This is a genomic window from Halorientalis persicus, assembly GCF_900110215.1.
GTDB lineage: Archaea > Halobacteriota > Halobacteria > Halobacteriales > Haloarculaceae > Halorientalis > Halorientalis persica.
In genome coordinates, this window is the sequence record NZ_FOCX01000010.1 from 109468 (window position 1) to 157375 (window position 47908).

The following is a 47908-nucleotide window of genomic DNA, read 5'->3' on the forward strand; positions in this document are numbered from 1 at the left end:
TGTCCGTCTCCGCTCCAGCGCGTTCGCCCAGCGCCTGCCGGATGATCGCCACGCGGTCGTCGATCTCCCGACAACCCGTCACCGTCGCCTGGAGCGCGAAGCGGTCACGCAACTGGGGTCTGAGGTCCCCCTCCTCCGGGTTCATCGTCCCGATCAGGGTGAACTCCGCCGGATGACTGACGCTCACGCCGTCGCGCTCGACGCGGTTGACGCCGCCCGCCGCCGCGTCCAGCAACACGTCCACCAGGTGATCGTCCAGCAGGTTCACCTCGTCCACGTAGAGGATACCGCGATTGGCCCGCGCCAGCAGTCCCGGCTCGAACTCCGAGTTGCCGTCGATGGCATCTTCGACCGAGAGCGTCCCGACGACCCGATCCCGGGTCGCACCGAGCGGGAGCGTGACGAGCGGAACCGGGCGCGTCTCGACCGGGAGATCGTCCCGGTCCCGACAGTCCGCACACTGTCCGGCGGGATCGTCGGGCGGACAGCCGTACGGACAGTCGGCGACCGCACGCTGGTCGGGGAGCAGATCCGCCAGCGCACGGACGGCCGTCGACTTGGCCGTCCCCTTCTCCCCGGACACGAGCAGTCCGTCGAGGTCGTCGTTCGCCGCGACGACGAGTAAAGCCTGCTTGAACTCCGCCTGCCCGACGATCTCCCCGAACGTCGGCCGGTGCCGCTCGCTCCGCGGCCCGCCAGGGCCCGCCCTTGCCCCCGCCTGCGAAGCTTTTTTGCCGTCGCCGTAATCAACCATACTTGCGTTAAGTAAACAGAGGTTTAACAACGTTATGCCGAAGATCGGGTTATACACTGCGACGGAGAACGAACTGGGCGCGGTCCAGCGGGCGGCCACGGAGGTCGAGACAGACCTGGTCGTGCGCTCGGACGGGGACCTCGACGACGTAGCCGACGTGGACGCGTTCGTCGACGAATTGACCGACGCGACGGCGGTGATCTTCTGGTTGCACGGCGGTCAGGACAGTATGCCGGGGTACGATCACGCAAGGGAGCGACTGGCGGAGGCTGGCGTCCCGCTGATCGTCGAGTCGACCGGCGACGCCTTCGCCCGCGAGGACACTACGGTCGCCAGCGCCGAGCGCGAGCGGGTCTGTGCGTATCTGGAACGGGGCGGCACGGCGAACGTGGCCAACTGTCTGCGCTATCTCGCCGCCACCTACGCGACCGACGCCGACCCGGCCTACGACGACCCCGTGGACCTTCCCACCGAAGGCGTCTACCATCCCGATCACCCGGCGGCGAGCTACGACGAACTCGTCGAGACCTTCGACCCCGACGCGCCGACCGTCGCCATCTGGTTCTACGAGTCCCACTGGACACACGAGAACACCCGCTACGTCGACGCGCAGGTCCGGGCCGTCGAGAGCCAGGGCGCGAACGCGCTCCCGATCTTCTGTGAACCCGCCACCGACGCCGACGGCCAGTGGGACGCCGAACGCGTCACCGAGGAGTGGTTGCTGGACGCCCACGGCGAGCCGGTCGTCGACGCCGTGCTCTCCTCGTTCATGTTTTCGCTGTCGATGGACGAACGCGGCCGGAGCGCGAGTGACGAAGGCGACAGCGCCGAAGACGTGTTCCTCGACAGACTTGGCGTCCCCGTGATCCAGACCGTGACGACGATGCGATCGCGCTCGCGGTACGAGTCGAGCGACACCGGCGTCATGGGCTTCGAACTCGCGCTCTCGGTGGCGCTCCCGGAGTTCGACGGCAACGTCATCACCCACCCGATCAGTGGCAAGGAGCGGACCGACGACGCGGCCGGGATCGGGAGCGCCCCGAAACAGCACTTCCCGATCGACGACCGCGTGGACCACGCCGCCCGCCTCGCGGTCAACTGGGCGCAACTTCGGCACACCCCCAACGAGGACAAGCAAGTCGCGGTCGTCCTCCACAACTACCCGCCCAGCGACGACGGCATCGGGACCGCGTTCGGGCTCGACAGCCCGGAGAGCACGGTGAATCTCCTGGACGAACTCCGCGCCCGCGGGTACGATGTGGGCGGCGACGTTCCGACGGACGGCCAATCGTTGATCGACGACCTCACCGCCCAGTTGACGCTGGACGACCGCTGGGTCGCGCCCGAGGACGTGCGCGACCTCTCGGTCGACACCGTCGCACCCGACCGGTACAGCGAGTGGTTCGCCGAGAAAGACGACCGCTTCCGCGAGAACGTGATCGAGGAGTGGGGCGCGGCCCCGGACCGACCGTTCGCCATCCCCGGCGTCGAGTTCGGGAACGTCCTCGTCACGGTCCAGCCCCCACGTGGGTTCGGCATGGACCCCTCGAAGGTGTATCACGACTCGGACCTCCAGCCACCTCACGACTACGTGGCCTTCTACGAGTGGCTGAAACGCGAGTTCGCGGCTGACGCGGTGGTCCACCTTGGCACCCACGGCAGTCTGGAGTGGCTCCCAGGGAAGACCGTCGGCCTCGACGGCGAGAGCGCGCCCGACCAGTTGATCGGCGCGCTTCCGAACGTCTACCCGTACATCATCAACAACCCCGGCGAGGGGACACAGGCCAAGCGCCGTTCCTACGCCGCGGTCGTCGACTACCTGACGCCCGTGATGTCCAACGCCGGCACCTACGACGACCTGGCCGACTTAGAGGAACTCGCGGATCGGTACCGCGAGGCCGGGATGGAGGACGCCCGCACCGACGACGGGGAGGCGCTGGCCGACCGCATCCGCGAGACCGTCGACGGCCTGGATCTGGCCGTCGAACTCGGCATCGCCGGCGAAATCGACGAGAAGGCCGACGTTCGCGGCCCCGACGAAGCCGGGTCGACGCTCGCCGAGGGAGCGGTTTCTGGCGAGGAAGTGGGCATCGACGAACTCGTCGAGCGCATCCACGAGTACCTGACCGACGTGAAGACGACCCAGATCCGCCTCGGCCTGCATACGATGGGCGAACCGCCCGAAGGCGACCGGCTGACGGAGTACCTGGTCGCGCTCACGCGCCTCGAGAACCCCGGCGGCCCGAGCCTCCGGGAGGCCGTCGCGGGCGTCCTCGGGATCGACTATCAGCGGATGCTCGACGAGCCCGGGACCTACGACGAGGACCTGGGCATGACCTACGCGCAGGCGGCCGACGAGGTGTACGAGACGAGTCTCGACCTCGTGGGGACTCTGGCCGACCACGGCTTCGACGTACCCGAGAGCGAACTCGCATCGGGAGACAGCGAGGTCAATATGAATCTGCTCGTCGTCGATTTCGACCCGGTCGGGGACGCCCGCGCCGACTCGGGCGCACACGAGGACCTGCGCGAGGCGCTTTCGTTCATCTGTGAGGAGGCCGCCCCGCGGGTGGCCGGCGCGGAAGCCGAGATTCCCCGGACCGCCGACGCGCTGGCCGGCGAGTACGTCCCGCCGGGCGGGTCGGGCGCACCGACGCGTGGCGGTGTCGACCTGCTCCCGACGGCCCGGAACTTCTACACGCTCGACCCACGGAAGGTCCCGGCCAAGAGCGCGTGGGACGTGGGGAGCGAGGTGGCCGACGGTGTGGCCGAGCGCCACCGAGAAGACGAAGGCGAGTACCCCGAGGAAATCGGCGTCGTCGCGTGGGGGACCCCGACCGTCCGGACGCGGGGCGAGACGATCGCGCAGGTACTCGCACTGATGGGCGTCGAACCGCAGTGGTCCGACGCCGGCCGCGTCGACGGCGTGGAGCCGATCCCCCTCGACGAACTCGGCCGGCCAAGAATCGACGTGACGACGCGTGTCTCCGGCCTGTTCCGAGACGCCTTCCCCGCCGCGGCGGGCGTGATCCACGACGCCGTCGACGCCGTCGTGGATCTGGACGAACCCCACGACCGGAACTACGTCAAGAAACACGTCGAGGAAGACGCCGAGAAACTGGAATCGGAGGGCCTCGACGCGAGCGAGGCCCGCGACGCGGCCAAACACCGGGTGTTCACGACCCGGCCGGGCGGCTACGGCGCGGGGACGAACAAGGCCGTCGACGAGGGCAACTGGGACGACCGCTCGGATCTGGCCGACGTGTACGTCCAGTGGGGCGGCTACGCGATGGGCTCGCGGGGCAACGTGTCCGAGGCCCACGACGCCTTCGAGCGCCGCCTCGGCAACGTCGACGCGACCGTCAAGATCGAGGACACCGCCGAACAGGACGAGTTCGACTCCTCGGACTGGTACGCCTTCCACGGCGGGTTCATCACCGCCGTCGCCGAGACGAGCGGCGAGGAACCCGCGTCCTACGTCGGCGACTCGGCCGACCCCGACAACGTGGACGTGTACACCAACGAGGAGAAGGTCCGGAAGGCGATGCGCGCCCGCGTCCTCAACCCCGAGTGGATCGAGTCGATGGAGGACCACGGCTACAAGGGTGCTGGCGACCTCTCGACCACCGTCGACGTGGTGCTGGGCTGGGACGCCACCACCGGTGTCGTCTCCGACCACCTCTGGGCGGACGTGGCCGCAAAGTTCGCCTTCGACGAGGAGCGCCAGGAGTGGCTGAAAGACGTGAATCCGTGGGCGCTGGACTCGATCACCGACACCCTGCTGGAGGCCATCGATCGCGACCTCTGGGACGCCGACGACGCGACCGAGGACCGGCTTCGGGACCTGAATCTGGAGGTCGACGGCGATCTGGAGGCGCGAGCGGCAGCGGACAGTGCCGATTCCGACGCCACGGAGGTGACGAGTGATGACGACTGATGGGGCGGAATTCGAGGAGTACGCGGACCTCGGTGCGACCACCGAGAACGCCATGGAGATCGCCGAGACCTCGATGGATCGTGTGCGCGAACTCGTCCCCGACGAGACGCTGGCGGACCGCATTCGCCAGAAGTCCGTCCACGCGACCGGCGACCCGGAGTTCCAGCACCTAGTGCGATTCACCGGCGAGACCGACGACGAACCCGTCGTCGCCGGCGCGCGAGCGGTCATGGACGAACGCCCCATCGTCACCGACATCACGATGGTCAAATCGGGGATCACCGGCCGCGGACACGACTGCCCCGTTCGGAAGGCCATCGGCAACGGCGCGGATCTGGCCGCCGAGACCGGCATGACCCGCACCGCGGCGTCGGTGCTGGAACTCGACCGTGAGGGCGTCTACGACGACGCGATAGCGGTCGTGGGTAACGCGCCGACGGCGGCGCTGGCGCTCGCAGACTGCATCGAGGACGGGACCCGGCCCGCTGTCGTCGTCGCCACGCCGGTCGGGTTCGTGAAGGCCGCCGAGAGCCGGAACCGGCTTCGCGAGGTCGCCGCCGATCACGGGGTGCCCGCGATCACGAACGTCGGTCGCCGGGGCGGGAGCGGTCTCGCCGCCGGGCTCACGAACGAACTGGTCCACGTCGCCAGCGACGCGCGTGACGGGACGGTGGAACTCCCGGAATGACCGACGATTACGACCTGGATTCGGGTCCCGACCCGGCCGCGTTCGCCGCGAACGGACCCGAGACGGCCGATCCCAGCGACCCGATCCACGCCGTCGGCATCGGTCCCGGCAATCCCGAGTTCCTGACGCCCCGGGGCCGGCGGGCCATCGCCGAGGCCGACGTGGTCGTCGGCTTCGAGACAGTGGTCGAGTTCGTCGCGGACCTGACCGACGCGGATCTGCTGACCTGTGGCTACCGTGACGAGGCCGAGACGCTGGCCCGGTTCGCCGAGCGCGTGGCTGGTGGCGAACGCGGCACGGCAGTCCTGATGGGCGACCCGAACCACTCGGGCTACCAGTTCCTCGGGAAAGTAGAGCGGGCCGTCGAGGGCGCGGGAGCGGTCCGGGTCGTTCCCGGAATCTCCGCGCTCCAGATGGCGGCCTCGCGGGCACGGACGCCGATGGAAGCCAGCGAGTTCGTCACGTTGCACAGGAGCGGCGACCTGACTGCCGATCTCGACCGGCTAGGGCGTGCGGTCGGAGAGCGACACCTGCTCGTCCTGCCCCGGCCGTACGATCTGATGCCCGGCGACGTGGCCGGGGAGTTGCTGGACGCAGGCGCACCGGAGAACCTCGACGCGCTGGTACTGGAGCGGTTGACACACGACGACGAATCCATCACTCGGACGACACTCGGCGGACTGGCCGAACACGCCGGTGGCGACGGGCCGGAAGACACTCCGTTCTCGGATCTGTCGGTGCTGGTCGTGCGGCGAGAGTAGGTCCGTCGGCCCCTCAGAGGCCGAATATCGGGACGAACCGGAAGGTGAGGTACGCGCCGAGCGTCGCGATGGCGGGCACGACGTTCTGCATCAGGACGACGCGGGCGGTCGTCGCGGGGTCGAACAGATCCCCCGCACTCGGAACGTGCTCCGGGTCCTCCTCGCCGATGGGCGGTAACTCCTCACCCGGTTCGTCGTCGGCCAGCGCGTCGATGGAGACCGGCGGCGCTTTCTCTTTCCTGACCGCCTCGGGGACGGTTACCGGCCGGGTCGCTCGCCCCCACCCCAGCCCGATGATCGACACCGTCGCGATGATGACGAAGCTAGCTGGAATGCCCAGTAACGAGAGGAAGACGACGAGCGTCGAACTGACCGACGCGACGACGATGGCGGCCGTCAGCGGGAGTTCGGTGATGTCGCTGCCCATCGTCTCCAGCGTTCGCCGGGCGATCGTGAACGCGCCGATCGTCACGGCAACCCCTCCGAGGATGATCGCCGGGTCCATCGCCAGTTCGCCGCTCCCGACCAGCGGCGCGACGGCGTTGGCGATGTTCGAGGTCCCTGAACTGAAGGCCATCAGACAGCCGATCGCGACGACGGTGACCGTCCCGATCAGCTCCCGGTGGTTGGTCGTCCGGTGGAGTCGCGGTATCGGGACGAGCCCCGATCGGTCCCAGTCGAGCAGGGGCCCGTCGCTGCGCTCCATCGCGACCATCCGGTTGAGCCGCGCGTAGAAGTACCGACCGATGATCAGCGAGACCCAGAAGCCGATGATCGGCGATACGACCCACCAGACGGCGATCTCACCCATAACCGCGAGGTCGAGCACGTCGCCGGCCAGCGCCAGACCCGCAATCGCGCCCACGGCGGTCATCGACGTCGAGGCCGGCACACCGAAGACGTTCCCGACGAGCAACGCGATGCCGATGAAAAAGAGGACGGCGATCGACGTTTCGAGCGTGAACACGCTGGTACTGGTCACCAGTTCCGTCCCGAGTTTCGTCACGACGTTCCGGCCGATGGTCCAGGCACCGAGGAAGAAGAACAGTCCCATCAATGCCGCCGCGCCCGTCTTCGAGATGGCGTCCGCGCCGACGGCCGGCCCGAACGCCGGTCCCGTCGTGGAACCACCGATGTTGTAGGCGACGAACATCGCCACGAGAACGCCGATCACGAGGAGGAGCTCGACCATCAGTTCCACCTGTCCTCGTGGTCATCGTCGGTCGATTCGTCGGCCTCCTCGTCCTCGTCCCCGTCGAGTTGTTCTTCGAGCGTCTCCTCGACGGTTTCCTCGACCGCTTCGCCAACCTTCTCCTCGACTGCCTCGCCGACCGTCTCCTCGACCGTCTCGCCCACTTTCTCCTCGACTGCCTCGCCGACCGTCTCCTCGACCGTCTCGCCGACAGTCTCGCCGACCGTCTCCTCGACGGTTTCACCGACAGTCTCTTCGACCGTCTCGTCGACGGTTTTCTCGACAGTCTCTTCGACCGTCTCGTCGACGGTCTCCTGGACGGTCTCTTTGACGGCCGTGGTCATCCAGTCCGGGTCGAACCGGGCCATCTTCCAGACGACGTGGATGAGATAGGATAGCAACACGCCGAAGCCGAAGGCCAGGCCGACTGCGTTGTCGGCGACCACGATCAGTGCCACCGAGAGGGCGATCAACAGCCCGTAGGTCAGATCGACGAGCGAATCGACACGACTCGGGTTCACAGTTCACCTCCGTCGGCCGGTAGTGGTTCGCAGACGGGAGCGCGTCGCTGGGGGCCGGGTGGCAGAGAATACACGTGTACAGTATACGAGAACCCCTCCGCCCAAGTATGTTAGCAAAGACGCCCGAGCGGCGGAAACAGTTCGTGATCCGCCCACACCCGCCGAGTCCGACCGAACCCGGCCAGCGGCACCGTCGCACTAGATCGGCCCTTCGCCGTCGGTCGCGACCGAGCGCGCGCCCCGGACGAGCGTGTCCTCGAAAGAGGTCGGTCGTGCATCCTCGGCGGTCGCCAGCGCACGCTGGCGCGTGATCTCGCCTTCGATCGCGTCGGTCACGAGCGGGTGGGCACCGAGCGGCTCGGCGTACGCCATCCCGCCACGGTCGAGTTCGAGCTTCGTGGGAATCCGGTGCTCGGTCGTCGCGTTCGCGGTCAGAAAGAGGGGGACGGCGACCGATCGGTCGGTCTCGACGGCGTAGCGGACACACTCGACGGCGGGGTTCTGCAGGAGATAGCTGGGTTCGACGGCTGCGTAGTCGGTCCGCTCGGCGATGCGTGTGGCGTGGTACTCGACCATCTGTCGGTGGTACGGCTGGGAACTGCTCCCCTGACCGACGAGGACGAGCGTGGCGTCGCGGTCGGCCTCGACCAGCGCGGTCGCGCGTTGGGTCACCAGCCGCGTGATCGCCGGACTCGCCCCGATCGGCTCACAGTATCGCACGGTGCCGTCGAACGCGGGGAAGGCTCGGGGCAGCACGTCCGTCGTCTCGTGGCTATGGGCGAGCGACGCCGGCACGACGTACACCACACCCTCGGAAAGAGAGCGAAACCGATCACGGAGTTCCCGACCGGGTTCCTCGGCGTACGTGACGGCGTGGGCCGCGTTGACCGCGCCGCGGCGCACGATGCGGTCCGCGTGAGTCGCCAGGGTCTCCCTGGCGTGTGTCCCCTCCTGCCCGACGAGTACGAGTGTATCCTGGGTCATGGATATTACAAGTTCGCTTTGTCTATGGCAAGCGAGCTTGACCGGAGTGATGCAAGAGAGCAAAAAATAAGTTTTGGTCAGGGAGTCGAGACCACCCCGGTGATTTCCGAGCCGAACATATTCGAGTGGCTTCCCGGGCTGTTGGAATCCGCCTCACGTGTATATATCAAAGCCCCAAAAATGGAGGTGTCATGAGTGATCAGATGAGTGCGCCGGGAACGCGGTTCTCGCGTCGTGACTTCGTGAAGGCAACTGGCGGCGCAGCGGCCGTCGCGCTGGCCGGATGCCAGGGCGCGCCACAGGCCCAGAACACCGCCGGAACGCCGGAGGCGACGCAGGCTGCCCAGTCGAACCAGTCCTCCCTGCCGGCGGCGGCTCCGCCGGAGATGATCGATCTCGCCGAGCAGGACAACGAGGTGACGCTGAAGACGGTGCCCGCACGGCTCCCGGTCCATCCCGAGGAGTCGCTGGGCGGCCCCATCGAACTCCCGCGTGTGTGGGCGTTCGCGGCCGACGACGGCCAACCCAGCGTCCCCGGTCCCGTCCTGCGGGCCCAGGAGGGCGACGTGATCGAGGTGACGCTGGACAACACCGACGGCAAGCGGCCCCACACCGTCCACTTCCACGGCGTCCAGAAGGCCTGGAAGGACGACGGCGTCCCGACCACCTCCGGCATCCAGGTCCCGCCCGGCGAGAAACACACCTACGAGATCCCCGCGAACACCCCCGGTACCCACGGCTACCACTGCCACTACCAGACCCACCAGCACATCGAGATGGGGATGTACGGGATCTTCCGGGTCGATCCTGCGGGCTACGAGGAGGCCGACCGCGAGTACTTCCTCACCGTCAAGGACTGGGACTCCCGGCTCTCCCGGATGTACGGCGGCGAGGACGTGAGCTACAGTGCCCACCAGCGCAAGGCCGACGTGTTCACGATCAACGGCCGGTCGCTCCCGCGTACCCTGCATCCGGAGGACGGCTCGCCGCTGATCGTCAGCCAGGGCGACACGGTCCGGGTCCACCTCGTCAACGTCGGCGGGTACATGGCCCACCCGATGCACACGCACAATCACCGGTTCGAGGTGGCCGAGAAGGACGGCACCCAGCTCCCCGACGCGCTCCGCGTCGAACAGGACATCGTCAACGTCGCACCCGCACAGCGACGCACCATCGAGTTCGAGGCCAGCGCCGAACCCGGCATCTACCTGATGCACTGCCACAAGGTCAACCACGCCACCAACGGGCTCGACGCCGCCGCCTCCTACCCCGGCGGCATGGTCACCGGCATCGTCTACGAGGAGGCGATGGACACCGACATCTTCGCCGACCTGATGGACTACGCCGGCTACGAGATGTAGCGAACGAGTTCGGCACAACTGACTCCCAGTCTACAGACCGAAACGACACATGGTCGAGAAACCCGAACGCGCCCGCGTCGGCGACGCGCCGCGGGACGCAACCGAACGCGAGTGGGACGTATTCGTGCGCGAGGAGACGGACAGCCGTATGCGGTACGTCGGGAGCGTCACCGCCCCCGACGCCGACGTAGCCTACGAGCAAGCGACGAAGCTGTTCGCCTGGTTCGCCGAGGACGTGTGGCTCTGCCCAGCCGACGCCGTCAGGCGGTACTCCACCCACGACCTCGACGAAGACGCCGAGCCCGTCCCGCTCGACACGGGCGAGGAACCGCGAACCGTCGAGTGATCGCGACGGGCCGAACTGGTTCGGGACAAGACCGACCGCGATTTACACGAACCTCGAACTATGAGCCAGGATGCACCCACCCACAGACGGCTGGACGTGCGCGAGATCGACGGCGAACCCTTCGGCGAGATCATGGCGGCGCTCGAAGCGCTCCCCGAAGACGGCCGACTCCGCCTGATCAACAGCTTCGAGCCGGAGCCGCTGTACGGCGTCCTCACGGAGCGCGGGTTCACCCACGAGACCGAACAGGTCGGCCCCGACGAGTTCCACGTCGATATCGAACACGCCTGATCCGAACACGTTCGCCCACAGTCGTTCGGCCGGTCGCCACGTCCCTTCGACCATGAGCGTCGTTCCTGGCGACATCGACACCGGACAGGGGCCGCCGATGACCGTCCCGCTCCGGCACTTCGTCGTCGCGGTCGGCTTCCTCGTCGGCGCGACCGTCCTCGCGGCCGCCGACGCCGTCCTCGCACTCCCCGGACTGGCGGGTATCGCTCACGTCCACCTCCTGTTGGCCGGCTGGGTCTGCATCACGATCATGGGGGCGATGACGCAGTTCGTGCCCGTCTGGTCGGGCGTCGCGCTTCACTCCCGCCGGCTGGCGAGCGTCCAGCTCTGGCTCGTCGCGCCGGGACTACTCGGCATGGCCGGGAGCTTTCTCCTCGGGGCACTGGGCTGGGTCCACGTCTTCGGGACGCTCGCACTGGCCGGGTTCTGGCTGTTCGCCTACAACCTCGGACGGACCCTGGTCCGCGTCGACGGCCTCGACGTGACGGAAGCACACTTCGCGTTCGCCCTCGCCTGTTTCGTGGCCGTGACCGCGCTGGGCTTCCTGCTCGCGCTGTCGTACGCCACGCCCGTGTTCGCCACCCTGCCGGTCACGCGGACCGGGGCCGTGGGCGCACACGCCACGCTCGCCGTGTTCGGTGCGATTCTGACCACCGTCTTCGGCGCGCTCTACCAGCTCGCGACGATGTTCACTCAGACCGAGCTTCACGGCGTCGATCACCATCTCCGCCGGATCGAGTCCTACGGCTACCCCACCGGCGTCCTCGCGCTCGCCGGGGGTCGGCTAGTGGGAACCGGTCCGCTCGCACGGGCCGGCGGCGCGCTCGTGCTCCTCGCCGTCGCGGGCTTTTCGATCCTGCTGGCCCGCCGACTGATCGAGACCCGCGTCGACTGGACGCCGATGCTCTCGCGGTACGCCGTCGTCGCGGTCACGATGGCCGGCTGGAGCCTGCTGTCGGCCCCGGCGTGGCTGACCGATCCCCTGGCGCTGTCCCACCGCTTTGGCGGGCCCAATACTGTACACTTGCTCGCGCTGGGCGTCGTCGGGTTCGTCGTGCTCGGCACGCTCTATCACATCGTCCCGTTCATCGTCTGGGTTCACCGGTACAGCGACCTGCTCGGGTTCGAGGACGTGCCGATGATCGACGACCTGTACGACAGTCGGCTGGCCGCGGTTGACTTTACCCTGTTTTCCGCCGGCACGGCCGGCCTCGTCGCGGCGGACCTGCTAGCCCTCCCCGCTGTCGTCGTCCCGCTCTCGGGGGCGCTCGTGGCCGCCGGTACCGTCGTGTTCGCCGCGAACCTGCTCGCCGTCCTGCGGAATCACAGCCCCCTCACCCTCGCCGGAGTGCTGTTCTCCCGTGCGGAAAGCGACGACGAGTCGGCCGAGGGGGCCCCACCCGGTGACACCGGTGTCACCTGATGGCATGACAGTCCGAGAGCGCCTATACGTCTGGCGGCCGTGGTGGTAGCCGACAACGATGAACATCCAGCTCCGGACGCCCTCGGACGAGGGCCTGACCGAACCATGACCGGACCACACCAGGACCAGCCGCTGGTCACCGCCGGTACCGACCTCGAGGACGCCGAGGCGGCCGTCGTGCTGACCCACGGCCGCGGCGCGAGCGCCGAGAGCATCGTCCAGCAACTGGGTCGGGAGATCCACCGCGACGGCGTCGCGCTTCTGGCACCCCAGGCCGCCCGCAGCACCTGGTATCCCAACTCCTTCCTCGCGCCCGTCGAGCGCAACGAGCCCGGACGGTCCTCGGGCCTACAGGCCGTCGAGAACGCCGTCGAGACGGCCGTCGACACCGGGGTTCCCCACGAGCGCGTCCTGCTCGTCGGGTTCTCGCAGGGCGGCTGTCTCTCCAGCGAATTCGTCGCGCGCACCCCGCGCCGCTATGGGGGACTGGCGGTCCTCTCGGGCGGCCTGATCGGCGAGACGGTCGATCCCGACGACTACCTCGCGGTCGAGGGCGACCTCGACTATACGCCGGTCTTTCTGGGCTGTAGCGACGCGGACCCGCACATCCCCGAGGAGCGCGTCCACGCGACCGCCGAGGTCCTCGACGAGCTGGGCGGCGACGTGACCACGCGCATTTACGAGGACATGGGCCACGGCGTCAACGCCGACGAACTCGACCACCTGGACGGGATGGTCGAGACGTTGCTGAGCGAGGACCACACCTAATTGTCGGGCAGTGTAACTGCGGGTATGGACGACTACGGCGACGGCTTTCGATTCGCCTACGACCACGGCCCGATCCGGTACGGGCGCGGCTGTGTCGACGCGCTAGCCGACGAACTCGCAGGGGTCGGGGTCGAACGGGCGCTGGTGGTCTGTGGCAAGACGGTCGGCGCGACCGCCGAGGTCATCGATCCCGTCGAGGACGGCCTCGGCGAGTACCACGGGGCGACGTTCGCCGGAACGACGCCGGACAAACGCCTCGGCGCTGCCCTGGCGGGACTGGAGGCCATGCGTGACGTCGACGCCGACGCCCTCGTCAGTCTCGGGGGCGGAAGCAGTCTCGATGTGGCCAAAGCCATCGCGGTACTCGCCGGTCGGGACGAAGACCCCCCGAAACTGGCCGCCGAACTCGAATCGACGGGCACCATCGCGGTCCCCGACGAGGTACCCCCCATCGTCGCGGTCCCGACGACGCTGGCCGGAGCCGACCTCTCGATGGCCGCGGGGATCACCGCCACGCCGGCCTCGGGACTGGTCGACGAACCAGTCGGCGGCGGCCTGTTCGGCCAGTCGCTGATGCCCGCCGCCCTGCTGTACGATCCGGCCCTGTTCGCGACCACGCCGACCGACGTACTCGCCGGGTCGGCGATGAACGGCTTCGACAAGGCCATCGAGACCCTCTACGCCAGCACGCGGACCGCCGTGACGGACGCGACGGCAAAGCGGGCGCTGGAACTGCTCTCGGAGGGGCTTCCGGACCTCCGGGCAGACACGGACGCGGCCCTCGATCGCGTCGTGCAGGGGATCGTCCTCGCCCAGTACGGGGCCTCGCGACCCGACGGGATGACCCTCTCGCTGTTACACGCGTTCGGCCACGGGCTGACCGCGGGCTACCCCGTCCAGCAGGGGGTCGCCCACGCCGTGATCGCGCCCCACGCACTCGAATATCTCTTCGAACACGTCGACGGCCGCCGTCACCTGCTGGCCGACGGACTCGGCGTCGACACCGACGGTGCGAGCGACGACGAACTGGCCGACGCCGTGGTCTCGCGGGTCGCGGAGATTCGCGACGCACTGGAACTCCCCTCCAGCCTCCGGGCAGTCGACGGCATCGAGCAATCTGACCTCCACGACATCGCGACGTACACCCTGAACGACAGCCTGCTGGGCTACGCGCCGGCCGAACTGGACCCCACGGTCGAGGACCTCGAAGGCGTCCTCCGCGAGGCGTGGTGATGGGAGACGCGTCCCCGCGCTGTCGGCTCTGCGGGTCGGCGTTGACCACCGGGCTCGTCGCGACCGGCCGCCGTGTCGGCTGTTGCAACGCCACGCCCATCGTCGGGACCTGCCCGGAACACGGGCCGCTCGGCCCCCACCACGTCGTCGAGGGCGAATGAAGGCGATCAGTGAGGGGGTGACGCCGTCGGTCGTGTCGATCCGCGGGTCAGGACGCCGAGTGTGGCCTCGATCAGGACCGTCCCGACCAGACACGTGGCCGCGCCCCCCAGGAGAACCGACCGGGGACCGACCCCGGTCGCGGCGTCGAACCCGCCGCCGGCCGAGAGCCAGTGACGAACCCGGGCGGCGGCCGCGACTTCGACCCGACCACCGAGGGCGTGGGCCAGCGCGAGCACGACCACCAGCAGGCCGGCCAGTCGCGGATCGGGGTTGCCCGACGGGGACGCGAGTGCGAGCGGTGGCACCGATCACGAGGAGCCGGTCCCCGACTCGCCGATGCGCCCGGTCGTGCCGACCTCCGTGGCCGATGGCGCGGCCATCCCGACCATGACCAGCGCGAGACCGGACGTGAGCAGGTTCACGCCGAACAACAGCCCGACGGCCCAGTCCGCGCTGGCCGGGAAACCGAGCAGGATCAGCGAGGACAGCAACACCGAGACGATCCCGGAGGCCAGTAGCCAGCTCCAGTTCTCGTTGGCCCGCAGGCGCAGGCCCATCACCAGCTGGACGACGCCCTCGGTGAGGAGGTAGACGGCCAGCACGAGCGTCAGCGCCACCAGCCCCAGGCTCGGGTTGGCCAGCATCGTGATGCCAGCGCCCCCGTACAGGATCGCCAGAGCGAGGGTGAAGACCGAGCCACGCCAGCCCTGTGCCGAGAAGGCCGCGGCGGTGTAAACGAGTGCGCCGACGACGAGAATCCCACCGAGCACCAGCGAGATAGCGACGCCCGTGAGGTACGGTGTGAGGATCGCGGCCAGTCCCAGCAGGACGAGCAACACGCCGCCGATCATGACGGTCAGCCGGTTCCGGGCGAGCGACCGGTCGGAGTGACTGTAAGTCTGCCCCGGAGATCGGTCCTGGGAGACTCCGTTCCGTGTCTCGGCCGCGTCGGCGGTGCTATCGCTGTCGTCGATGTCGTCGTGGTCGTCAGTGTCGTCGGAGCTCATGGGTCGATGGGAGTGGTGGACGCCGGGCGTCGACGGTCGGCGGAATCGCGCCGTAGTTCGATGGCCCGGGAAAAAGCGGTATTTCCGGGGCGGGTGTCCGAGCGGGGCCCGGTAGTGGCGACGTGGTTGCCCGACAGTACCGATCACGTCGCGTATCGAGTCCACACGGCGATGGCCGACGGTGTGACCACGACAGCGACGAGGTAGGAGTAGACCTGCCGGAGTTCGTCCTCGGGCACGCCGTCGTCGTCCACGTCGTTGCGCTCGACCAGCGCCCGGAAATCGTCGGACTCGTTGGCGTAGTCACGGATCACGGTCACGATGCTCGTGGTCTCTGCGTCCCGGCCGCGGGAGACGAACGAATCTGGGGGGTTGCGCCGCGCCGTCTGGAAGGATTCGAGCGTCGTGTCCCGCGTCAGCGGCCCCTCGACGAAGATCGTCACCGACTCCCCCTGGACGGCCTCGAAGTTGTCTTCGAGGAATTGGATATCGCGAGTGACGGTATATCGGCTCGGCGCGAACGGTTCGGGCAGGCTCTCGAGGTATGCGGGCGTCTCCTCGGGCGGCAGGAAGTCCTCCTCGGAGAACGCGGTGTCGATCCCGGTCGCGTAGGCGGCCGAGCCCGCCGAGATCAGGAGCACGACGAGCAGGAACGCGACCGGGACACGCCGGGCTGAACGGTCCGGTTGGGAGCGAACGCGTCGAGGTCGGGGGCCCCCGGGACCGGTTCGGTCTGTTCCCGTGTGGGGGTCGTTCCGTCGCCAGGAGCCGGCGTTCCGGTGCCGTCGCCGTCGGTCGGCGCGTCTCCGTCGGGTTCGTCCACCGGCGTTTCGCCACCACCGTCCTCGCTGGCATCGGTCGTCTCCGGAACTCCAGTAGTGGTCTTTTCGTCTCCGTCGTCACCCGTAATCTCCTCGCAGTCCTGGGTAGTGCGGACGGGCGTATCCGGAGTGGTCGCCAGTATGCCAGCGGAGTGACACTAATCGGCGGTCGACCCGGTGTTACCGGTCCCGGAACCGGCCAGCGAGAGGCCCGCGCCGAGGGCGGTGACGGTAACCGCCAGGAAGATAGCGCGGCGTTTCATTGGCTGACGGCCCCAGTCCGAACCCACTCGGTCGACAGGGCGCGATCCACACGGCGGCAACGCCGATCCGTGGGCACCAGTCGACTGTGCCGGTACCCAGTGCCGCTCGAGGCGTGGCAGGTGTTCGAGCCGTCGGTGGCCAGTCGCATCTTTCGCCGACCCTGGTACCGGAGACCCGTTAGTACGCGGTCTGTGCACGCCGGTTAACGGGAGCGTATTCGCCACGAACGGATTTTGAACCCGTCTACGACCCACAGCGGCCGGTCACACGAGTTGCAAGAACACGACCGGCCCGAACCCGAAGACGGACACGGGGACGAGATCGGCGAAGATGACGAAGCGGCTGACACCGAGGCGGACGACACCGACGAGGAAGACGCCACTGACGAAGCCGACGGAGAAGCCGTGACAGCTCAGGCCCAATTTTTCGAATCGGACCCAACAGCGGGGGCTACGGGGACGATTCCGCGGGTGTCGGCTCGTCGTCGGACAGGAGCAGGAATGCGAGCCGCGCCGCGATGTCGGGACTCACCGACCCGGCCAGCCGCATCGCCTCCGCCTCGTGGTCCTCGAGGCCGAGTACGGCCCGGAAGAACCACGAGAGCGTGACGTACCGTTCGTGCAGGTCGTCGGCCCGCGACCGCCCCTCGGCGGTGAGCGTGGCTCCCTCGTAGGGTTCGTACGTGATCAGCCCCTTCTGGTCGAGGCGCTGGCACATCTCGGTCGTTGCCGCCGGCGACTTGTCGAGTCGATCCGCGAGGTGACCCGACGGGATCGGGGGAGACCGACGCTGGTGCTCGACGTACAGGGCGAGCAGGTACTGATCGACCGTCGTCGCGGTGTCGGTCACGGGATCACCCACCGGCGACGATCACGACTGTCGCGGTTTCCCGGTCGCGATCGGCCCCTGTCACGCGTTCTCACCCAGTTTGGCGTTCAGTTGCCGCGTGACGAACTCGTCGTCCAGCAGCGACTCCGGTCCCGTCAAGTGGACGACCGGCCCGTTCTCGACGCGAAGCCACTCGTCGTTGCCGCTGCCGGCGAGCGTCACGGTCTGTCGGGAGTGTGGGAGGCTGTTCGCCCGTCGGCTGTCGGTCGCTTCCCGGACCGCGGCGAGTTCGACCGCCCCCTCCTCGACGGTGGAGACGACGAGGTCGTGCTGGGTCAACCCGGGGTCCAGTTCTCGCATCGCAGTCCGGTACTGACGAGCAGCCGAGCAAGCACGCTCGGCGTCGGCGTACGACGCGAACCGCGCGTCGGTCACGGGCTCCGGCCGGACGCCCGAGTCCCGACAGGCGACGACGAACTCGCCGTCTGCCGTTCGGAGGTCCGCGATCCGGGTCCGGGCCGTCCCGACGGTCTCGGCACGGTCGATGGCATTCCCGTCGCTCGCAGTGGGGGTGTTCGACACGGCTACACCTCCCCCCGGATCGCGGTCGCGACCTCCTCGCGGTCGAACAACTGCTCATCGGCCGGAATCTCCGGGTACGGTCCCACCTCGTAGGTCGGCCACTCGCCGAACTGCTCGGGGTAGAGCTGTTTGGCCGTCATCTCCAGCTGGAAGAGGTGCATGATCGGTCCCTGGTAGCGAGCGCCCTGGGGATACATCCGGCCGTTCTGGACCGCGGAGATCTCGGATGCGACGGGGTCCGACCGGAACGCTTCCGTCCGTTTCGGTAGACTCGTTCCAGGCTCGAATCCGCCGAGGAAGAAGATCACGTCGGGGTCGGCCTCCAGTAGCGTCTCGAAGTCGACGACCGTGTTCGTCTCGAGTTCGCCGTCGAAGGCGTCAGACACCTCGAAGGGACGCGTGTGTGCGGTCAGGAACCCCGGGTCGTTCACCGTGTACGCGTAAATCTCGTCCAGATCGGCCGAGGCGAGCATCACCGCCGAGGGCCGCTCGGACTCGGGTGGGAGGCCCGACTCGATGGTCGACATGATCTCGTCGTGGACCGCGGCCAGTTTCTCGTACCGTTTCCGTTCTCTGAACATATCGGCGACGATCTCGAACTGCTCCCAGAGCCCGTAGTACTGGTAGTCCTCCTGCCAGCCCGGGGCTGGTTTCGCGTGTCGGTCGCTCAGTGAATTGCCGAACCACGGCGAGATTTTGGTGGCGATCTCCTCGAAGTCCGCGCGGCTCCAGGCGTCCTGTTTGGCGATCCAGGCCGGGTCCGCCAGATGGACGTCGCTGTCCAGCTGATAGAGCTTCTCTTTCTCGGGCTTCCAGGAGGGGTAGAGCCCGGTCCAGTCCAGCGTGACGCCGGGTAACCGCGCGACGAACTGGTTCCAGAGCCCGTCGTAGTAGTCCGGCGCGTGCATCGCGGTGATCGAGTCACCGCGGCCGAGCGCGAACGCCATGTCGGCGTGATGGGTCAGGCGCGTGAACACCGTCTCCGGCGGCTCCGCGAAGGTGACATTACCCATCGGAGACATCGACACCGAGTACGATTCCGTTCCCGATTCGGTGTCGGCACTACCCTGCCCCAAAAGACTGCTACACCCAGCCAGTGTCCCACCTCCGACGGTAGCCATGCCGGTTTTCAGGTACATCCTGCGCGTCATGTCACGTCGTGATCGATGCATACGATTTAGGCCCGCCTAAACACATAAACCGCTTTCGGAATTTAGGTTTGCCTAAAATAGAGGTGCAGCATTATATAAACGCATCTGCGACCGCTGATGGTACCGTGGCCGCTGCGACCGATCGTGGCCGCCTCCACACAGTCGCTGCAGCAAGCGAAACGGTCCGCTGATCGAAACCGGAAAACGTGATCCGGACTGCATCCTGTTTCGGGCTGTAGATCTGCCTTGTGAACCCAGTTATGCACGGTGGATCGCGCTCGCTCGACACCGAATATATCAAGAACTAATATGGTATTCGAAAGCGAGAGTCCAGCGAGATGCAACTGAATACCGAGCTTCATCAGCAGTCGCGGTGTCGCCTCGCGTTCAACAGTCGATAAAAGTGACATTTAGCTCTCGCTATGGTCGAGCTTGGTCGCGAGATCTATCGTATAGACTGGTGAGAGAGCTGACAGCTATCGAGCCACTCCCGCTCGAAGAAGTGCGTGCTATCGTTCGTGAGACAACGAGGTGATTCGCACCTCAGTTTACTGCGACTCAACCACGTCTGTCCGATCGCCGTGTTCCTCTCGTGGAGTGTCACCCAGCATCCCGCTACTGGAACCCGATATTCGCAGGGTCTGTCGTCCGGTCGAGTGTGACTTCGAGGATACCATTGTTGAAGGTCGTCTCTGCCGACTGATCGTCGACGTACGCTGGCAAGTCGACGCGCTTGACGACCGGACGCGGGTCGCGTGCGACACGGATCGCCAGGTTCCGCCCATCGCACTGTATCTCAATCTCTTTCTGGCTGGCGTCTGGAATATCTGCGACGACACGGAGCTCGTCGTCGTACTTGTGGACATCGACAGGCTCCATCTCATCGCCAGCCATCCCAGACAGCATATCGTTGAGCTCGCCAAAGCGGTCGCCGAACGGATCGTCGTCCGGATTCCGTCTCATCACCGTTTTTACGCCCGTCACGCGGATAAGACTTCGGTGCAGGCTCATCGTGGCCGACGTAGACTGGGTTCAGCACCGATTTGCTCACACCGGACCTCGTTTCGGCCCTGGTTGTTTTGAGTCGCCGCCAGACGGCGGCGGGCCGCAGTTGGTCCCCCAATCGAACCCGATTTCAGGGACCGTTTTGGATAGCGGCGAGCGGGCCGAAAGTGCACACAACAGACGCTTTATCGGCTCTTCGGTTTTGTATTCGGTCCGTGCCGCAACAAGATGGGCGCTGCAGGATTTGAACCCGCGACAGCTTGGTCCGAAGCCAAGTACTCTGTCCAGACTGAGCTAAGCGCCCTCGGTCGCTCGGTAATCAACCGGCCGTGTTAAACGACTCGGTTGGCGTCGGTCGGTGCGGCGGGGGACATGGATCCGTGGAGACCGATTGGCGTGGCGTATCGGGTGGTTTATCAATCGGTCGTCGGGAGGACAGCATATGGGAACGGCGGAGCGTGTTCGCGGCCTGGTAGAGTTGACGCGGCCGGTCAACGCCGTTGCGGCCGGGGTGTTGACGTTCATCGGGGCGTTCGTGGCCGTCGGGAGCTCGCTTCCGACCGTACCGGTCCTCGCCGCTGTCGTCGCGACGGTGCTGGCAACCGGAGCGGGTAACGCTATCAACGACTACTTCGACCGGGAGATCGACCGGATCAACGCGCCCGACCGTCCGATCCCGCGGGGTGCGGTCTCACCCCGGGGCGCGCTCGTCTTCAGCGTCGCACTGTTTTTCGTTGCGGTCGCGCTCGTCCTCACGCTGTTGCCGCTTCTGGCTATCGGCATCGCGGTATTCAACCTGCTCGCGCTGATCACGTATACGGAGGTGTTCAAAGGCTTGCCCGGTGTGGGCAACGGGCTGGTGGCGTATCTCGGTGGGAGTACGTTCCTGTTCGGAACCGCAGCTGTCTGGCCCGTCGATACCACGGTCCTCGCGAGTGTCGTGGTGTTGTTCCTGCTGGCTGCCCTGTCGACGCTCGCTCGGGAGATCGTCAAGGACGTGGAGGACGTGGCGGGCGACCGCGAGGAGGGGCTGAACACGCTGCCGATCGCGGTCGGGGAGCGGCGGGCACTCGTACTCGCAGCAGTCTTGCTGGTCGTCGCGGCGGTGGCGAGTCCGGTGCCGTATCTGCTGGGAACCTTCGGCGTGGCGTATCTCGTGGTGGTCGTGCCGGCGGATCTGGTGATGCTGTACGCGGGTTACGAGGGGTTCGGGGATCCGACGGCCGGCCAGTCACACCTGAAGTACGGGATGTTCCTGGCGGCGATCGCCTTCGTGGTGGGCCGGGCAGCAACACTGGCGTGACCGCGTCCGCGGGCGATCAGCAGCGGTCAGTACACAAAAGCATATATGTGTGCCGGCAGCACGTTATGGTACACGAATAGCGGCCGTGACTACTGGTCGCGGTCGAGTGCTTTCAACGAGGCCATTCCATGTACGATCTGGGTACGGAGTTTGGAAACGCGACGGTGGACCCCGGGACGAACATCCTGATCGCCGGGCCGCCGCTGTCCGGCAAGCGCGAGCTAGCGATGCGTGCCCTCGAAACCGGGGCCGAGCAGGGAGAGGGATCGATCATCGTCACGACCCGGGACAACTCGGACCGCGTCCTGACGGACTTTCGGTCCGTGCTCACCGACCCCGACGACGCACACATCGGCGTCGTCGACTGCGTCACCAAACACCAGGGCCAGTCGGCCTCGGACACGGACGTCGTCAAGTACGCGTCCTCGCCGGTCGACATGACCGGCATCGGGATCAAGTTCTCCGAGTTCGTCGAGGAGTTCTACCGAAATCGCAACAGCAAACGCAACCGGGTGATGGTCGACTCGCTGTCGACGCTCCTGCTCTACTCGAACCTCCAGACCGTGTTCCGGTTCATGCACGTGTTCACCAGTCGCATCGAGAACGCCGACGCCGTCGGTATCCACGTCATCGAGTCGACCGCACACGACGAGGAGACGATGAATACACTCATCCAGCTGTTCGACGGCGTCGTCCGCACGGCGGAGGACCGCTCGGTCACCCTCCAGTTGCCCGGCGTCGAGACCGAACCGGCCGGTCCCTGATCCCGAGCCCGTCCCTGCGTCCCGGTCGCCAGCAGTCTTTTGGTCGCGCCCGGCCTCGGTTCTCGTATGCCAGTCGAGACAGACGACGAACTCCGTGCGATACTCGACCTCGAAACGATCGCCGTCGTCGGCTGTTCGTCGACCACCGGCAAGGCCGCCCACGACATCCCCGCGTATATGCAACGCCACGGCTACGAGATCGTCCCCGTCAACCCCTACGCCGACGAGATTCTGGGTCGGACCGCCGTCGACTCGCTGGCCGACGTGGATCAGGCTATCGACATCGTCGACGTGTTCCGGCCCAGCGAGGAGGTGGCCGGCATCGTCGACGCGGTCCTCGACCGGGACGACGTGCAGGTCGTCTGGACCCAGTTGGGAATCGAGGACGACGACGCGGCCGCCCGCGCCGAACAGGCGGGGCTCAGGGTGGTGCAAGACCGGTGTCTGAAAGTCGAACACCAGCGGCTCGTCTGAGTCCGACGTGATCGTCGGTCAGTCCTCGGGTTCGGCCGCGCTTCCGCCCGCCGCGCCGCTGGTCTCGGCGCTTTCCTCGGCGTCGACCTCCTCGATGGCGGCCTCGGCGAGGACTTCGTCCACGTCGATCCCCTGCTCGCGGGCCATCCGTTCGATCAGCACGCGCTGTTCGTCGAGGTCGTGTTCCATCGCGTCGACCTGCTCGCTGGTCTGTTCGACTTTCGACCGGAGGTCGTCGACCTGTGCGCGCAACTGATTCATCTTCTCGTAGAGGTCCTCTGCCGCCGAGATCATCTTCTCGATCTTCTTTTTCGTGTCACCGAGTCCGACCATGCCGGAGGGTTTCGTGCGCATACTTGTGGCCGTTTCGGCTGGCCGCGACAACGCCGCGGTTAAGTCCGGTCGCCTGCCAGTACAGGTATGGACGACCTCCGGATCGCCCCGCTCGTCGGTATCGTCGGCTGTCTGGCCGTCCTCCTGGCCCTCGGTGCGCCCTACCTCCTCCTCGAGGACGCCGGCGGCGTCGGCCTCTACTACGGTTCGGGCGCGGTCAACCCCCTGCTGGCCGGACTGTTCGCGATGATCACCCTCATCGCGCTGGCCGCCGGGCGCGAGGGCCGCTCAGACCCGGCGATGGCCGCTGGCGTCGCACTCGTCCTCGGTGTGGCCATCACAGCCATCGCAGTCGCGTGGGCACTGACCGTCCGCGTCGACGTGGTCGCCATCGACACCGCCCACCGCTGGGTCGTCGCCGGCGCGAGCGTACTCGCCCCTGCCGGTTCGGCCTGGTTCGCTCGTGCGCTCGGGCTGTTGTGAAGGGACGTTTCGGTGGGTCGGACGAGTTTCGACCCCGTGGAAACCGGACGACGGGAGCGCATCCGAAAGGCCCTTATGGGGCTCCGGATTAGGAGGGAGTGGACTAGGTCGGGCAGTTAGGCCCTGCTCAGAACCCGCGATATGGTCTTTAGCGGGGACCGAAGCTCGGGGGCGTCCGGTCAGACGGACGCGGGCCCCGCAAGCCAACTTGGAAGCCTCGTCCTGCGGGGGCGGCGGTCCCCACGGGCTCGCCTGCAGGGGCGATCCGGTGGGGTTAATCGGAGATACCCCGTCAGGCGCGGAAGCGAGCAGCGGATCACCGGACACCCGTCGCTCGTAGGGTCGCGGGGTGGAGGAGGCACGCGGGATTACCCGCGCCCGAACGCCGGGCAATCCCGAGGTCCATTCCATTCATCCTAAATTTTTACTTCGGAGGGTGCGCTCCGCGCACCCCCGCTCGCAAAAATTTAGTACAAAAACGATCCGGACGCTCACTTCGTCGCCGGACTACGTCCGGCTGCCCGGGGGACCTTCGGTCCCCCGCTGTTCGCGTCCGGAGAACCGGCGCGCTTCGCGCGCCGGATGCTGGCGCTCCCACAGCCGATCGCAGACGAGCAAGATCGCATCACTGGCAGAACTTTCCGTCGCCACCAGTGACATATCCACATCAAGCAATTCTTGATGTGCATGACTGAATTAGAATTTATTACTTTCGCTTGTTCCGACCCGGACGAACTGGCCACGTTCTGGGCGGCTGCGCTGGACGGCGAGCGCCGAGGACTGCCACCGTCACTCGATCCGGAGATCGTCGACCGGTCCGGTGACGGCCCAGATCTGCTGTTCAAGCAGCAGCCGAAGGGGACCGAACGGGATCTGCCGATCCACCTCGATCTGTCGACTTCGGATCGAGAGGCAACCATCGAACGGCTTCGTGAACTGGGTGCCGCGGTCCGGGAGACGAAAATCGAGGAGTACGAGACACACACCGCGACCTGGACAGTCATGGAAGACCCGGAGGGCAACGGCTTCTGCGTGAGCGAGTACCAGTAACGAAGCGAGTTCGAGGTACTGATCCAACCGACCCAAACCGGCGAAACGGGGACAGAAGGGGCCGCTAGGCCCCACTCCAGCAGGGAGCGGTCGAACCGCAACTAATCGTCCGCAGTGGTCTCTGCAAGCCCGTCGACGTTCTCGATCTGAATGTCCCCGCCGATGGTGCGGTTCGGGTAGGGGATGTCGATCCCTTCCTCGTCGAACCGCTCTTTCACGGCGGTGACGTACTCGCCGCGGATCTTCACGAAGTCCGCACGGCTGGGATTGTCGATCCAGATGCGGGACTGCAGGCCGACCGAGGAGTCACCGAGTTCGGTCAGTCGGACGGAGGGTTCGGGGTCCGACATGATGCCGTCGTGGTTCTCGGCCTCCTCGACGATGATCTCGGTCGCTTTGTCGATGTCGTCGTCGTAACCGATGCCGAACAGGAACTTCAAGCGGAGTTGCTCTTTGGCGACAGGGTTCTTGATGACGCCGCCAGTCAGCTGGGAGTTCGGGACCGTCAGGAGTTCGTTGTCGAACGTGCGGACCCGCGTGACGCGCAGGGAGATGTCCTCGACGACGCCCGAATAGTCGTCCCACTCGATCCAGTCGCCGATGCGGAAGGGTTTGTCCGTGTAGATGAACACGCCGGCGACGAAGTTGGCGAGCACGTCCTGCATCGCGAAGCCGATGGCCAGCGTCGCGGCCGCACCGATGGTCGCGATGGCGGTGAGGATGTTGCCGTAGCCGGCGAAGGTGAAGGCGATGGCGACGGCGGCGAAGGCGGTCACGATCCGCACGAGCTTCACGAGCGGCTTGCGTGCGTGTTCGTCGAGGTCCCGCCGTTTCAGGACCCGGTTGATCAGGGGGACGACGAAGATCCGGCCCAGCAGGTAGAGGACGAGAAAGGCGACGAGAAACGTGATCGCTGCACCCACTGCTCCAGCAGCGGGGACGCCGACCTCGGCGAGCCGGTCGGCGAGAAACGTGTTCGCTGACTGGAGCGGCATCACCGTTCGATCACCGCCGTGTGGCCCCGGGTCCGGGCGAGGTCACCGCTGACTCGCTCGGCCAGCTCCGCGGCCAACTCTTCGGTCGTGGTCCCCCCACGCGCCGCACGGAGGAATTTGACTTTCACCATGTCGCGGTCGTCGAGCTGGTCCGAGAGCTCCTCGACGACGGCGTCGACTCCGTGCTTCCCGACCCAGACGGTCACGTCCAGGTCGTGCATCCGCCGGCGCTTCTCCTGTTCAGTCATGTCGTCTTCACTATACGGCAACCGTTCTTAAAAGCTATCACCGACGCATCGTGTGGGAGCGGGACTCACGTCTGCGTTCGGTCGGCCCGACCCGGTCAGTACGGGTATCTCGCGTGCCCGCCACAGTCACACGTGATCACCACGTGACCGTCCTGGGTCCGGACGCGGGCGTTCACGCCGGGCTGGAGGTAGGCGTCACAGCGGTCGCAGGTGAACCGCTTGAAATCCTGCGGGAGCGAGAGCCGGTTGCGCTCGGCGACGCGGCGGGCGCGACGGACGTACGCCCGGGCGCGGTCGGTCTCGCCAGCCGACGTGGCGGCTTTCGCGAGCGCCTGCAGGCGCTCGATGCGCTCGGCGGCCAGTTGCTCCTCGCTGGGCATATCAGTGACTCACCGGTCGAGACAGGGTATAGGTTCCGTTTGCCGACACGGTGACAGCACGTCACGGCCTTTCGGTACGGTTTTCTCGGACGGTCGTCTCGGCTCACCCGTGCAGGCGTTCGACTGGCTCACGGTCGGGAGGTGTGGGGTGGGTTCGGGCGGAGTTGAAACATATATATCATGAACTCGTCGATGACACAACGTATTAGAGACCGGTCGCCGAACGGTTCAGCGATGGGTCGGACCGTCGCCGTCTTCACAGACACGTATCTGCCGACGGTCAATGGCGTGACCTACACGGTCCAGACGTGGCGACAGCGCTGGGCGGAGCGCGGCGGACGGATGCCGATCGTCTATCCGGGGGCCGACGACTACGAACCCGCAGACGACGAGTTCCCGGTCAGGAGTTTCGAGTTCCCGTTCTACGACGAGTTCAACGCCGCGATGCCGCGCGTCCCCGACGACATTACGGCGGCCGAACCCGACCTCGTCCACACTCACACGCCGTTCCTGCTGGGGCTCAGCGGCCTGAAGTTCGCCCGGAGCAACGGCATCCCGCTCGTGGCCTCTTATCATACACCCACCGCCGAATACGCCGACTACATCGCGGAGGGGTGGCTCCGGTCACCGGTCGAGCGGGCGGCGCGGACCTACGAGAAGTGGTACCTCAACCGGGCGGAGATGGTAGTCGTTCCCAGTGAACCCGCCCGCCACCACCTCCGAGAGATCGGCGTCCGGACGGCGGTCGAAGTCGTGCCCAACGGGGTCGACACCGACCGCTTCGGGCCGGTCGACACGAGCCGGTTCGTCGAGGCTCACGATCTCGACACCGGGAAGCCACTCGTCGGGTACACCGGGCGGCACGGATTCGAGAAGCAGCTCGACCTCATCGTCGAGGCCACCGACGGGATGGACGTGACCGTCGTATTCGGCGGCGACGGACCGGCGCGGGACCGACTCCAGCGGCTGGCCGCCGACGCCGACGTGGACGCGCGGTTCCTCGGCTTTCTCGACCGCGAGGACCTCCCCGCCTTCTACAGCGCGCTCGACGTGTTCGCGTTCCCCAGCCCCGTCGAGACACAGGGACTGGTCGCGCTGGAGGCCAACGCCTGTGGGACGCCGGTCGCGGCGGTCGACGCCGGTGCGCTCTCCGATACCGTCGTCACCGGCGAGACCGGGTACCGTGCGCCGCCGGGCGACGCCGAGGGGTTCCGGGCGGCCATCGAGCGGACGCTCGCCGAGCGCGACGCGTTGAGCGAGCACTGTCTCGACCGCCGGGATGCCATCAGCGTCGATCACGCGGTCGACAAGCTCGCGGACGTGTACGAGATGTTGTTATAGCGGTCCGGCGAGCCGAACTTCGAGTCTCGTATCGCATTGGGGTTTCATTATCGTGGCCTGTCTCGACCCGACGAGTCGACGGAACGGGCGATCATGATGGACGATCCGGAGCGGCGGCGGGCGATCCGACTCGGAGTGGCGTCGCTGGCGGCCGTGTCGATGGTCCTGCTGGCCACGAACGTGGTCTTGATGCTCTCCGCTGACGTGGCGGAGGTGACGTTCGCGTTCTGGCTGATCGCGCCGGCGGCGATCGTCGGGTTGCTGACCGCGGTCGCCGTCTGGGTCCGGGCCGACCGCGACCGCGCGACGTACCTCACGCGTGTCGCGGTCTGGGCCTTCCTCGGTGCGGTCGCGCTGGGTGTCGGCGGCGCGCTGAACGGCTACCTGAACGCCGTCGAGGGGGTCGGGATGGGATCGGTGGTGGAACTGTTCGTCGGGTGGGCGGCCGGCGGTCTGCTCGACGGCGGCCTCATCGGCCTCTACGACGCCGAGCGCCGACTCGAACGGGAGCGAACCGAAGCGGCCCGCGAGGAAGCCGAACAGCTCGCGGCGGGACTGTCCGTCGTCAACCGCGTCCTCCGGCACGACCTGCGCAACCACGCGACCGTTCTCGAGGGGCAGGTCGACGCGCTGGACGCCGAGGGTGAGGGGGTCGACACCATCAGACGACACGTCGACCGGATCGTCGAGTTGGCCGAACAGGGCCGACAGATGGAGTCCGTCCTGCGGACCGACGACCGGATCGTCACCGACGCGAGCGAGGTCGTCGAGCGTGTCACCGAGGACCTCGATACCGTCCACGCGAACGCGTCGATCACGGTCACCACTCCCGAGTCCGCGCCGGTCACCGTCGGCCGGATGTTCGAGGTCGCCGTCGAGAACGTCGTCGAGAACGCGATCGTCCACAACGACAGTCCCGAGCCGACCGTCGACGTGACCGTCACGAACGGGGACGACACCGTCACCGTCGCGGTGCGCGACGACGGCCCCGGAATTCCGGAGCACGAACTCGATATGCGGGAGTTGCCTGCCGAGTCCGCGCTCGAACACAGCAACGGCCTCGGGTTGTGGCTGGTCGACTGGTTCGTCGAACGGTCCGACGGCGACCTCGACATCGAGACCGACGGCGACGGGAGTCTGGTCCGAATGGTCCTGCCCCGTGCTTGAGCGGTAGCTGGTGGACGAATCAATAAAAAAAGACGGCGTCGCGAGCGGCGTCAGTCTTCGAGCGCGTCGGCGATCCGGTCGAGCGTCCGGCGCACGTCGTGGACCTCGTCGCGGAGTTTGCGGACCTCGCGGGTCAGTTCCTCGTTGTCGCTCCCGCTTTCCTCGCGGCCGGGACCACGGCCTTCACCGCCGGGACCGCCAGGACCCATGCCGCCGGGGCCGCCACCGCCGGGACCCATGCCGCCGCCGGGGCCGCCGCCCATCATGCCGCCCATCATCTGTGCGAAGGGGTTGCCGCCACCGCCCATGCCGCCGGGGCCGCCACCGCCGCCCATCATCTCTTCGAGCCGCTCCTCGCGGCTCATGCCTTCGCCCTCTTCGCCCTCGCCTTCCTCGGCTCGCTGCTGGCGGATTTCCTCGACCCGCTCGCGGAAGGACTTCTCTTCGCCCTCGCCCTCGCTCTCGGGCGCGTCGCTCTCTGCTTCTGTCTCGTCCGAAGGATCGTCTTCTGCCATGGGTCCCGGTTCGGGAGCGGCTGGGAAAAGGATTGTCGTGTCCGACGACTCAGGTCGGCACGGACCCCAGCCGGCGGGCCAGCCGCGAGATACCGGCGACCGCACCAAGGAGCAAGGCGAGGTTGAACGCGGCCATCACGACGGGCTGGTACCCGGCTCCGACCCAGACCTCGATGGCCCGGGTCGCGCTCAGGTAGAACTGCGCCGTCGCCCAGATCGCGGCGACGACCAGAAGCACCAGCGCGCCCCACTGGAGCTGTTCGAAGACACTCATCTCGCCGTCCATCGGGTCGGGCGCGTCCGACCCCGCTGGCGACTGATCGGCGATCGGTGCGTCGTCGGTCGTGTCGGTCGACTCCGTCATTGGAACCTCCGTGCGTAGATGGCGACCACGAGGACGGCGAGGGCGGCGACGCCCACGCCGAAACCGGGACCGGCGCTGCTCGTGGTCCGTTCGTCAGGTTGGCTCTCGGTCCGCTGGACACCCTCGTCCGTCTCGAAGTCGCTCGTGTCGAGCGTGTCGGTCGTCGAGTTGTTCGCCTCGACCGTCACCGTCCGGTTGGGGTTCAGCGTCGCGGCGGCCTGGGCCGTCCCGATCAGCACGCCGTCGTTCTGGACGATAGCCATCAGCTTGTAGTTGTAATCGTCGGGCACCGTCAGCAGCGTCGAGGGCGTGGCCGTCCGTCCTGGCCGAATCGACCCGACCTGCCTGACCTGCCGATCGGCGATGATGTTCGAGTCGGCCTGCCGCGCGAGGAAGGTGATCTTCAACTGGTCATTGGCTGCGTCGCCAGTGTTGGTCAGGTAAGCGGTGACGTTCAGCGTGGCCGACGCGCCCTCGGTCTCGGTGATGGAGAACTGGATCGGAGGCAACTGGCCGGAGCCGAAGCCCTCGAAGCTGTGGAACTCGACACCGGTCCGGGCGTACGCCGGCTGGAGACCGCCGACCCCGCGAACCGTCTTCGTGCCCGAGGCGACCCGCTCGCCGTCCTGATAGACGACGGTCTCGATCCGGTAGTCGCCGTCGCGGTCGACGCTGATGTTCTGGACGACCGGCACCTCGCGGGTCCCCTCGACCGAGCCGACTTCCTCGGTGGTCTCCGCGGCCACCAGATCGGTGTCCAACTCGACCGCACGAACCAGCACCGTCACGTTCTCCCCGGGACCGCCGTCGTGCGAGAGGCGACTCCGCACGGACAGCGTGGCGGTCCCGCCGGTCACGTCGCCGGCGGCGATGGTCTGTTCCCGTACTGTGAGTTCGGAGGGCGGCGGATCGGGCGTCGCGTCGGCCAGCGCACCCGGCGCGACGGCGACGAACAGGGCGGTCACGACGAGGACCGCCCCCGCCGCGCCCACGAGTTTCGTTTCACGCTCCATACACGACGGTCCGCGTTCCCCGGTAAGTGTTTTGTGTAGAACACGATCAACGAGAAGGAATCAGGAAACCGAATCCACCTGCATCACTTCCTAGTTTCTGGCGGCCCTGAAGACACTACCGAGAATATCTGAGTTCTCGGACCCCACCCATCTCACCGAGTCACTGGGAGTCCGAGCAATCATTTCACTCGGAATCGCAACACTCTGTCTATGTGTCGGTGGGCTATTCATCCTTCTATCGTTTTGATTCTGAACTATACTTGTCCAACTAATATTATATTACATGAAACGAGCCTAGTACTCAGGTTATGATGAACGACCTTTCGCGCCGATCCATTATCTACTCCCTGGGCATGATGGGCGTTTCCTACGGATTCACAAACGGAGTCAGTGCATATTCACGGCAGTCTGGTAAAACCTGGCCGGAACTCGGCTATGATGCAGCGAATACATCGTCAGTCCCTAATCGAACGGTTCCCAGGGGGGCCGTTTCGGCAACCTGGCAATTTGAAATGGAGAAGCCGATCGAGTCCGCTCCGGTGATTGCCGATGGGACGATGTACGTCGGGTGTTACGACAACAAACTCTATGCCATCTCAACTGCCGATGGAACTGAGCAGTGGCACTTCGAGACTGGCAACGATATCACAACGACGCCAGCGGTCGCGGACGGCACTGTCTACGTGACAAGTACAGACCACTCTCTCTATGCGCTCGACACGGAGAGCGGAGCGGAAGTTTGGTCACGGTCTCTGGGATTGCTCACACTCTCTTCGCCCACCGTCGTTGGTGACACTGTCTTCGTCGCAAGTGACGGTCGAACTGTCCATGCGCTCGCACGCTCGGACGGTTCTGTTCGCTGGTCTGAACAGTTTCAAGATGGAATCACTGAGATTGGTGGGCCGAATGAGTCCTCAGTAGCGGTCGCTGAAGGAACGGTTGTTGTGAGTGGTGGGACACGAACGATCACGGCCCTCGATTCGGCAGACGGGACCCCCCGTTGGGAGTACGAAACAGGCGACACAGTTGTCTCAGTCCCTGCAATCAACGGTGACCTGGTCTTTATCGGCAGCGATGATCAGAGAGTCTACGCACTCGCAACTGCTAGTGGGAATAAGCAATGGACCTTCGAAACGGATGGTCCCATCCGTTCCTCGCCAGCCGTCACTACTGATCGTGTATTCGTTAGTAGCGGCGACAGTCATCTGTACGCACTGTCTATCGACGACGGAACTGAGCAGTGGAACGTTCGGCTGCACGATCAAGCCGGCGGCATCCCGTCCTCACCTGTTGTGACAAAGGAAACTGTGCTGGTTGGTGACGCATTTGGCCGACTTCATGCTGTGTCGACGGATGGGGTCAAACGCTGGCAGCATCAGGTGGGGGGCTGGGTCGACAGTTCACCAACGGTGGCCCATGAGACCATCTATGTTTCTGACTACACGGAGCAACGCGTTTCCGCCCTGGTTGCAGGCGCTGCTGTCTCCAATTCCGGAGATAACCAATCTGCGAGGAACAGTAACAAATCGGGAACAGGAACAGGAAGATCTCCCACGGAAACGTCAGCTGGCTCTGGTTCGGGGTTTGGCGTGCTAGCAACGTTAGCGGGTCTCGGCCTCGTCGGATGGAAGACCTTCGTCGACCGGGTTCGGTCTTAGGTTACGTGGATAGGAGTTCAGTATTGGGCCGACAAATCAGAACGCGCCGAGGCTGGTCTGGAGCTCCCGATCCGTACCGCCCGACGAGATGTCGTAGCCGACCAGATCGCGCATATCCACGGCGAAGGTCGTCCCGCCGTTGTCGAGAACGAGGATCCGGCCCTGGGTGCCCCGAACGGTCCCGGTCAGGAGCGTTTCGGCAACCGGTCGGTCGGCCAGTGTGAATCCGTAGTCGAAGTCGTAGGTCTCGTTTGGGTCGTGGTCGGCCAGCAGATCGCGCCAGGCCGACTCGTCCACGTCGCGGTGGAGGCCCTCGATCTTCGTCGGGACGCGTACCCGGTCGCCCACCTCGCGGGCGATGTCGGCCTCGACCTGCCGGGCGATCCGGCCGTCGGCGACCGTCCGGAGGTGGGCCGCCCTGTCAGCCCCCTGCTCGCGCAGGCGGGTGTCGAGTCGCCACGACCGGGTGACGCCGACCTTGAACGTCGATGGGGCGAACGCGGCGAGATAGACCGCGTGTTCTTCCCGGCAGGACGGGAGCGGGAGGTCACAGTTCCCGACACAGCGGGCACAGGCCCACCGGCTCGTGTGGTCGTCGCAGTACGGTGCCGTCGGGTTCGAACAGGCCTCGTGGGTGCCGTCGCTGATCGTCCCGGCACAGTGGCGGTCGTCGAGGGTGTAGGCGAGGTCGGTCCCCGGCGCGAGCGAGAGCCGGTCGAGTCCCTCGGCCGTGGACAGTTCCAGTGCGGCGTCGCGCTCGTCGCCGACACCCGTGTCGTACCCGACGATCTGCACGCACCCGCCTACGAACCGGGCGATAAAAGGACTGCCGTTGGGCGTTTTCAGGAACTAATGCTCCCGGACGAGTTCCTCGGCGGCCTTCCGGACCGCGTCGTCGCTGGACCGGTCGGGCTTCCAGCCCAGCGCCGCCAGTTTCTCGATGGACAGCCGCATCCGGGGTACGTCGCCCACCCAGCCGCGGTCGCCGCCGGTGAACTCGTAGTCGGGATCGAGGCCCATCGCGTCGCTCACGATGTCGGCGATGGTCGTGACCGACGTGGTGGTCCGGGTCCCGAGGTTGTAGACGTTCAGGTCGTCGTCGGCGTTCTCGACGACGTGACACATGGCATCGACGCAGGATTTGACGTGCATATACGACTTCTCCTGGCGGCCGTCGCCGAGAATCTCCAGGCTGTCGGGGTTCGCCCGGAGTTTGTGGATGAAGTCGGGGATCACCGCGCCCTTCTGGAGGCGCGGGCCCACGATGTTGGCGAAGCGGTAGACCCACGCGGTCATCCCGTAGCTCTTGGCGTAGACGGAGATGAGCGACTCCTCGGAGAGCTTGCTCGCGCCGTAGGCCGAGATCGGCTCCATCGGTGCGAAGTCCTCGGGCGTGGGCCGAGGCGCTTCCCCGTACACGGTCGAGGAGGAGGTGAAGGCGATGTTGTCGACGCCGACTTCGCGCATCCGTTCGAGTACGGTGAGCGTCAGGTCGCCGTTGAGTTCGTACTGGGCGCGCGGGTCGTCGGTGTCCACGGTCCGGTCGGCCGCGAAGTGGAACACGCCGTCCAGGTCCTCGGTGATGACCTCTTTGGCTACCGCGGGGTCGGTGAGGTCCCCCTCGACGAACTCGACGCCGTCGGGCACCCACGAGGGATCGCCGTTCGAGCAGTCGTCGACCGCCCGTACGTCGTTGTCCTCGACGAGCCGTTCACAGAGATGTGAGCCGACGAAGCCCGCGCCGCCGGTCACCAGGAGGGATTTTCCTGTCAGGTCCATACCACCCCTGCGAAAGGACCCGTCAAGATACTTGTGAATGGTGCCAGCGCTGCCACGCGTTTTCCGTCGGCCAGGCGGGGGCGACCGCAATCGTTGCCATTCGGTCACTACCCGTCGCCAGCCCGCAAGTAGCCTTATTCCATCCCCACGTGCAGCCGGTACACGTCGCAGGTGTGCAGATGATTGCAGGAACGCGAACGAACGGACTCGACGCCCAGTGTCGACGAACGACCGGCAAACCGGCCACGGAGCGGCGATGATCGGACCGTGCGAGTGGCTGACGGCCCGGACGAACGAGCGAACGCTCGCGCGATTGACTCTTCTGTTCGCGGCCGGTGTCGTGGTGCTCGGTGCGGGCGTCGCCTGGTACGTCGGGAGCGTCGGCCTCTCGATGGGTGCGATGGCCTACGACAGCGACGACCGGACGGTCGTGATCGAGGAGCGCGAGCGGGCTGCCTTCGCCGCCCACTACGACGCGGACGACGAGGTGGGCTGGTGTCTCTATGGGACGACCAACGAGACACACGTCCGCATCGACGAAGTGGTCCCCGCGGCCCCGGTGAGTCAGGGGTCGGAACGCGTCACGTTCACCTGCGTTCCGGAGACGGCGGGCCAACTGCTCGCCGGCGAGAACGCCGACTTCCTGGGCACGGTCCACAGCCACCGCGGCCACGACGGGAGCGAACTCAGCAAGATCGACATCGCACTGTTCGGTCGGCTTAGTCCCTTCGTCGAAGTGATGGGCGTCTACACCGAAACCGACGGCCCCGCGTTCTTCACGACCGGCAGTATGACCGACCCGCTCGATACGCGGGTGATCGGCAACGCGACCGAGACACGGCGAGAGCGCGGACGGCGAAACGAATCGACCCGAACCGTCAGCGGATCGGCTGGCCCTGCCGTTCGAGATAGACCGCGGTGAGGTAGCCGCCGGCCGCACCCAGCGCCGCGGGGAACAGGACGCCGCCGAGCAGGACGATCGACGCGAGGTCGTTCGCCGTCGGCAACACGGCGGCGAACAGCCGCGAGCTGAACGGCATCGTCACGACGATGGTACTCAGCGGCAACAGAATCGTGAGGAAGATCACGCCGGTCGCGTACCCGAGGACGATCCGTGCCCCGAACTTCGCGGCCTCCAGCTTGGTGGTGATACTGTCGCGGTCGAGGTACGCACGCAGGAAGCCGGCCAGCACCGTGACCAGCGCGACGGCGATCAGGATCACGGTCCCCTGCGTCCCGAAGCCGGGCTCGAACTGGATCGTCGAGAGAAAGCCCGCGATGCTGGCGACGAGTTTCTGTGGCACCGTCAACGCGAGTTCCTCGGCCATGGTACCCGCACCGGCAGCCGCGGCCTGCTGCTGGATTTCCTGCAGTTGGGCCTGTGCCTGATCCGGTACCGGATCGAACAACAGGAAGGTGACGACCAGGCCGCCGGCCACGCCGGCCCACCCCGAGAGCCGGCTGGTGAAGCCGGTGTCGTCGTCGAACGCGTAGACCGACAGGCCACCGATCGCGCCGATGACCGCGGGCACGACCAGCCCGACGACCAGCAGACGGCCGACGAGTTCTTCGACGCCGAAGACGACCCCGATCAGCAGTACGACGGGGAAGGTGCCCGCGACGACCGCCATCCCGGTCGTCGCGTGATCGACCAGTTCACCGTCGAGCGCGTAGTTTCGTGAGAGGTACCGCCCACCGATGTAGAGGACGAACGGGCCGAGGAAGTACAACAGCAACAGCGCCGCGTCCGGGTTGGTCTGGAGGAGGTCGATGGTGTTCCCGAGTTCCTTCTCGACCGACGGGTAGTCCGACGGATCGACGTCCGACAGCGAGTCGAAACTCGCGCCACGGAGGAAGGTCGTGACGATGGCGTCGGCCGAGCCAAAGCCCGCGACGACGAAGTACAGCGACGCCGCGGCCGCCAGCGGCTCGAAATCGAGGAAGATCAGCGCCGCACCGGCGAGCAACCCGAACGGCAAGAGCACGGACGCCGTCCCGAAGACGGCACCCGCTGTCAGCGGGAGGTCGGCCAGCGAGTCCTGAATCTGGTCGGCCAGTCCCTGCTGTTGCCCGACCGCGTTCCCGCCGGGACCGCCCATCTGCCCCTGGGCCGGTTTTTGTCCCTGCGTGGACTGTTGCCGATTCGAGTCCACGGGGTCACCCCCGTCCATCGCCGCCACGTTCCCACTGGCCTCGATGGCCGCCCCACACGACGGACACGACGACGCGTCCGCCGCGACATCACGTCCGCAATCCTGACATTCCATGGATTCAATGAGTATTGAAATCTGATAATAAGGTGGCGGAATCAGCCTGAGGTGGGAATCGTCCACACAGCACAGGAGGAGCGACGAGCGACTCAGAGGTCGTCGCGAAGTGTTGCCCCGTAGGTCACGTACAGCACGGCCGCGGGACCCGTCACGACGAGGCCTCCGAGATGCCACAGAATCTGGCTGAACGGGTTAGGTGGAGCGAGCACCGTCGCCGCGATGAACGATCCGAGCGTGGCGAGGGCACAGGTCGTCACGAGTCGCTCGCGCCGGGTCTCGGGCGCACGTTTGGCGAACAGCACGTCGGCGCTTGTCAGGTAGGTCGCGACGATCATCACCGCCCAGAAGACGACCATCGCCGCCAGAATGCCGATTTCCGGGATCGAAGATACGGAGAGCGGGCGCATGGAGGTTCCTTTCCCGGTGGCTGTGTAACTCTTTGCATCGTCGGAGCGAGCACGGCCGGCGGTACGCTGGTGGGAGCGAACGCGGCGGTCGACGGATCGAAACCCCCTAACCGGGGTAGCTGTTTCTGTGGCGTATGCAGGGAGATCCCGAGGTCGCGGTGCTCAGACTCGGCCACCGGCCGGGCCGGGACGAGCGGATCACGACCCACGTCGGGCTGACCGCGCGGGCGCTGGGGGCCGACCGCGTGATCCTCGCCGGCGACGGCGCGAGCCGGGCCGACACCGTCGAAGACATCACCGACCGCTTCGGCGGCCCCTTCGCCGTCGACACCGTCGACTCCTGGCGGCCCACCCTCCGGGACTGGGACGGGGCGGTCGTCCACCTCACGATGTACGGCGAGGAGGTCCAGACCGTCGAAAGCGAGATCCGAGAGGCCCACCGCGAGCGGCGGGACCCGCTGCTCGTCGTCGTCGGCGCGGAGAAGGTCCCCTTCGACGTGTACGAGACCGCCGACTGGAACGTCGGCGTCACCAACCAGCCCCACTCCGAGATCGCCTCCCTCGCCGTGTTTCTGGACCGCCTGTTCGAGGGCCGGGAACTCGATCGGGAGTTCGAAGACGCCGAGAAAGTGGTCGTCCCGCAGGCGGTCGGGAAACGAGTCGTGGACGCCGGTGACGAGTGAGCGACGATCGCGGGCGCACCCGAGGGGAGGCCACGTCGGAATCCGGTTCGGTGCTTTTAAACGAACTAGGCACCGATAGGTACACCAATGGCTTTTGAGGAACTCCTGGAGGACCCGGTCATACAGAAGTACCTCCACGAACTGGTGGGCCCGAAGGGGATGCCCGTCGCGGCCGCGCCGCCGGACGGCGAGGTGACGGACGAAGAGCTCGCGGAAGAGTTGGGGCTGGAGCTCAACGACGTTCGCCGCGCCCTCTTCATTCTCTACGAGAACGACCTGGCGAGCTATCGACGGCTCCGCGACGAGGACTCGGGGTGGCTTACCTACCTCTGGACCTTCGAGTACGACAAGATCCCCGAGCAACTCGAAGAGGAGATGTACCGCCTGCTGGACGCGCTGGAAGACCGCGAGCAGTACGAACACGACAACGAGTTCTACCTCTGTGAGGTCTGTGGCATCCGCTTCGAGTTCGACGAGGCGATGGACTTCGGGTTCGAGTGTCCCGAGTGTGGCTCGCCGGTCGACGCCATGGAGAACACGGCGCTGGTCCAGGCCATGGAGGAACGCATCGACGCCCTGCGCGACGAACTGAACGTCGAGCAAGAGACTGAAGCCTGATGGTCGTCCTCGCAACGAAGTGTTACGTCGATGGCGACGCACGCGAGCGCGCCCTGGACGGGCTGGGCTCTTTGATCCAGAACGCCGTCGGCGATCTGGACGTGACCTACGAGGTCGGCCTCCGTGACGACGACTTCCCCTCGGTAACCGTCGAGGGCGAGGACGCCGTGGCCGCGCGTAACCTGCTCCGCGAGGAGTGGGGCGCGATCACGACCGACTTCGAGGCCGGCGAGACCTACGTCGGGACCCTCGAAAGCTGGGACGAGGACGGGTTCGTCCTCGACGCCGGGCAGGCGGTCCGGATTCCGGCCGACGAGATCGGCCTCGGACAGGGCTCGCCCGAGCAGATCCGCAAACGGTTCGGACTGGTCCAGCATCTCCCGCTGGAGTTCGTCTGGGACGACTCGCCCCGGCTGTCGGACGACCAGCGCGACGACCTGTACGACTGGACCCGCGGAACCGGGCGAGTCAACGTCAACAGCGCGACCCGGGCAGAGGTGCGGGCCACAGTCAACCGCGCGGGTCACGCCCAAGATATCGTGACCGTCGAGCGGCAGGGCCTGCTCGAACAGTCGGTGATCTGCAAAGAAGGGACCGACCCGCCGGGACTGCTCGCCAGCATCGGCAAACACCTGCCCTCGGAGATTCTCGCCGTCGTCCCATGAATCGCCGCCTCGTCCTCGGCGTCGTCGCGCTCGCCGCCCTCGTCACCCTCGCGGGCTGCTCGTCGATACTGGGGCCGGGGGAACCCGACGCGGAAGCGCTCGGCAAGGACGTGACCTACGACTGGGAGACCGAGGCCAACGCGACGTTCGACATCAACGACACGCGGTACGAGGCCGTCTATCGGGTCGAGAACCGGTCCTATCTCGAACTCTACGACCGGGACGCGCTGGGGACCGAGAGCCCCCTCGAGATCGAGGGCCTGAAGTTCCAGTTCGAGAACGGCACCGTCCGAAATCTCACCGCGGACGACGTGGAGCTGAGTCGCAAGCGCATGAACGTCTCGTTCCCCGGCGAGAACGTCTCCGGAAAAGTGGCGTTCTCCGCGCCCCGGAACGGGAAGAGCTTCGCACTCCCGACCTTCCTCTCGGGGAGTTACGAGGTGACGCTCCCGGAGAGCGCTCGTGTCAGCGTCCCGATCCTCGCGCAGGTCAGCCCCGGTGGGTACGACTCGACACTCCGGAACGACCGCGTGACGCTCACCTGGGACGACGTGGAGCAGCGGTCGCTCTCGATCCGGTGGTACCTGGAGCGTGACCTGTGGATCTTCGGCGGACTGGTGATACTGGCGCTGTTGATCGGCACTGGCGGCACGCTGTATTACCTCCGGCAGATCCGCCAGCTGGAGAACAGACGTGAGGAAGTCGGACTGGACGTGGACACGGGCGACGACCTCGACGACGACGGCCCGCCACCGGGAATGCGGTAGGTCGGCACTCGAAGCGGCCCAAAGCTTGAACCGGGCGGCCGACCTCCCCACTGTGGATGCCGCTGTTAATCGACGTGCGGAAGCTCCGTATCATCAACGTCCTGATGGAGAGCGGCGCGGGCAACGTCGCCGACTCGCTGTCGTCGCTCGCGGGGCTCGACGCATCGGTCGCGGTCAAGAGCCTCTCGATGGTCGAACCGGGCGACATCCCCGACGATCTGGGCGACGAGCGACTGTTCTGTGCTTCGGTGAAGCTGACCGAACCGCCCTACGGCTACTTCGTCATGACCTTCGGGATGGGGACGGCGGTCAACGTCGCCGAACACATGACCGGCCGGGCGGTCGACGGCGAGTTGAACCAGTTCCACGAGAGCGCCCTCCAGGAGATGTGCAACATCTTCACCTCCGGATTCATCGACGGCCTGGCCAACACCCTCGGGCGCTCCATCGAGATGGGGACGCCGGATCTCGAGCACGGGACCGGCCGCGAACTGATGACGGCGAATCTCTCACACATCACCGACGACTCGCTAGCCATCGTCCTGGACTCGCAGGTCGACGTGACCGAACCGCGCCGGGAGTTCCAGATTCGAATCTTCCTCGTCCCCGACCCCGGTGCCTTCGTCAACGTCCTCGATCATCTGGAAGTCGAGGACATCCGGACCGAAGAGCCGGACGTAGCGGGACTGTAGGACTTTTATTCGCGGGTCGCCAACTCGGGGTATGCGCGTCGCGCTGGTCACCGTTGGCGACGAGTTGCTCGCCGGGGATACGGTCAACACGAACGCCGCCTGGCTCGGCGAGCGGCTCACCGAGCGGGGTGCGACCGTCGAGCGAGTGACGGTCGTTCCGGATCGGATCGGGGAGATCGCCCGCGTAGTCAACGAGTACCGCGCCGAGTTCGACGCCGTCGTCGTCACCGGTGGGCTGGGGCCGACCCACGACGACGTGACGATGGACGGGGTCGCCGCGGCGTTCGGCCGTGAGGTAGTACAGAGCGACGAGGCACTCGCCTGGCTCGAGTCGGAGGGGGGCTACGCCCGCGAGGACCTCGCGGACGGTACCGCCGACATCCCGGCGGGCGCGGCGATGCTGCCGAACCGCGAAGGGGTCGCCCCCGGCTGTGTCCTCGAATCGGTGTACGTCCTGCCTGGCGTCCCGGCCGAGATGAAGGCGATGTTCGAGGGGGTCGCGGACCGGTTTTCGGGCGAGCGCCGTCACGTCGAGACCGTCGAGGCCGACGAACCCGAGAGCGCGTTGCTCACCCGCGTCCGGGACGTTCGTGACCGCTTCGACGTGAAGGTGGGGAGCTACCCCGGCGAGACGGTCGAGATCAAACTGGAGAGTACCGACGCGGACGAGGTTCGGGCGGCGGCCGCGTGGCTGGCCGAGCGGGTCGAGACACCGGAAACGGAGTGAGTCAGCGGTAGAGGTACGCGATCCAGGCGGCGGCGAGAAGCACGCTCACCAGCCCGACGAGGGCACCCGCACTGTTGATGACGGCCGTCTGGACGCCCGGCTCCGTTGCGTTCGTGGCGGCGGTCGAGAGTATCGCGTTCATGATCGGTCGTTCCGACCGCTGGGTCTTAAGAATCCCGAAGCGCGAGAAGACGTTTCGTCGAATTGACACCGGCTGCGCGAGACTGCTTCCGTATGCCCGTCTACGGCCGGTCCCCCGCGGAGTCGGACCGCGAAACCCGTCACGACGTGGCCGAACAAGTCGACGCACCTGTCGAGCGGTTCGCGACGACGCTCGCCGACACGGGCGTCCGCGTCCGGAAGTGCGAGCCGCTGGGACTGTGGCAGGAAGCCGTCGCCTACCGCGAGCGCGACGGCACGCTGTACGTGCCGGACCTGCTGGGTGGCGCGCCCGGCTACGCGGTCGGGGACGAACGCGTCGGCGTCGTCCTCTCACACCGGCTCAGACCACCTCGGGGACTCGTGGGCGACCTGGACCCTGAGCGGATCCTGTTCGGCCACGGCGAAGGTGTCTTCGAGGACGCCGAGACGGCGCTGACGGCCACACTGGATGGGGCACGTCGACGGTTTCCGCGAGCAGTGATCGAGGGGTTCGGCCCGAGCCTCCGGTCACTGCTGGCGGCGATGCGGTGACGGACCCGGAGACGACGGCTGGCCTGCCGTCGCCGGGTACCTTTTGACCCTGCCGCGGGTACGTCCGGTAATGCGAACGATCGGGGTCGTCGTCAACCCCATCGCCGGGATGGGGGGTCGCGTCGGGCTGAAAGGGACGGACGGAAAGGTCGACGAGGCGCGCGCACGCGGCGCGGAACCGCGCGCACCGTCCCGCGCCCGGGCGGCCCTGGACCGGATTCACGAACTCGCCCCCGAGACGGAGGTTCTGACCTACGAAGCCCCGCTGGGTGCGGGGGTCGCCCGCGAGGCCGGTTTCGACCCGACCGTCCTCGGCGCGGCCGCGGACGAGGAGACGACGGCGGCCGACACGCGGGCCGCCGTCGCGGACTTCCTGGATCGCGGCGTCGAGCTGGTCCTGTTCGTCGGCGGCGACGGGACCGCTGTCGACGTGGCCGAGACGATCCGGGACCGCGACGCCGACGTGCCGATGCTGGGCGTTCCCGCGGGCGTCAAGGTGTACTCGTCGGTGTTCGGGGTCACGCCCCGCGCCGCCGGGCAGATCGCGGCGACCTTCGAGGACACCGAGCGCGCCGAGGTCAACGACATCGACGAGGACGACTACCGCGAGGGCGAGGTCCACACGGAGTTGCGCGCGGTGGTGCGCGTGCCGGCCGCGGAACAGCGCCAGGCGAGCAAGCAGCTGGGCGGCGGCACCGTCGAGAGCCTCGCGGAGGGTGTCGCCCGGGAAGCCCGCGACGGCGTGACCTACGTCCTCGGCCCCGGCAGCACCGTCGGCGCGGTCAAGGAAGAACTCGGGTTCGAGGGGTCGCCGCTGGGCGTCGACGTGTGGCGGGACGGCGAGGTACTGGTCGACGACGCCAGCGAGCGCGACATTCTCGACGCACTCGGCGAGGAGAACGTCATCGTCGTCTCACCCATCGGCGGCCAGGGGTTCGTCTTCGGCCGCGGGAACCAGCAACTCTCGCCGGCCGTGATCGAGCAGTGTGACCTCGAAGTCGTCGCCTCGAAGTCGAAACTCGACGAAATTGGCACTCTTCGCGTCGATACCGGGGATCCGGACCTCGACGAAACACTCCAGGGCTGGCTCCAGGTCCGGGTCGGCCGGTACGAGCGCCGGCTGATGCAAGTGATTTAGGAACGTGGAATTTCTGCCTGGTCGATCAAGAGGTATTACATTCGTCAGCGGATTAAGTGGTGTATAGATAAGATTAAGGTCGCCGGGGTATGACAAAGGGAGTATGGAAACGCGGAAAGTGCAGCGGCTCGGTCCCTCCACGCTAGCGATGACGTTGCCCGCCGAGTGGGCGTCCGAGCACAACGTCGAGAAAGGCGACGAGGTGTCTCTGCGCATCGGCGGGAAGGGGACGCTCACCGTGATGCCCGAGTCGGTCCAGACCGAGGAATCGGAAGCGATCATCTACACCGAGGACCTGGACGCCGACGCCGTCGAGCGGGCCATCGTGGCCCAGTACGTCCTCGGTCGGCGCATCATCCACGTCGAGGCCGGCGAGGACGGCACCCTCAAATCGGAACACATCAACGCCGTCTACAACGCCGAGACCCAGCTGATGGGGCTGGGCGTCATCGAGGAGACGCCGGAACGGATCGCCATCCGCTGTTCGGTCGACCCCGAGGACTTCACGCTGGACAACCTGCTCGAACGGCTGGAGTCGACGGGCTCGACGATGCGTAACGAGGCCGTCAAGGCGCTGGCTCACGGCAATCCCGACCTCGCCCAGCGGGCCCTGAACCGGGAGCGGCAGGCCAACAAGATCTTCGTCCTCCTCTTGCGACTGATCTTCACCGCCTACCAGAACCCCAACCTCGCGCGGGCGGTCGGCCTGGACAACGGGTTCCCGCTGATCGGCTACCGCTCCATCGCGAAGAACCTCGAACTCACGGCGGACAACGCCGAGGACATCGCCGAGATCGTCCTCGAAACCGAGGGCCACACGCTCAACGTCGAGTCCTCGACGATGCGGCGCATCCGGGAGTTCACCGATCAGGTCAACGAGATCACCGAGATGGCCGTCACCGCCGCAGTCGAGCGCGACTACGACGCCGCCATCGCGGTCAGGGAACTGTACGCCGAGATCGGGAACCGCGAACAGGACATCCTGTCGGACCTCCCGGAGATGGAAAACGAGGAACTGCTCCGGGTCCGGGAGGTGCTGGTCAGCCTCCAGCAGACCGCCCAGTACGCCGTCCGGAACGCCGAAATCGCGACGAACCTGGCGCTCAACGAGGAATCGGTCCATACCGAGATTCAGTAACGCAGCGCACACTGAATCGTCTCGTTTTCGCGGAAAACCGACCGACGGCTAGTCTGCCGTCGCTTCGTCGCCGGTGCCGTCGGCCGTCGTCTTCACCACCGTCAGCGGACTCCGGCGCGTGATCGTACAGTCGAACGCCGGATGTTCCGCGTAGTGGCGCACGAGCATATGCCGGCGCGAGCCGGTGATACCGGACCGACTGACTGCGTCGGCCGTGAACTCCGTCGGCAGGCGCTCGTACAGCCGGCGCACCTGTTCGAAACTCTCGAACACTTTGCTGTTGCCGGCCGAGTCCGCGCCGCGTCTGGAGACGACGTACGCGCCGTCGTCGCGGTACTCGCCTGCGGTGTGCAGGAACTCCCGGCGACTCGTCAGCGCGTCGTCGATCTGCCCCCTGAGCTCGGTCGCCTGTTCGCGGGTCAACTCGTGGGTCACCCCGTCGACCTCGACCCGGATGCGATCCCCCATCGCCGTAACACCCTTCCCGGTGTCGCGATCCTCGTTACCCTCGAAGAACGCGACCAGGAGCGTCAGCACTCCGTGTCATGCAACCACACGTTCCGATCCGCATGATAAAGCACTGTCCGCGGGATGATATGGTGTTTTAAGTTATCCCAGCAGTATACCGTCGTCGCCGTCGTCGGTCGTCGTCACCGAACCGCCGGCATCATCCTCGTTCCCGTCGATGGTCGTCGTGGAATCGCCGTCCGTGGACCCGTCCGTCGAGTTGGACTGACTGCCGTCGTCGTTGGTGTCGGCGCTTTCGCTCGCCGTTCCGTTTTTCGTGCCGAACATATCGGTCTCGATGGTGGTCCGGTAATCGAGGGGGTCGAGCGGGATTCGGAACGAGCCAGTCTCGCCGAGACCGCCGACGGTGTCGTCCGCGGGGTCGACGACGGCGTAGAACTGGATCTTTAGTTCGGTGACCTGGTCGTTCCGCAGGTGGGTCACCCACCAGTCGTCGAGGTTCTGATTTCGGATCGCGACGTCGGCGCGGATCGTCTGGGCGGTCCGCGGGAGGACCGTGGCCACGTCCTGACTGCTGCCCTCGCCGACCTGCACGCCGTTCATCGTGATCGTGTACCCGAGTTCGGAGATAGCGTAGGGGTACTGTTTGGGGTTGTACGCCCGGAACGACATCGCGATGGGCGTGCGTTCCGGCGTCAGTGCGGCCCGGTTCCAGTGGGCGCTGGTCTCGTTGACGAACAGGATCGGATCGGCGGGGAACGAGCGATCGGCCTCGATGGGGCGGGTCGCCGAGGAGTTGAACTGGCCGATCAGGTCGGTCTCGATGGTCCGTTGCTGTGGGAGGCTGATCTGGCGACCCCCGAGCAGGCCGGACCTGACGGTGGCGTCGATCACGACCTCGGTGCGCTCGCGGTTCTCGATGTGGGAGTGCCACCACGGGGGGATGCGGTCGTTTTGCATATAGGTCCGGAACGGCAGCGTCGAGTTGCCGGACTCGATCGAGAGGCCCGCTTTCTGTCCGGTGGCCATAGACACGTCGTTCATCTGCACGGTGTAGTTGACCGTCGTGTCCGACAGCGAGACCCCGACGGGGTTGGGGTTGGTGACGACCATATCGGTCTCGATGACCGTTTTGGAGTCGTTGACGGTGCCAAATCGGTTCTCGACGGTCGCGACGGCGGGAACGCCGATCACGCCAAGCAAGAGCGCAAGGACGACCAGTACGACCAGCCCGCCGGCGATAGACCCGGCTATGCGGGACTTGCTCCCGAACAATGCCGACTGAACCCGTTCGATGTCCATTGGCGGGGTGTGATACAACGGATCAGATATGTCTTGCGGCCGACAGCGGTGTCCTGCCGACGAGCCACGGCGCAGACGGCAGTAGCGCGGTTCGAACAAACTAAGTACGCGCTACTGGTAGCCCGGACAATGGCAGAAACCGGACTGCAGTCGGACAAGGCGATCGGCCTCGGACTGCTCTTTGGGGCGCTCGGCGTCGCCGGAGCAGTCGTGATGTACGTGGCGGCCGCTGAGCAGTTGCTCGCCGGCTGGGGCTTTGCCCTCGCGGTCGTCTTCGGATCGCTCGCCGTCGCGGCGATTCACGTCTTCTCGTAGGCAGGCGTTTCGCTAAAACGAGAGCTTAAAGGCCTGGACCGCCTACGTCTGGCATGGCCGATTTCAGCGAAGAGGAACAGCGTATCCTGGAGCACCTCCGTGACCAGGTCGGCGGGGACGAAGCCTACGTCCGGGCCAAAAACATCGCCGAGCAGATCGGACTGTCGGCGAAACAGGTCGGTGCGCGCCTCCCGCGACTGGCCGAGAAGTCCGACGACGTTGACATCGAGAAGTGGGGTCGGGCGCGCTCGACGACCTGGCGTGTCACTCGAAGTTGAGCCTCGAAGGAAGTCGGACTCTTTTTTGACCGCCGGCCCGAAGATAGGTTATGACCGTCCGGGTCGAGCGGACGTTCGAGTTGCCCGCCGAACGGGACCGCGTATGGTCGTTCATCGCAGACCCGGAGAAACGGGCCCGTCCGATCAGCGTCGTCGACGACTTCGAGAAGACGGGTGAGCACACCGCAACGTGGTACGTCAAACTCCCGATCCCCGTCATCGACAGACGCGTCGCCATCGAGACCGAGGAGACCGAGTTCGACCCGCCGCGCTACGTCGAGTTCGTCGGTCGCTCGAAGGTGATGCGCGTCGTCGGCGAACACGAACTCCACGAGACAGACGGGGGCACCCGCGTCGAGAACCGCTTCACCGTCGACGGGAAACTCCCCGGCGTCGAGCGCTACTTCAAACGCAACATGGACGAACAACTCGGGAACATCGAGGCCGCCATCCGCGAGGACCTGGGGATCGAGGCGTGAAGGTCGCGCTGGCCCAGCTCGCCATCGAGCCCGGCGACGTGCGCGGCAACGTCGACCGCGCAGTCGCGGCCGTCGAGCGGGCCGCCGACTCGGGCGCGGACCTCGTGGCCCTCCCCGAGATGTTCTCGGTCGGGTACTTCGCGTTCGATCTGTACGCTCGGACCGCGGAACCGGTCGGCGGCGAGACCCACCAGCGACTCGCCGCGGCCGCGCGCGAGCACGGCGTCGCGGTGCTGGCCGGCACCGTGGTCGAGGACCTCGGCGAGACGGCCGCACAGACCGACCTCGCAGTACCGAGCGAGACGGGACTGGCCAACACCGCCGTCTTCTTCGACCGGGACGGACAGCGCCGCGCGATCTACCGGAAACACCATCTCTTCGGCTACGATTCGGCCGAGTCGGACCTGCTGATTCCCGGCGAGCGCGCGCCGGTCGTCGACTTCGAGGGGTTCGGCGTCGGGATCACGACCTGTTACGACCTGCGCTTCCCCGAACTGTATCGCGATCTCGTCGACGACGGGGCGACGCTCGTGCTCGTCCCGAGCGCCTGGCCGTACCCGCGGGTCGAACACTGGACACTCCTACCACGTGCGCGGGCCGTCGAGAACCTCGCGTACGTGGCGACGATCAACGGAAGCGGGACGTTCGACGACGCAGACGCGGACCTGCTCGGGCGCTCGACCGTCTACGACCCGTGGGGCACCGTGCTCGCGAGTTCCGACGACGACCCCACGCTGGTGACGGCCGACCTCGAACCCGACAAAGTCGCGTCGGTCCGCGAGGAGTTCCCCGCGCTTGCCGACCGCCGGGACCGGTGATCGGCGGTGTTTAGTTTAGAGTGAAGAGTGAGGCGGACGAATTTGTTGGTGCTCTATGCCAGAAATTGCCCGCCTCAGTGGGAATAACGGCTGGCTGGAGTTAGATTTTGTGGAGCGTGAACGGACACCGCGTCGGCTGATGAAGCTCGGTATTCGACTGCATCTCGCGGGACTCTCGCTTTCGAATACCGTCTCGGAGCTTGAGAAGTTCGGTGTCCAACGCAGTCGCAAAGCCGTGCATGATTGGATTCAGAAAGCCGATCTACAGCCCACCAGCGGTGCCTGCCCGAATCACGTTGCGCTCGACGAGACCGTGATTCGGATCAACGACGAACAGTTCTGGCTGTACACCGCCGTCGAGCCGGAAACAAACAGAATCCTCCATTCACGGCTGCTACCGGCCCGAACAACCGCCCTGACAGAACGGTTCTTGCGCGAACTGAAGCAAAAACACGACGTGGCTGAGTCGCTCTTTTTGGTCGATGGCGCGCCATGGCTCCAAAC

The 47908-nt window shown here is 66.4% G+C and carries 60 protein-coding genes, 1 tRNA gene, 1 other RNA gene and 1 pseudogene (1 of these 63 cut by a window edge); 34 read left to right on the top strand and 29 right to left on the bottom strand.

The window, feature by feature from the left end:
- Nucleotides 1-754, bottom strand: partial view of a VWA domain-containing protein gene (locus tag BMX17_RS12295; RefSeq protein ID WP_092660445.1) — the beginning only. The gene continues 1460 nt to the left of window position 1, outside the view; 754 of the gene's 2214 nt are visible here — the first part of the coding sequence; it begins with the start codon at nucleotides 752-754; its stop codon lies off the left edge, out of view.
- A 34-nt stretch (nucleotides 755-788) separates the two neighbouring features.
- Here BMX17_RS12295 and cobN point away from each other — a divergent pair, with 34 nt between their 5' ends.
- The 3 genes from cobN to BMX17_RS12310 are packed head-to-tail and all read left to right on the top strand — an operon-like array spanning nucleotide 789 to nucleotide 6140.
- The gene (cobN, locus tag BMX17_RS12300) at nucleotides 789-4691 is read left to right on the top strand and encodes a cobaltochelatase subunit CobN (protein ID WP_092660447.1); all 3903 of its coding nucleotides are present in this window, start codon (nucleotides 789-791) and stop codon (nucleotides 4689-4691) included.
- The gene (locus tag BMX17_RS12305; RefSeq protein WP_092660449.1) at nucleotides 4681-5379 is read left to right on the top strand and encodes a precorrin-8X methylmutase; all 699 of its coding nucleotides are present in this window, start codon (nucleotides 4681-4683) and stop codon (nucleotides 5377-5379) included. The genes cobN and BMX17_RS12305 overlap by 11 nt, the downstream gene beginning before the upstream one ends.
- Nucleotides 5376-6140 (top strand): cobalt-precorrin-7 (C(5))-methyltransferase, encoded by a 765-nt coding sequence (locus BMX17_RS12310; protein WP_092660451.1) that lies wholly within the window; start codon nucleotides 5376-5378, stop codon nucleotides 6138-6140. Before BMX17_RS12305 ends, BMX17_RS12310 begins: the two co-directional genes overlap by 4 nt.
- 13 nt (nucleotides 6141-6153) lie before the next feature.
- Here the strand turns inward: BMX17_RS12310 and BMX17_RS12315 are convergent, their stop codons facing one another.
- The 3 genes from BMX17_RS12315 to BMX17_RS12325 form a co-directional block, all read right to left on the bottom strand.
- Nucleotides 6154-7332 carry an inorganic phosphate transporter gene (locus BMX17_RS12315; RefSeq protein ID WP_092660453.1) on the bottom strand — a complete coding sequence of 393 codons (1179 nt, stop codon included), beginning with the start codon at nucleotides 7330-7332 and terminating at the stop codon, nucleotides 6154-6156.
- Nucleotides 7332-7853, bottom strand: a complete 522-nt coding sequence (locus tag BMX17_RS12320; RefSeq protein ID WP_092660455.1) for a hypothetical protein — start codon at nucleotides 7851-7853, stop codon at nucleotides 7332-7334. The genes BMX17_RS12315 and BMX17_RS12320 overlap by 1 nt, the downstream gene beginning before the upstream one ends.
- A 198-nt stretch (nucleotides 7854-8051) precedes the next feature.
- Nucleotides 8052-8837: a CbiX/SirB N-terminal domain-containing protein gene (locus BMX17_RS12325; protein WP_092660457.1), complete on the bottom strand. Its 786-nt coding sequence runs from the start codon at nucleotides 8835-8837 to the stop codon at nucleotides 8052-8054.
- Between the two features lie 191 nt (nucleotides 8838-9028).
- Here BMX17_RS12325 and BMX17_RS12330 point away from each other — a divergent pair, with 191 nt between their 5' ends.
- The 7 genes from BMX17_RS12330 (at nucleotide 9029) to BMX17_RS26115 (ending at nucleotide 14420) form a co-directional block, all read left to right on the top strand.
- Entirely contained in the window at nucleotides 9029-10198 is a 1170-nt protein-coding gene (locus BMX17_RS12330; protein WP_092660459.1) for a multicopper oxidase domain-containing protein, read from the top strand.
- Between the two features lie 49 nt (nucleotides 10199-10247).
- A complete protein-coding gene (locus BMX17_RS12335; protein ID WP_092660461.1) occupies nucleotides 10248-10544 on the top strand; it encodes an Htur_1727 family rSAM-partnered candidate RiPP in 297 nt (98 codons plus the stop codon).
- 60 nt (nucleotides 10545-10604) lie between these two features.
- Nucleotides 10605-10835: a DUF2249 domain-containing protein gene (locus BMX17_RS12340; RefSeq protein WP_092660463.1), complete on the top strand. Its 231-nt coding sequence runs from the start codon at nucleotides 10605-10607 to the stop codon at nucleotides 10833-10835.
- A gap of 52 nt (nucleotides 10836-10887) precedes the next feature.
- Nucleotides 10888-12258 carry a heme-copper oxidase family protein gene (locus tag BMX17_RS12345; RefSeq protein WP_092660465.1) on the top strand — a complete coding sequence of 457 codons (1371 nt, stop codon included), beginning with the start codon at nucleotides 10888-10890 and terminating at the stop codon, nucleotides 12256-12258.
- Between the two features lie 105 nt (nucleotides 12259-12363).
- The gene (locus BMX17_RS12350) at nucleotides 12364-13026 is read left to right on the top strand and encodes an alpha/beta hydrolase (protein ID WP_092660467.1); all 663 of its coding nucleotides are present in this window, start codon (nucleotides 12364-12366) and stop codon (nucleotides 13024-13026) included.
- A 24-nt stretch (nucleotides 13027-13050) separates the two neighbouring features.
- Entirely contained in the window at nucleotides 13051-14259 is a 1209-nt protein-coding gene (locus BMX17_RS12355) for an iron-containing alcohol dehydrogenase family protein (RefSeq protein WP_092660469.1), read from the top strand.
- A complete protein-coding gene (locus tag BMX17_RS26115) occupies nucleotides 14259-14420 on the top strand; it encodes a hypothetical protein (protein ID WP_170845405.1) in 162 nt (53 codons plus the stop codon). Before BMX17_RS12355 ends, BMX17_RS26115 begins: the two co-directional genes overlap by 1 nt.
- Nucleotides 14421-14426: 6 nt before the next feature.
- Here the strand turns inward: BMX17_RS26115 and BMX17_RS12360 are convergent, their stop codons facing one another.
- The 11 genes and pseudogenes from BMX17_RS12360 to BMX17_RS12405 all read right to left on the bottom strand — a co-directional run bounded on the left by BMX17_RS12360 (nucleotide 14427) and on the right by BMX17_RS12405 (nucleotide 20383).
- A complete protein-coding gene (locus tag BMX17_RS12360) occupies nucleotides 14427-14726 on the bottom strand; it encodes a hypothetical protein (protein WP_092660471.1) in 300 nt (99 codons plus the stop codon).
- Nucleotides 14727-14729: 3 nt separating this feature from the next.
- The gene (locus tag BMX17_RS12365; protein ID WP_092660473.1) at nucleotides 14730-15428 is read right to left on the bottom strand and encodes an HdeD family acid-resistance protein; all 699 of its coding nucleotides are present in this window, start codon (nucleotides 15426-15428) and stop codon (nucleotides 14730-14732) included.
- A gap of 143 nt (nucleotides 15429-15571) precedes the next feature.
- A complete protein-coding gene (locus tag BMX17_RS12370) occupies nucleotides 15572-16069 on the bottom strand; it encodes a hypothetical protein (RefSeq protein ID WP_092660475.1) in 498 nt (165 codons plus the stop codon).
- On the bottom strand, nucleotides 16060-16251 hold the full coding sequence (locus BMX17_RS12375; protein ID WP_092660477.1) for a hypothetical protein: 192 nt from the start codon (nucleotides 16249-16251) through the stop codon (nucleotides 16060-16062). The genes BMX17_RS12370 and BMX17_RS12375 overlap by 10 nt, the downstream gene beginning before the upstream one ends.
- 525 nt (nucleotides 16252-16776) lie before the next feature.
- A complete protein-coding gene (locus BMX17_RS26120) occupies nucleotides 16777-16935 on the bottom strand; it encodes a hypothetical protein (protein WP_170845406.1) in 159 nt (52 codons plus the stop codon).
- A 28-nt stretch (nucleotides 16936-16963) separates the two neighbouring features.
- On the bottom strand, nucleotides 16964-17374 hold the full coding sequence (locus tag BMX17_RS12380) for a metal-dependent transcriptional regulator (protein WP_244515003.1): 411 nt from the start codon (nucleotides 17372-17374) through the stop codon (nucleotides 16964-16966).
- A gap of 48 nt (nucleotides 17375-17422) precedes the next feature.
- Nucleotides 17423-17923, bottom strand: a complete 501-nt coding sequence (locus BMX17_RS12385) for a DUF7552 domain-containing protein (RefSeq protein ID WP_092660481.1) — start codon at nucleotides 17921-17923, stop codon at nucleotides 17423-17425.
- Nucleotides 17924-17925: 2 nt separating this feature from the next.
- Nucleotides 17926-19074, bottom strand: coding sequence for an ABC transporter substrate-binding protein (locus BMX17_RS12390; RefSeq protein ID WP_244515004.1), 1149 nt, complete (start codon nucleotides 19072-19074; stop codon nucleotides 17926-17928).
- Between the two features lie 203 nt (nucleotides 19075-19277).
- Nucleotides 19278-19484 (bottom strand): annotated as a pseudogene (locus BMX17_RS12395) (IS6 family transposase); the annotation flags it as partial.
- 205 nt (nucleotides 19485-19689) lie between these two features.
- On the bottom strand, nucleotides 19690-20037 hold the full coding sequence (locus tag BMX17_RS12400) for an Hsp20/alpha crystallin family protein (protein WP_139203504.1): 348 nt from the start codon (nucleotides 20035-20037) through the stop codon (nucleotides 19690-19692).
- Nucleotides 20038-20308: 271 nt separating this feature from the next.
- Nucleotides 20309-20383, bottom strand: a tRNA-Arg gene (locus tag BMX17_RS12405).
- Nucleotides 20384-20521: 138 nt separating this feature from the next.
- Between BMX17_RS12405 and BMX17_RS12410 the strand changes: the two genes are divergently transcribed.
- The 3 genes from BMX17_RS12410 to BMX17_RS12420 all read left to right on the top strand — a co-directional run bounded on the left by BMX17_RS12410 (nucleotide 20522) and on the right by BMX17_RS12420 (nucleotide 22620).
- Nucleotides 20522-21382 (top strand): geranylgeranylglycerol-phosphate geranylgeranyltransferase, encoded by an 861-nt coding sequence (locus BMX17_RS12410; protein WP_092660485.1) that lies wholly within the window; start codon nucleotides 20522-20524, stop codon nucleotides 21380-21382.
- 128 nt (nucleotides 21383-21510) lie between these two features.
- Entirely contained in the window at nucleotides 21511-22146 is a 636-nt protein-coding gene (locus BMX17_RS12415; protein ID WP_092660487.1) for an RAD55 family ATPase, read from the top strand.
- Nucleotides 22147-22212: 66 nt separating this feature from the next.
- The gene (locus BMX17_RS12420) at nucleotides 22213-22620 is read left to right on the top strand and encodes a CoA-binding protein (protein WP_092660489.1); all 408 of its coding nucleotides are present in this window, start codon (nucleotides 22213-22215) and stop codon (nucleotides 22618-22620) included.
- A gap of 18 nt (nucleotides 22621-22638) precedes the next feature.
- Here the strand turns inward: BMX17_RS12420 and BMX17_RS12425 are convergent, their stop codons facing one another.
- Nucleotides 22639-22974, bottom strand: coding sequence for a DUF5798 family protein (locus tag BMX17_RS12425; RefSeq protein WP_244515005.1), 336 nt, complete (start codon nucleotides 22972-22974; stop codon nucleotides 22639-22641).
- A gap of 66 nt (nucleotides 22975-23040) precedes the next feature.
- Here BMX17_RS12425 and BMX17_RS12430 point away from each other — a divergent pair, with 66 nt between their 5' ends.
- The 3 genes from BMX17_RS12430 (at nucleotide 23041) to BMX17_RS12440 (ending at nucleotide 24486) form a co-directional block, all read left to right on the top strand.
- Nucleotides 23041-23436 carry a DUF7548 family protein gene (locus BMX17_RS12430; RefSeq protein WP_092660491.1) on the top strand — a complete coding sequence of 132 codons (396 nt, stop codon included), beginning with the start codon at nucleotides 23041-23043 and terminating at the stop codon, nucleotides 23434-23436.
- Between the two features lie 96 nt (nucleotides 23437-23532).
- An RNA gene (gene ffs / locus BMX17_RS12435) (signal recognition particle sRNA) lies at nucleotides 23533-23844 on the top strand.
- 279 nt (nucleotides 23845-24123) lie between these two features.
- On the top strand, nucleotides 24124-24486 hold the full coding sequence (locus BMX17_RS12440; protein ID WP_092660493.1) for a VOC family protein: 363 nt from the start codon (nucleotides 24124-24126) through the stop codon (nucleotides 24484-24486).
- Nucleotides 24487-24587: 101 nt separating this feature from the next.
- On the opposite strand, the gene BMX17_RS12445 is transcribed toward BMX17_RS12440, so the two are convergent.
- The 3 genes from BMX17_RS12445 to BMX17_RS12455 form a co-directional block, all read right to left on the bottom strand.
- On the bottom strand, nucleotides 24588-25481 hold the full coding sequence (locus BMX17_RS12445; protein ID WP_092660495.1) for a mechanosensitive ion channel family protein: 894 nt from the start codon (nucleotides 25479-25481) through the stop codon (nucleotides 24588-24590).
- Complete coding sequence (locus BMX17_RS12450; protein ID WP_092660497.1) at nucleotides 25481-25729, bottom strand: YhbY family RNA-binding protein; 249 nt, start codon at nucleotides 25727-25729, stop codon at nucleotides 25481-25483. Before BMX17_RS12450 ends, BMX17_RS12445 begins: the two co-directional genes overlap by 1 nt.
- Nucleotides 25730-25824: 95 nt before the next feature.
- Nucleotides 25825-26109 (bottom strand): ribonuclease P protein component 4, encoded by a 285-nt coding sequence (locus BMX17_RS12455; RefSeq protein WP_092660499.1) that lies wholly within the window; start codon nucleotides 26107-26109, stop codon nucleotides 25825-25827.
- 234 nt (nucleotides 26110-26343) lie between these two features.
- Between BMX17_RS12455 and BMX17_RS12460 the strand changes: the two genes are divergently transcribed.
- Nucleotides 26344-27450 carry a glycosyltransferase gene (locus BMX17_RS12460; protein ID WP_092660501.1) on the top strand — a complete coding sequence of 369 codons (1107 nt, stop codon included), beginning with the start codon at nucleotides 26344-26346 and terminating at the stop codon, nucleotides 27448-27450.
- Nucleotides 27451-27543: 93 nt separating this feature from the next.
- On the top strand, nucleotides 27544-28617 hold the full coding sequence (locus BMX17_RS12465; RefSeq protein WP_092660503.1) for a sensor histidine kinase: 1074 nt from the start codon (nucleotides 27544-27546) through the stop codon (nucleotides 28615-28617).
- A 50-nt stretch (nucleotides 28618-28667) separates the two neighbouring features.
- Here BMX17_RS12465 and BMX17_RS12470 read toward each other — a convergent pair whose 3' ends face one another.
- The 3 genes from BMX17_RS12470 to BMX17_RS12480 are packed head-to-tail and all read right to left on the bottom strand — an operon-like array spanning nucleotide 28668 to nucleotide 30509.
- Nucleotides 28668-29132 carry a hypothetical protein gene (locus tag BMX17_RS12470; RefSeq protein ID WP_092660505.1) on the bottom strand — a complete coding sequence of 155 codons (465 nt, stop codon included), beginning with the start codon at nucleotides 29130-29132 and terminating at the stop codon, nucleotides 28668-28670.
- 49 nt (nucleotides 29133-29181) lie between these two features.
- Nucleotides 29182-29496, bottom strand: coding sequence for a DUF8060 family membrane protein (locus BMX17_RS12475; RefSeq protein ID WP_092660507.1), 315 nt, complete (start codon nucleotides 29494-29496; stop codon nucleotides 29182-29184).
- A complete protein-coding gene (locus BMX17_RS12480) occupies nucleotides 29493-30509 on the bottom strand; it encodes a DUF7490 domain-containing protein (RefSeq protein WP_092660509.1) in 1017 nt (338 codons plus the stop codon). The genes BMX17_RS12475 and BMX17_RS12480 overlap by 4 nt, the downstream gene beginning before the upstream one ends.
- A 308-nt stretch (nucleotides 30510-30817) precedes the next feature.
- Here BMX17_RS12480 and BMX17_RS12485 point away from each other — a divergent pair, with 308 nt between their 5' ends.
- A complete protein-coding gene (locus BMX17_RS12485; protein WP_092660511.1) occupies nucleotides 30818-32167 on the top strand; it encodes an outer membrane protein assembly factor BamB family protein in 1350 nt (449 codons plus the stop codon).
- A gap of 36 nt (nucleotides 32168-32203) precedes the next feature.
- Here BMX17_RS12485 and BMX17_RS12490 read toward each other — a convergent pair whose 3' ends face one another.
- Both BMX17_RS12490 and BMX17_RS12495 read right to left on the bottom strand, forming a co-directional pair.
- Nucleotides 32204-32962, bottom strand: coding sequence for a DUF2797 domain-containing protein (locus tag BMX17_RS12490; RefSeq protein ID WP_092660513.1), 759 nt, complete (start codon nucleotides 32960-32962; stop codon nucleotides 32204-32206).
- A gap of 54 nt (nucleotides 32963-33016) precedes the next feature.
- The gene (locus BMX17_RS12495; RefSeq protein ID WP_092660515.1) at nucleotides 33017-33946 is read right to left on the bottom strand and encodes an NAD-dependent epimerase/dehydratase family protein; all 930 of its coding nucleotides are present in this window, start codon (nucleotides 33944-33946) and stop codon (nucleotides 33017-33019) included.
- 256 nt (nucleotides 33947-34202) lie between these two features.
- On the opposite strand from BMX17_RS12495, the gene BMX17_RS12500 reads away from it, so the two are divergent.
- Complete coding sequence (locus tag BMX17_RS12500; RefSeq protein WP_139203505.1) at nucleotides 34203-34868, top strand: hypothetical protein; 666 nt, start codon at nucleotides 34203-34205, stop codon at nucleotides 34866-34868.
- On the opposite strand, the gene BMX17_RS12505 is transcribed toward BMX17_RS12500, so the two are convergent.
- Together BMX17_RS12505 and BMX17_RS12510 are read right to left on the bottom strand one after the other, a co-directional pair.
- Entirely contained in the window at nucleotides 34825-36213 is a 1389-nt protein-coding gene (locus BMX17_RS12505) for a DUF7978 family protein (RefSeq protein WP_092660520.1), read from the bottom strand. The two genes, BMX17_RS12500 and BMX17_RS12505, sit on opposite strands and share 44 nt — an antisense overlap.
- Before the next feature lie 92 nt (nucleotides 36214-36305).
- Complete coding sequence (locus tag BMX17_RS12510) at nucleotides 36306-36623, bottom strand: hypothetical protein (RefSeq protein WP_092660522.1); 318 nt, start codon at nucleotides 36621-36623, stop codon at nucleotides 36306-36308.
- Nucleotides 36624-36757: 134 nt separating this feature from the next.
- On the opposite strand from BMX17_RS12510, the gene BMX17_RS12515 reads away from it, so the two are divergent.
- The 6 genes from BMX17_RS12515 to BMX17_RS12540 all read left to right on the top strand — a co-directional run bounded on the left by BMX17_RS12515 (nucleotide 36758) and on the right by BMX17_RS12540 (nucleotide 40775).
- Nucleotides 36758-37306: a tRNA (cytidine(56)-2'-O)-methyltransferase gene (locus BMX17_RS12515; RefSeq protein WP_092660524.1), complete on the top strand. Its 549-nt coding sequence runs from the start codon at nucleotides 36758-36760 to the stop codon at nucleotides 37304-37306.
- An 87-nt stretch (nucleotides 37307-37393) separates the two neighbouring features.
- Complete coding sequence (gene tfe, locus BMX17_RS12520) at nucleotides 37394-37924, top strand: transcription factor E (protein ID WP_092660526.1); 531 nt, start codon at nucleotides 37394-37396, stop codon at nucleotides 37922-37924.
- Nucleotides 37924-38589, top strand: coding sequence for a DUF2110 family protein (locus BMX17_RS12525; protein ID WP_092660528.1), 666 nt, complete (start codon nucleotides 37924-37926; stop codon nucleotides 38587-38589). The genes tfe and BMX17_RS12525 overlap by 1 nt, the downstream gene beginning before the upstream one ends.
- Entirely contained in the window at nucleotides 38586-39356 is a 771-nt protein-coding gene (locus BMX17_RS12530; protein ID WP_092660530.1) for a DUF5803 family protein, read from the top strand. The genes BMX17_RS12525 and BMX17_RS12530 overlap by 4 nt, the downstream gene beginning before the upstream one ends.
- A gap of 56 nt (nucleotides 39357-39412) precedes the next feature.
- Nucleotides 39413-40048 (top strand): chemotaxis protein CheC, encoded by a 636-nt coding sequence (locus BMX17_RS12535; protein ID WP_092660532.1) that lies wholly within the window; start codon nucleotides 39413-39415, stop codon nucleotides 40046-40048.
- A 31-nt stretch (nucleotides 40049-40079) separates the two neighbouring features.
- Complete coding sequence (locus tag BMX17_RS12540; protein ID WP_092660534.1) at nucleotides 40080-40775, top strand: competence/damage-inducible protein A; 696 nt, start codon at nucleotides 40080-40082, stop codon at nucleotides 40773-40775.
- Nucleotide 40776: 1 nt separating this feature from the next.
- On the opposite strand, the gene BMX17_RS26125 is transcribed toward BMX17_RS12540, so the two are convergent.
- A complete protein-coding gene (locus BMX17_RS26125) occupies nucleotides 40777-40917 on the bottom strand; it encodes a hypothetical protein (RefSeq protein ID WP_170845407.1) in 141 nt (46 codons plus the stop codon).
- Between the two features lie 92 nt (nucleotides 40918-41009).
- Here BMX17_RS26125 and BMX17_RS12545 point away from each other — a divergent pair, with 92 nt between their 5' ends.
- The 3 genes from BMX17_RS12545 (at nucleotide 41010) to BMX17_RS12555 (ending at nucleotide 43744) form a co-directional block, all read left to right on the top strand.
- Nucleotides 41010-41468, top strand: coding sequence for a hypothetical protein (locus tag BMX17_RS12545; protein ID WP_092660536.1), 459 nt, complete (start codon nucleotides 41010-41012; stop codon nucleotides 41466-41468).
- A gap of 70 nt (nucleotides 41469-41538) precedes the next feature.
- On the top strand, nucleotides 41539-42606 hold the full coding sequence (locus BMX17_RS12550) for an ATP-NAD kinase family protein (protein ID WP_092660538.1): 1068 nt from the start codon (nucleotides 41539-41541) through the stop codon (nucleotides 42604-42606).
- Between the two features lie 103 nt (nucleotides 42607-42709).
- Complete coding sequence (locus BMX17_RS12555; RefSeq protein ID WP_092660540.1) at nucleotides 42710-43744, top strand: phosphate signaling complex PhoU family protein; 1035 nt, start codon at nucleotides 42710-42712, stop codon at nucleotides 43742-43744.
- A 48-nt stretch (nucleotides 43745-43792) separates the two neighbouring features.
- On the opposite strand, the gene BMX17_RS12560 is transcribed toward BMX17_RS12555, so the two are convergent.
- Nucleotides 43793-44212, bottom strand: a complete 420-nt coding sequence (locus tag BMX17_RS12560; RefSeq protein WP_170845408.1) for a DUF7528 family protein — start codon at nucleotides 44210-44212, stop codon at nucleotides 43793-43795.
- A 141-nt stretch (nucleotides 44213-44353) separates the two neighbouring features.
- On the bottom strand, nucleotides 44354-45514 hold the full coding sequence (locus BMX17_RS12565) for an LEA/WHy family protein (RefSeq protein ID WP_092660542.1): 1161 nt from the start codon (nucleotides 45512-45514) through the stop codon (nucleotides 44354-44356).
- Nucleotides 45515-45643: 129 nt separating this feature from the next.
- Between BMX17_RS12565 and BMX17_RS12570 the strand changes: the two genes are divergently transcribed.
- From BMX17_RS12570 to BMX17_RS12590, 5 genes are all read left to right on the top strand, one after another.
- Nucleotides 45644-45829, top strand: a complete 186-nt coding sequence (locus tag BMX17_RS12570) for a DUF7525 family protein (RefSeq protein WP_092660544.1) — start codon at nucleotides 45644-45646, stop codon at nucleotides 45827-45829.
- Nucleotides 45830-45882: 53 nt separating this feature from the next.
- On the top strand, nucleotides 45883-46107 hold the full coding sequence (locus tag BMX17_RS12575; RefSeq protein ID WP_092660546.1) for a DUF7123 family protein: 225 nt from the start codon (nucleotides 45883-45885) through the stop codon (nucleotides 46105-46107).
- Between the two features lie 50 nt (nucleotides 46108-46157).
- Nucleotides 46158-46586, top strand: coding sequence for an SRPBCC family protein (locus BMX17_RS12580; protein ID WP_092660548.1), 429 nt, complete (start codon nucleotides 46158-46160; stop codon nucleotides 46584-46586).
- Nucleotides 46583-47404, top strand: coding sequence for a carbon-nitrogen family hydrolase (locus BMX17_RS12585; RefSeq protein WP_092660550.1), 822 nt, complete (start codon nucleotides 46583-46585; stop codon nucleotides 47402-47404). Before BMX17_RS12580 ends, BMX17_RS12585 begins: the two co-directional genes overlap by 4 nt.
- 55 nt (nucleotides 47405-47459) lie before the next feature.
- On the top strand, nucleotides 47460-47908 hold a 449-nt coding region (locus tag BMX17_RS12590), incomplete at its 3' end, for an IS6 family transposase (RefSeq protein WP_092660564.1).

Excerpts from the sequence above, each read along its gene's own strand:
- BMX17_RS12400 (WP_139203504.1), bottom strand. The coding sequence starts at position 20,037 with ATGAGACGGAATCCGGACGACGATCCGTTCGGCGACCGCTTTGGCGAG.
- BMX17_RS12430 (WP_092660491.1), top strand. The coding sequence starts at position 23,041 with ATGGACGACCTCCGGATCGCCCCGCTCGTCGGTATCGTCGGCTGTCTG.
- BMX17_RS12535 (WP_092660532.1), top strand. The coding sequence starts at position 39,413 with ATGCCGCTGTTAATCGACGTGCGGAAGCTCCGTATCATCAACGTCCTG.
- BMX17_RS12530 (WP_092660530.1), top strand. The coding sequence starts at position 38,586 with ATGAATCGCCGCCTCGTCCTCGGCGTCGTCGCGCTCGCCGCCCTCGTC.
- BMX17_RS12575 (WP_092660546.1), top strand. The coding sequence starts at position 45,883 with ATGGCCGATTTCAGCGAAGAGGAACAGCGTATCCTGGAGCACCTCCGT.
- BMX17_RS12440 (WP_092660493.1), top strand. The coding sequence starts at position 24,124 with ATGACTGAATTAGAATTTATTACTTTCGCTTGTTCCGACCCGGACGAA.
- BMX17_RS12365 (WP_092660473.1), bottom strand. The coding sequence starts at position 15,428 with ATGAGCTCCGACGACACTGACGACCACGACGACATCGACGACAGCGAT.
- BMX17_RS26115 (WP_170845405.1), top strand. The coding sequence starts at position 14,259 with ATGGGAGACGCGTCCCCGCGCTGTCGGCTCTGCGGGTCGGCGTTGACC.
- BMX17_RS12540 (WP_092660534.1), top strand. The coding sequence starts at position 40,080 with ATGCGCGTCGCGCTGGTCACCGTTGGCGACGAGTTGCTCGCCGGGGAT.
- BMX17_RS12305 (WP_092660449.1), top strand. The coding sequence starts at position 4,681 with ATGACGACTGATGGGGCGGAATTCGAGGAGTACGCGGACCTCGGTGCG.
- BMX17_RS12335 (WP_092660461.1), top strand. The coding sequence starts at position 10,248 with ATGGTCGAGAAACCCGAACGCGCCCGCGTCGGCGACGCGCCGCGGGAC.
- BMX17_RS26125 (WP_170845407.1), bottom strand. The coding sequence starts at position 40,917 with ATGAACGCGATACTCTCGACCGCCGCCACGAACGCAACGGAGCCGGGC.
- BMX17_RS12470 (WP_092660505.1), bottom strand. The coding sequence starts at position 29,132 with ATGGCAGAAGACGATCCTTCGGACGAGACAGAAGCAGAGAGCGACGCG.
- BMX17_RS12460 (WP_092660501.1), top strand. The coding sequence starts at position 26,344 with ATGGGTCGGACCGTCGCCGTCTTCACAGACACGTATCTGCCGACGGTC.
- BMX17_RS12425 (WP_244515005.1), bottom strand. The coding sequence starts at position 22,974 with ATGCGCACGAAACCCTCCGGCATGGTCGGACTCGGTGACACGAAAAAG.
- BMX17_RS12480 (WP_092660509.1), bottom strand. The coding sequence starts at position 30,509 with ATGGAGCGTGAAACGAAACTCGTGGGCGCGGCGGGGGCGGTCCTCGTC.
- BMX17_RS12545 (WP_092660536.1), top strand. The coding sequence starts at position 41,010 with ATGCCCGTCTACGGCCGGTCCCCCGCGGAGTCGGACCGCGAAACCCGT.
- BMX17_RS12445 (WP_092660495.1), bottom strand. The coding sequence starts at position 25,481 with ATGCCGCTCCAGTCAGCGAACACGTTTCTCGCCGACCGGCTCGCCGAG.
- BMX17_RS12350 (WP_092660467.1), top strand. The coding sequence starts at position 12,364 with ATGACCGGACCACACCAGGACCAGCCGCTGGTCACCGCCGGTACCGAC.
- BMX17_RS12515 (WP_092660524.1), top strand. The coding sequence starts at position 36,758 with ATGCAGGGAGATCCCGAGGTCGCGGTGCTCAGACTCGGCCACCGGCCG.
- BMX17_RS12505 (WP_092660520.1), bottom strand. The coding sequence starts at position 36,213 with ATGGAATGTCAGGATTGCGGACGTGATGTCGCGGCGGACGCGTCGTCG.
- tfe (WP_092660526.1), top strand. The coding sequence starts at position 37,394 with ATGGCTTTTGAGGAACTCCTGGAGGACCCGGTCATACAGAAGTACCTC.
- BMX17_RS12325 (WP_092660457.1), bottom strand. The coding sequence starts at position 8,837 with ATGACCCAGGATACACTCGTACTCGTCGGGCAGGAGGGGACACACGCC.
- BMX17_RS12465 (WP_092660503.1), top strand. The coding sequence starts at position 27,544 with ATGATGGACGATCCGGAGCGGCGGCGGGCGATCCGACTCGGAGTGGCG.
- BMX17_RS12555 (WP_092660540.1), top strand. The coding sequence starts at position 42,710 with ATGGAAACGCGGAAAGTGCAGCGGCTCGGTCCCTCCACGCTAGCGATG.
- BMX17_RS12410 (WP_092660485.1), top strand. The coding sequence starts at position 20,522 with ATGGGAACGGCGGAGCGTGTTCGCGGCCTGGTAGAGTTGACGCGGCCG.
- BMX17_RS12315 (WP_092660453.1), bottom strand. The coding sequence starts at position 7,332 with ATGGTCGAGCTCCTCCTCGTGATCGGCGTTCTCGTGGCGATGTTCGTC.
- BMX17_RS12510 (WP_092660522.1), bottom strand. The coding sequence starts at position 36,623 with ATGCGCCCGCTCTCCGTATCTTCGATCCCGGAAATCGGCATTCTGGCG.
- BMX17_RS12525 (WP_092660528.1), top strand. The coding sequence starts at position 37,924 with ATGGTCGTCCTCGCAACGAAGTGTTACGTCGATGGCGACGCACGCGAG.
- BMX17_RS12475 (WP_092660507.1), bottom strand. The coding sequence starts at position 29,496 with ATGACGGAGTCGACCGACACGACCGACGACGCACCGATCGCCGATCAG.
- BMX17_RS12450 (WP_092660497.1), bottom strand. The coding sequence starts at position 25,729 with ATGACTGAACAGGAGAAGCGCCGGCGGATGCACGACCTGGACGTGACC.
- BMX17_RS12415 (WP_092660487.1), top strand. The coding sequence starts at position 21,511 with ATGTACGATCTGGGTACGGAGTTTGGAAACGCGACGGTGGACCCCGGG.
- BMX17_RS12310 (WP_092660451.1), top strand. The coding sequence starts at position 5,376 with ATGACCGACGATTACGACCTGGATTCGGGTCCCGACCCGGCCGCGTTC.
- BMX17_RS12495 (WP_092660515.1), bottom strand. The coding sequence starts at position 33,946 with ATGGACCTGACAGGAAAATCCCTCCTGGTGACCGGCGGCGCGGGCTTC.
- BMX17_RS12580 (WP_092660548.1), top strand. The coding sequence starts at position 46,158 with ATGACCGTCCGGGTCGAGCGGACGTTCGAGTTGCCCGCCGAACGGGAC.
- BMX17_RS12565 (WP_092660542.1), bottom strand. The coding sequence starts at position 45,514 with ATGGACATCGAACGGGTTCAGTCGGCATTGTTCGGGAGCAAGTCCCGC.
- BMX17_RS12420 (WP_092660489.1), top strand. The coding sequence starts at position 22,213 with ATGCCAGTCGAGACAGACGACGAACTCCGTGCGATACTCGACCTCGAA.
- BMX17_RS12330 (WP_092660459.1), top strand. The coding sequence starts at position 9,029 with ATGAGTGATCAGATGAGTGCGCCGGGAACGCGGTTCTCGCGTCGTGAC.
- BMX17_RS12570 (WP_092660544.1), top strand. The coding sequence starts at position 45,644 with ATGGCAGAAACCGGACTGCAGTCGGACAAGGCGATCGGCCTCGGACTG.
- BMX17_RS12455 (WP_092660499.1), bottom strand. The coding sequence starts at position 26,109 with ATGCCCAGCGAGGAGCAACTGGCCGCCGAGCGCATCGAGCGCCTGCAG.
- BMX17_RS12550 (WP_092660538.1), top strand. The coding sequence starts at position 41,539 with ATGCGAACGATCGGGGTCGTCGTCAACCCCATCGCCGGGATGGGGGGT.
- BMX17_RS12345 (WP_092660465.1), top strand. The coding sequence starts at position 10,888 with ATGAGCGTCGTTCCTGGCGACATCGACACCGGACAGGGGCCGCCGATG.
- BMX17_RS12355 (WP_092660469.1), top strand. The coding sequence starts at position 13,051 with ATGGACGACTACGGCGACGGCTTTCGATTCGCCTACGACCACGGCCCG.
- cobN (WP_092660447.1), top strand. The coding sequence starts at position 789 with ATGCCGAAGATCGGGTTATACACTGCGACGGAGAACGAACTGGGCGCG.
- BMX17_RS12485 (WP_092660511.1), top strand. The coding sequence starts at position 30,818 with ATGATGAACGACCTTTCGCGCCGATCCATTATCTACTCCCTGGGCATG.
- BMX17_RS12560 (WP_170845408.1), bottom strand. The coding sequence starts at position 44,212 with ATGGGGGATCGCATCCGGGTCGAGGTCGACGGGGTGACCCACGAGTTG.
- BMX17_RS12390 (WP_244515004.1), bottom strand. The coding sequence starts at position 19,074 with ATGACGCGCAGGATGTACCTGAAAACCGGCATGGCTACCGTCGGAGGT.
- BMX17_RS12500 (WP_139203505.1), top strand. The coding sequence starts at position 34,203 with ATGATCGGACCGTGCGAGTGGCTGACGGCCCGGACGAACGAGCGAACG.
- BMX17_RS12340 (WP_092660463.1), top strand. The coding sequence starts at position 10,605 with ATGAGCCAGGATGCACCCACCCACAGACGGCTGGACGTGCGCGAGATC.